Below are 45569 nucleotides of genomic sequence, written 5' to 3' on the forward strand. Positions count from 1 at the left end.
GTCGTGATGCGGCCCTGGTTGTTGCGGCCACCGGTCTTGCTGAGCGGACGCAGCAGCGACTTCTCCGGCGTCGATCGGGTGATCTCGGCGAAGTCGGCCACCGACGAGCCGCGGCGACCCGGGGTCGTGGGCTTGTACTTGCGAATAGCCATGTTCTGTCCTTATCCCCCGGTCAGTTCACTGCCGTGAAGATGTCGATGGTGCCCGACTTCAGGGCGACGATGGCACGCTTGGTGTCCTTGCGCTTGCCCGTGCCGAAGCGGGTGCGGCGGGCCTTGCCGACGCGGTTGATCGTGTTGACGCTCGCGACCTTGACGTCGAAGATCTTCTCGATGGCGAGCTTGATCTCGGTCTTGGAGGCGCGGGGGTCCACCAGGAAGGTGTACTTGCCCTCGTCGATCAGGCCGTAGCTCTTCTCGGAGACGACCGGCTTCAGGATGATGTCGCGCGGGTCCTTGTTGGCAGCCGCGGCGAGGATGTTGTCGCTCATGCGGAGACCTCCTCGGTTGCGCCGGACTTCAGCGCGACGAACGCGTCGAAGGCCGCCTTGGTGAAGACGATGTCGTCGGAGTTGACCACGTCGTAGGCGTTGAGCTGGTCGGCGTACAGCACGTGCACGGCGGCCAGGTTGCGGACGCTCAGGGCGGTGAGGTCGTCCTCGCGGTCGATGACCACGAGGAGGTTCTTGCCCGGGAGCGACTTCAGGTAGGCGGCGGCCGTCTTGGTGGACGGCTTGCCCTCGATGCCGAAGGACTCGACGACGTGCAGGCGCTCACCGCGGAAGCGGTCGCTCAGCGCACCCACGAGGGCGGCGGCGATCATCTTCTTGGGGGTGCGCTGCGAGTAGTCGCGCGGCTTCGGGCCGTGGACGATGCCACCGCCGGTCATGTGCGGCGCGCGGATGGAGCCCTGACGGGCGTTACCCGTGCCCTTCTGCTTGAAGGGCTTGCGACCGGCACCGGAGACCTCACCGCGACGCTTGGTCGAGTGGGTGCCCTGGCGCGCCGCGGCGAGCTGCGCGACGACGACCTGGTGGATCAGCGGAACGTTGGTCTTGGCGTCGAAGATCGCGGCGGGGGCGTCGACCGTACCGGTCTTCTTGCCGCCGGCGAACACGTCGAGCGTCAGAGTGGTGTCAGCCATGGGACTCAGGCACCCTTCACTGCGTTGCGGACGTAGACGATGCGGCCGCGGGCACCGGGGACGGCGCCCTTGACGAGCAGCAGACCCTTCTCGGCGTCGACGGCGTGCACCGTGAGGTTGAGGACGGTCACGCGCTCGCCACCCATACGACCGGCCATGCGCATGCCCTTGAAGACACGGCTCGGGGTCGAGGAAGCACCGATGGAACCGGGCTTGCGGTGGTTGCGGTGCGAACCGTGCGAAGCGGACACGCCCTTGAAGTTGTGGCGCTTCATGACACCGGCGAAGCCCTTGCCCTTGCTGGTGCCGACGACGTCGACCAGCTGGCCGGCCTCGAAGGTGCCCTCAACGGTGAGCTCCTGGCCCAGCGTGTAGTCGCCGGCGTCCGCGGTGCGGATCTCGGTGACGTGGCGGCGCGGGGTGACCCCGGCGGCCTCGAAGTGCTTGGCGAGGGGCTGCGTGACCTTGCGCGGGTCGATCTGACCGGCCGCGATCTGCACGGCGTTGTAGCCGTCCTTCTCGGGGGTGCGGATCTGGGTGACCACGTTCGGGGCCAGCTCGATCACGGTGACCGGGACCAGCTTGCCGTTCTCGTTCCAGACCTGGGTCATGCCGAGCTTGGTGCCGAGCAGGCCCTTGGAAATCTTTGCGTTGATGTCGACCATCGTGATCCCCTTACAGCTTGATCTCGATGTTGACGTCAGCAGGAAGGTCGAGACGCATGAGCGAGTCAACGGCCTTCGGCGTCGGGTCGACGATGTCGATCAGACGCTTGTGGGTGCGCATCTCGAAGTGCTCGCGGCTGTCCTTGTACTTGTGGGGCGACCGGATGACGCACACGACGTTCTTCTCGGTCGGAAGCGGCACCGGGCCGACGACGGTCGCGCCCGCACGGGTCACGGTGTCGACGATCTTGCGGGCCGACGTGTCGATGACCTCGTGGTCATACGACTTCAGGCGAATGCGGATCTTCTGTCCCGCCATTGTCTGCTCTCTCTCTTCAAGCGTCTTACCTGCCCGGACCCGGTGGTCCGGGGGCATTGGACGCGCGACGGCGCGGTCTGCGCCTTCGCACTCCTCCTCCCGGCCCGTGTCGCGGATCCGAGGATCCGTTCCCTGAGCCCGTCGAAGGGGCGCACCACTGTTCTGCTGTCAGCCCGGAGCCTCACGACTCGCGGAAGCCGACCCCCGCACATGGCGAGGCCTCGGTGAGGAGGTGTCGGTTGTGTGTTCTGCTGCCCGCGGCCCAGATCCCTGCGCTCGCTTCCCGGAGGAAGGGCGCCGTCTGTGCACTGCCCTGACAGTGATCCGGCGCGCATCGGGACGCACACCGGAATGTGGAACCTCAATAGTCTACGCGCAGCCCGGGCGTGTCGCAAACTCGGGCGTGTCGTGGACGGCGTGTCCGGCGTGTCGCACGCCCGCGGGCACGACGAAGGGTGGGGGCCGAAGCTCCCCGCCCTTCGCGAGATGTCAGTGCTGCGCGGAACGCGTCACTCGTTGCCGACCTGCTTGTCGAGGTTGTCGCGCACCCCGTCGATCTGCTCGGAGGCACCCGGAGCGACCTTCTTGGCGAGGTCGGCGGCGCCACCCAGAACAGTGTCGCTGATGCCTTCGGCCTGCTCGCTGTGCAGCAGCTCCTCGACCTTCTCCTTGTTCTCCTCGAAGAATTCCTTGCCCTTGTTCACCGCGTCGTTGATGGCGTCTCCGAGACCCATGGGGTTCCCTCCCTCGATCGAGCCGACTGTCGGCCCGCACGTGGCCATTCTGCACGGCGGACCAGGGCGTCGACAAGACCCGATCCTAAGCAGGATCCGAGTGGCGCCGAGGGAGGGAGCCGATGCACGGCGGGGACGACAAAGGGGCCGGACCCGAAGGCCCGACCCCTGTGCGCAGAAGCAGATGCTTACTTGATGACCTTGGTCACCGTGCCGGCGCCGACGGTGCGGCCACCCTCACGGATCGCGAAGCCGAGGCCCTCTTCCATGGCGATCGGCTGGATCAGGTCGACCTTCATGTCCGTGGTGTCGCCGGGCATGACCATCTCGGTGCCCTCGGGCAGCGAGATGACGCCGGTGACGTCCGTGGTGCGGAAGTAGAACTGCGGGCGGTAGTTCGTGTAGAAGGGGTTGTGGCGGCCACCCTCGTCCTTGGACAGGATGTACGCGGTGCCCTCGAACTCGGTGTGCGGGGTGATCGAACCCGGCTTCACCACGACCTGGCCGCGCTCGACGTCCTCGCGCTTGGTGCCACGGAGGAGAAGACCGCAGTTCTCGCCGGCCCACGCCTCGTCGAGCTGCTTGTGGAACATCTCGATACCCGTGACCGTGGTCTTCTGCGTCGGGCGGATGCCGACGATCTCGACCTCGGAGTTGATCGCGAGGGTGCCACGCTCGGCGCGGCCCGTGACGACGGTGCCACGACCGGTGATCGTGAAGACGTCCTCGATCGGCATCAGGAACGGCTTGTCCTTGTCGCGCACCGGGTCGGGGATCGAGTTGTCGACGGCCTCCATGAGGTCGAGGATGGACTGGGTCCACTTCTCGTCACCCTCGAGGGCCTTCAGGCCGGAGACGCGGACGACCGGAGCCGCCTCGTCGAAGCCCTGGCTGGCAAGCAGCTCGGAGACCTCGAGCTCGACGAGCTCCAGGATCTCCTCGTCTTCGACCATGTCGGCCTTGTTCAGCGCGACGAGCAGGTACGGCACGCCGACCTGCTTGGCGAGCAGCACGTGCTCACGGGTCTGCGCCATCGGGCCGTCGGTGGCCGCGACCACGAGGATCGCGCCGTCCATCTGCGCCGCACCGGTGATCATGTTCTTGATGTAGTCGGCGTGACCGGGCGCGTCGACGTGAGCGTAGTGACGCTTCGGGGTCTCGTACTCGACGTGCGAGATGTTGATCGTGATACCGCGCTGACGCTCCTCGGGAGCGGAGTCGATCGACGCGAAGTCGCGCTGAACGTTGGTGGCCGACGGGAACTTGTCGGCGAGCACCTTCGAGATCGCAGCGGTGAGCGTGGTCTTGCCGTGGTCGACGTGACCGATCGTTCCGATGTTCACGTGCGGCTTGGTCCGCTCGAACTTGGCCTTAGCCACTGGGTCCTCCTCAGGACGTCATGTAGGGGCACCGGGCACTGGATTGTGACCGCTTTCCTACGGGTGTGATTCTCAGTTTAGTAGAGAGACGATGTGAAGTTGTCTGAGTGCCTGGCGGACCCGTGACCGGGGCCCGGATCCGCCAGGCTCCTAGGGCTTACTCGCCCTTGGTCTTCTGGATGATCTCGTCGGCGACGGCGCGCGGGACCTCGGCGTAGCTGTCGAACTCCATGGAGTAGACGGCACGACCGGAGGTCTTCGAACGCAGGTCGCCGATGTAGCCGAACATCTCGGACAGCGGGACCGACGCGCGCACGACCTTGACGCCCTGGGCGTCCTCCATCGACTGGATCTGGCCACGACGCGAGTTCAGGTCGCCGATGACGTCGCCCATGTACTCCTCGGGAGTACGGACCTCGACGGCCATGAGCGGCTCGAGCAGCACGGGGTTCGCGCGGCGGACGGCCTCCTTGAAGCCCATCGAGCCGGCGATCTTGAACGCCATCTCCGAGGAGTCGACGTCGTGCGACGCGCCGTCGATCAGGGTCGCCTTGACACCGACCATCGGGTAGCCCGCGAGGGCTCCGGTGGCCATGGCGTCCTGGAAGCCCTGGTTGGTCGGCTCGATGTACTCGCGCGGGATGCGGCCACCGGTGACGCTGTTGACGAACTCGTAGGTCTGCTCCGCGGTCACCTCGAGCGGCTCGATGGTGAACTGGATCTTGGCGAACTGGCCCGATCCACCCGTCTGCTTCTTGTGGGTGTAGTCGTGCTTCTCGACGGCCTTCTTGATCGTCTCGCGGTAGGCCACCTGCGGCTTGCCGACGTTGGCCTCGACCTTGAACTCGCGCTTCATGCGGTCCACGAGGATGTCCAGGTGCAGCTCGCCCATGCCCTTGATGGTCGTCTGACCGGTCTCCGGGTTGAGCTCCGTGCGGAACGTCGGGTCCTCTTCGGCGAGCTTCTGGATCGCGGTGCCCAGCTTCTCCTGGTCGGCCTTGGTCTTCGGCTCGATGGCGACCTCGATGACCGGCTCCGGGAACGTCATCGACTCGAGGACGACGGGCTGCGCCGGGTCGGCGAGGGTGTCACCGGTGGTGGTGTCCTTCAGGCCGATGACGGCGTAGATGTTGCCCGCGGTGAGCGAGTCGACCGGGTTCTCCTTGTTGGCGTGCATCTGGAAGATCTTGCCGATGCGCTCCTTCTTGCCCTTGGTCGAGTTGATGACCTGGGCGCCGGAGTCGAGGTGACCCGAGTAGACGCGCACGTAGGTGAGGCGACCGAAGAACGGGTGCACGGCGACCTTGAAGGCCAGCGCGGCGAACGGGTCGTTGGCGTCGGGGTGACGCTCGATGACCTTCTCCTCGTCCTTGGGGTCGTGCGCCTCGATGGCGGGCACGTCCAGCGGGGACGGGAGGTAGTCGACGACCGCGTCGAGCATCGGCTGCACGCCGCGGTTCTTGAACGCGGAGCCGCAGAGCACGGGGTAGATCTCGCTCGCGACGACCATCTTGCGGATGGCGCCCTTGATCTCCGCGATCGTGAGCTCCTCGCCGCCGAAGAACTTCTCGAGCAGCACGTCGTCGGTCTCGGCGACGGTCTCGAGCAGCTGCTGACGGTACTCCTCAGCGCGGTCCTTGAGCTCGGCCGGGATCTCCTGCACCTCGTACGAGGCACCCATGGTCACGTCACCCTTGGCGTCGCCGGGCCAGACCAGCGCACGCATCTCGATGAGGTCGACGACGCCGACGAAGTCGTTCTCCGCGCCGATCGGCAGCTGCAGCACGAGCGGCTTGGCGCCCAGGCGCTTCACGATGGTGTCGACGGTGTAGTAGAAGTCCGCGCCGAGCTTGTCCATCTTGTTGACGAAGCAGATGCGGGGGACGTTGTACTTGTCGGCCTGACGCCACACGGTCTCGGACTGGGGCTCGACGCCCTCCTTGCCGTCGAAGACGGCGACGGCACCGTCGAGGACGCGGAGCGAGCGCTCCACCTCGACCGTGAAGTCCACGTGACCCGGGGTGTCGATGATGTTGATCTGGTTCTTGTTCCAGAAGCAGGTCACGGCGGCGGACGTGATCGTGATGCCGCGCTCCTTCTCCTGCTCCATCCAGTCGGTCGTCGAGGCGCCGTCGTGGGTCTCGCCGAGCTTGTGGTTCACACCCGTGTAGAACAGGATGCGCTCGGTCGTCGTGGTCTTACCGGCATCGATGTGCGCCATGATGCCGATGTTGCGGACCTTGCTCAGGTCGGTGAGCACTTCTTGTGCCACGGGGTGTCCTTATCTTCTTGCTGTCGTCACGCGACGAAGGAAAGTGTGGGGTGCCGGGACCGGATCCTCTGCGGATCCGATCCCGGCCCGACTGGTGATTACCAGCGGTAGTGCGCGAAGGCGCGGTTCGACTCGGCCATCTTGTGAGTGTCCTCGCGGCGCTTGACCGCGGCACCCAGGCCGTTCGAGGCGTCCAGGATCTCGTTCTGGAGACGCTCGGTCATGGTCTTCTCACGACGGCTCTTGGCGTAGCTGACGAGCCAGCGGAGGGCGAGGGTGTTCGCGCGGTGCGGCTTCACCTCGACCGGGACCTGGTAGGTCGAACCGCCGACGCGGCGGCTCTTGACCTCGAGGGTCGGACGGATGTTGTCGAGAGCCTTCTTCAGGGTCGCGACGGCATCCTGGCCGTTCTTCGCCTCGACACCGGTGAGGGCGCCGTAGACGATGGCCTCAGCGAGCGACTTCTTGCCGTCGATGAGGATCTTGTTGACCAGCTGGCTGACGATCGGTGCGCCGTAGACCGGGTCGTTGACGACGGGGCGCTTGGGGGCGGGGCCCTTACGAGGCATCTAACTCAACCCTTCTTCGCGCCGTAGCGGGAACGAGCCTGCTTACGGTTCTTGACGGCCTGGGTGTCCAGGGCGCCACGGACGATCTTGTAGCGGACACCGGGGAGGTCCTTGACACGACCACCGCGCACGAGCACCAGCGAGTGCTCCTGCAGGTTGTGGCCCTCACCGGGGATGTACGCGGTGACCTCGGTGCCGTTGCGGAGCTTCACACGGGCGACCTTGCGCATCGCCGAGTTCGGCTTCTTCGGGGTGGTGGTGTACACGCGGGTGCACACGCCGGCCTGCTGCGGGTTCGACTTCAGGGCGGGAGCCTTGGTCTTGGTGACCTTCGGCGAACGACCCTTGCGAACCAACTGCTGAATAGTTGGCACTGCTTCTCCTTGTTGTGCTGCACGGTGACAGCGTGATGGGTTTCACATCAGACCCACCCGCACGCCGGATGACGGTGCGCGTTTGGATGGTGGGTATGCCGTGGGGGCGGAACCGGCGAATGCCGGTGCCCGGTACGCGCGCGTCAAGACGCACGCATACCCGCTCTATGGTAATGCGCGGTAACACGGCGGTCAAATGGACGGGACACGGCGCGCCGGGTCGCGGCGAACCCGGGCCGGCCGGGCCGTCTCCCGACCCCGCCGGCGTCCCGGGGCGTCTGCTCCGCTCAGCGCAGATCGCGCAGCCGCGCGGTCATCGTGGCGTGCTCGGCGCGGCGTTCCGCCGTGGTCGCGATGATGAGCAGCACCGCGCCCATCACCGCGAGCGTGATCCACCACGGCATCGACTCGATCCCGCGCCCGATCTGCACCGCGAACACGAAGACGTTCTCGATCGGCAGCACGATCAGGCCGATGAGGAACGGGGCGGCGAGCCGCCGCGTCGCCCCCACGAGGATCGCGACCAGGGCGAGGCCCATCACCAGGATCGCCCGCCAGGTGAGCGGATCCGTGAAGGTCGAGACGACGGATGCGAGCAGGGTGACGACGATCCCGGGCCCGAGCAGCGCCCAGGATCCGCGGGCTCGGCCCGGCCAGTCGTGCAGGCCTGCGAAGGGCCCCGCCGGTGCGGAGGCCGCCGCCGTCGACGCAGCGCGCGCGGATCCGGCCTGCATCCCCGCCGCGAGCAGGAACAGCCCCAGCGGGAGGGAGAACCACTCGACCCGCAGATCACGGGGGCTCCACGCGACGACGGCGGTCACGAAGGCGAGCCCGAAGAGCACCCACACCGGCACCGCGGCGCGGTCCCCGCGTGCGGCCCGTCGGGCGGCGATCACCAGGGCGGCGAGGACGACGATCATCAGCGCCCACATCCCCCAGATCGAGAACCAGTCGCGCCGGATCGCCGGCCAGACGCCGGCCGTCACGGCCAGCGCCGCGGGGACGAACAGCCATCGCGAGCCGCGCACGGCGGCATCGGAGGCGATGCCGCGCAGCCCGGCGGCGGCCATCGCCATCCCGGTCCCGCCCGCCGCGGAGAGGGCGAGGCAGGCGAGGAAGAGCGGCGCCGGCGGCAGCGATTCCGGCAGCAGCGGCGCGACTCCCCTCCCCCGCGCCAGCAGGATCGCCTGCGACGTCCCCGCGAGACCGGCCGCCATCGCCGCCGCGCACAGCCACGACCCCGCCGACCGCAGCCGTCGTGCCACGATCGACGCCCCCTCGGCGGCTCCGGCCCCGTCGTCGGTCCGCAGGCGGCGCCGGAGCAGCAGCCCCGCCGCGGCGATCCCCCAGGACGCTGCGATCAGCAGAGCGGTGCGCCAGACCGAGCCGGCCGCATCGCCCATGCTGATGAGCACGAGCATCGGCAGCACCGCGCCGCCCGCCCCCGCCGCGACCAGCGCTCCCCCACGTCCGCCGCGCAGCGCCCGGACGATCCCCAGCGCGATCGCCACGAGCGACGGCGGCAGCAGATACGCCTCCGCGAGCGTCACCCCCGCCGCGGCGCAGGCCGACCAGAGCGCGCCCGTCGCGGCCGCCGCCGCGACCGCGCGCAGGTGCCGCCGTCGCGTGGTGATCGCGGCGATGCCGGCCCCCGCCGCCAGCACGGCGAGCACGAGGCAGGCCGTGCCGAATCCCGCCGCCGGACGCACCACCGCCAGCAGCACGGCGAGCGCGCCGGTGAGCAGCGCCCCCGCCTCGAGCGCGTGCTGCAGCTGGGCCGCGAGGATCCGTCCCACCCCGCGCTCCGCGAGCACGACGCGGATCCGGCGCGTGCATGGCAGCACGCCGGCGACCAGCGCGGCGATGAGCGGCAGCACCACGGGCGAGGCGCTCGTCGGCAGCAGCTGCGCCCCCAGGCACAGCACGGAGACGGCGAGCGACGGCACCAGCACCGCGGCAGCGAGCAGCCGCACCGCCGGCACGGCGCCGTCGCGCCCCGTGGCCATGAGCAGCACCGCGAGCACCGCCATGGCGGCCGTCGGCAGCGCCGTCCAGCCGCTGCGCTCCACGACCACCTGGGCGACCCCGATCGCGAACGGCGCCGCGGCGACCACGAGCGCCGCCAGCCACGAGCGCGCCGGGACGAAGGGCAGCACCGTGATGACCGCGACGGCGAGTAGTCCCGCGGTCGCGGCGAGGCTGAGCAGCGCGACGCCGCCGAGCCCCGCCTGGCCGAGCGCCGCCGCGAGCACGACCAGCGCGTAGCCGAACCCGACGCCGACCAGCCCGAACCGCCAGCCCTGCGGCAGTGCGGCGCCGAGGGCGAAGAGCGCCGCGATGGTGACCGTCCCGGCCAGCGGCATGAGGACGGGATCCGCGGCGCCGACGAGAGCGGCGAGCAGCACGTCGAGATGGGCGACCAGGATCAGCAGCACCCGGGCGAGCTCGCCGACCCGCGGCCGCGGCACACGCACGGCCAGCGCGATCGCGACCCCGGCGGCCAGGAGGATGCCGATGCGCAGCCAGGCGGGAAGCAGTCCCGACCCTCCGACGGCCAGCACGGCGAGCGCCGCGGGCAGGATCGCCAGGGTCGCGAAGGTCCTCCGGAACATCGCGCTCCTCCGGCGGCCGGACAGCACCGCGACGCCCCCCAGCGCCGCTGCCCCGATGGCGAGGCTCGCGACGAACGCCCACCCGCCCTCCGGCACCGGCACGGCGGCGGGGGACTCGGAGCGCACGGCGAGCCGCGAGAGCGTGGTCACGCCGGCGAACGCCGCGAACATCACCCCGGGAAGCAGCGCCACCGCCAGCACCCCTGTCGCCCCGGCGGCGACCGCGACCGGCCGCACCCCGCGCGGCAGCGGCAGCACCGCGCCGAGCAGCACGAGCCCGAGTCCGACGCCGGCGGCGCAGATCACGAGGAACCAGGGGACACTCATCCCGGGCGCGACGCTCAGGGCGACGAGCACCGGTGCGCCGGAACCGGCGACGCCGGCCACGATGCTCCATCCCGCCGCGGCCCCCTGCCGGGCGGAGAGCAGCGCATGCACGCAGACGAGCACCGCGGCGAGCGCGAGCACGGGCACACCGCCCGAGAACAGCACCAGGCGCCCCGCGCTGATCGCGAGCACGGTGGCGATCGCGAAGGCCTGGACGGCGATCAGCGAGCCGCGTTCGACAGCGAACGGGGCCGTGGGGCGGCGCGTGGGCGCCGTCTCGGCGGACGGCGACGAGGGGAGCTCCTCCCGCGCCGGATCCGCCGGCGCGGGCTCCTTCCGTGCGCCCGGCGGTGTCGCGGCATCCTCGACGATCGCCGTCGCAGAGCCTTCGGCGCGCGGATCCGGGAAGCGCGCCCCGATCCGCGGCAGCAGGGCGACCTCTCCCCTCGCCACGAACGCGGCGGCGATGAACGCGAGAGGCGCCCAGTCTCCCGCCCCGGCGACGCCGGCGAGCATCGCGGGAGCCAGCGAGAGACCGACCGCTCCCGCCCAGAGCCAGAGACGCAGGCCGGCGCGTCCGGCGAACGCGAGAAGCGTCCCCGACGCCGCCGCGGTGAGCAACGCGCCGAGGAGCCAGGGGTCCATGCCCGTCGCCGCGGTCACCAGCCCGTGCGCCGCGAGCGCGACGAACACCAGGGCCAGGCCGGCGACGGTCTCGGCCGAGAAGCGCAGCCGGCGACGGGCGAGCACGACGGCGCCGAGGGCGAACAGCGCCCCGGTCGCCGCGACGATCGCGGTGCGCGCCGCCTCGAGCAGATCCGGCGTGAAGAAGCTGAACACGATCGCCGCCGTGCCGACCAGTCCCGCACCCGCGAGCGAGAGCAGCGACTGCAGCGGGGCATCTCCCCCGGAGTCGCCGCCGGCAGCGGGCCGCGGCGAGAGCATCGTCGACGCCGACGCCGACGGCGACGGCGACGACCCACCGACCTCGCCACCGGCTCCGCCCGCGACGGAGTCGACACCCCGTACCTGCCCTGTGCCTCCCGGGGCGCCTGCCCGGGCGTCTCGGTCCGCGGGACGCACCCGGGGCAGGCCGGCGACGAGAAGCTCCCGGCGCCGCAGCGCCTCGGCCGCGTCGCGCGACGCCCGCCACACGCCCAGCGCCTCGGGCCCGCGGAAGTCAGCGCCGCAGACGGTGCATGAGGATCCGGTAACCCCGGTGCCGCAGACCGGGCAGCGGGTGTCGTCGTCCAGCCGCGAGATCGCGTCGGCCGCCCAGGGCGCGGTCATGCGTCCTCCTCGGGGATCCAGCGCAGGATCTCGCCCGGCTGGCACTCCAGCACCCGGCAGATCGCGTCGAGCGTCGTGAAGCGCACGGCCTTGGCGCGACCGTTCTTGAGCACGGCGACGTTCGCGGGAGTGATCCCGATCGCGTCGGCGAACTCCTGCACGCTCATCTTCTTCTTCGCGAGCTGCACGTCGAGATCGATCACGATGGGCATCAGACGACCTCGGAGAGATCCTGCTCGAGCTCGAGGGCCTTGCGCAGCAGGCCGCGCATCACGCCGACGAGGAGGGCCAGGGCGATGCCGATCACGACTCCGACAACGCCGAGCAGGAGGATCGACGGATTGACGGCCCGGCCGAAGGCGAGCACCACCACCGCACCGGCGATGAGCACCGCGGACGCGGCCATCGTCGCCATGATGACGTCCACGTACCGGAACGCATCCTGGCTGAAGATCCGGTCCTCGCGCACGAGTGAGAGCAGCCGCCAGACGCAGATCAGCACGATCTCGATGAGGGCGACGAGCACGATGCCTCCGACGATGCCCGGCACCGCCAGATAGGCGAGGTCGGGGTTGCGCTCGGCGGCGAGCAGCGCGACGCCGGGGATGAGGAAGACCTGGGTGGAGAGCAGCAGCGCGAGCAGGACGACGATGAGCGCCTTGAGCGAGGCGGTGATCCGGGGCTGCATGGGGCTCCTATCGAAAAGCGATCTGTATCTATCGAAAAACGATAGCCATGCGGAGGCGCCGACGCCAGCCACGCCCCGGACTCCCAGCGAACGCTCGGCTGCGCGATCGCGCCACCCGGGCGAGGGATCCGGCCTGCTCGCCACCCGGAGCGTCAGAGCGCGTCGGGATCGAAGGGCGTCAGAGCGTGTCGGGATCGAAGGGCGAGTCCAGAGCCTCGGTGAGCTCGGCGAGCATCGCCTCGATCTGCGGCTCCACGTATTCCGAGATCGCGGCCTGCACGCGCAGCCGGTGACGCAGCAGCAGGCCGCAGATCTCGCGGCCCACGACGTTCGCGTAGTCGTCGGCCAGCGCGACCTCGTGGCGCAGGGCCGCCTTCGCCTCATCGCTGAGCGGCGGCAGCGGCGGCAGCTCCCCCGCGTCCTCGTCCGCCATCCCGGCGAGCGTGAACAGGAACGGGGCGCCGGGCACCGGATCCGGATCCAGCGGCATGCCCTCGTACTCCGGCTCGAGGTCCTCCGTGGGCCGGTAGGTGCGAGCGCGGTTGCGGGCCGCCTGCTGGTCGAGCTCGCCCTGCAGCATCGGCAGGTTCCGCGCGGTGTACTCGGCGACGGCGTGGTCGACGATGCCCTTGATCCGGGTGGACAGCCCGTGCTGCACGCCGTGCGGCACGTTGGCCCCGATGCCCGCGGCGGACAGCACCGGCGATCCCAGGCAGCGACGGCACGGAGCGACCCGCCCGCGATGCGTCGCGGGCTCCCAGCGCGGCACCCAGCGCAGCCAGGCCTCGACGGCCTGGTCCACCTGCGTCTCCAGCGAGCGCTCCACGCCTCCAGCGTACGGGGCGGACACGCCCGGGAGGCGGCGGCACGCGAGATCCGCAACACGGCCCCCTGCCCGGTCCCCGGCGCCCGGCGGCCGGTGGACGTCTCGACCGGGAGGAGGTCGATCGACCCAGAACAGGGGGATCCGGCCGGATCCGCCTTCTCCAGGTCAACGGACCTGATCCCGGGCGCGTGACGACATGCCGCGGATCCCGGGGCGCGGGATGCTCACGCCCCGTCGTCGTCCTTCTCCCAGGGCCAGCGCGGTGCGCGCGCCGCCGTGCGCCGCAGCGCGATCGCGAGCCAGGCCGCGATGAGCGCCGCCACGACGATCACCGCGCTCGCGCCTCCCAGCACGAGCTGTCCCGCGGCGGCGGTCGCGCCGACCGCACCGGCGCCCTCGGCCACCGCCGCCGCCCACACTCCGCCGAGGTGCGCGAGCGCCGCCCCGAGGGCGAGGAACACGGTCGCGACGAACGACGGGCGCCGGTCGGCGAGCACGGCCCACAGGGCGAGGGCGAACACGAGCACGCCGAGCACCATGCCCAGCACTCCCGGCAGCTGACCGAGCCGGGGCACCGAGATGATGTCCTGCTCGGCGAAGAGGCTCAGCGCCCCGAGGCCCATGATCACGAGCGCGAAGAAGGACACGACGCCGATCACCCAGGCGAGGACAGGGCGAACCCCCGCGGGCTCCGGCTCGCGGGGGTTCGGCGTGATGTCGTCCGTGATGCACTCCTGGCCGTGCGGGCCGGATCCGGCCGCTAGGGCAGCTGGGGACCGGCTTCGAGGACGCGCTCGTACTCGCGCTGCGCCTCCTCGTTCTGAGCGGTGCGGCGGGCGCCGGTGCGCGCAGCCCAGGCGCCGAACCAGATCGTGAGCTCGCGCCCGAAGACGAACGCGGCGATCGCGAGCGGCGACAGCAGCTGAGCGGCGGCGAGACCCGAGATCTCGGATCCGCCGAGCTTCCAGAACTCGACCGATCCGATCGCGCCGAGCACATGCCCGCCGTAGGCGAAGACGCCGACGATGATGCCGAAGACGACCCAGAAGCCCCAGCGTCCGCGGTTGATGATGCCGCCGAGCAGCCAGAAGCCGATCGCGAAGGCGGCGACGGGAACCCAGAGCCCCGCGGTCCTCAGCTGGTCGAGCACGACCGTGCCGATGTTGTCCGTCGTGACGGTGCCGTTGATCGCGGCGATGCCGAGCGCGGTGCCCAGGTACAGGATCGCGAACGCGATCGCGGCCAGCAGGCCGATGCCGAAGATCGCGCCGCGGTTGCCGCGCTCCCGGGGCGCCTCGGGCGCCTGGACGAAGATCGGGGGCGCGTCGATCGCCGCGGCGGGGGCCACGACGGCGGGGGCCACGACGGCGGCCGGCGGCGGGACGAGCACCTGGGTGCGGGCGTCGTCATCGACGCCGACGGCGGTGGTCGGGCTCTCGATGACGGTCGTCTCCGCCACGGCGGGTGTCGGCGGGGTGAACGTGCCGCCGAAGGTTCCGGGGTACGCGGCCTCGGCCTCCTCGAAGGCGGCGAGGTCGGGATCCACCGGCTTCGGATCCACCGGCTTCGACTCCGACGGCGTCCGCTCGGTCGCCGAGCCGCCCGCCTCGGAGGCGGCGTCGGCGGCGCGCGCCGCTTCGGCGAGGCTCTCGTTGGCGCTCTGCGCGACAGCGGCGTGGTCGGGCTGCGCGGGCTCGGGCTCGGTCACCGGCTCAGGCTCGGTCACCGGCTCGGCCACGGGCGCGGCCTCTGCCGTGGGCTCCGGCGCCGCCTCGGCGGTCGGGTCTGCCGGGGTCGGCGCGGCGTCCTGCGCGTCGGCGGCGGCCTGGGCGTCCGCCTCGGACGCGGCGGCCACGGCGTCGTCGACGTCGTGCGCCTGCGCCGGCTTCGAAACCTCGTGGTCACTCATGGGTGCTCCTCCATCGCGGATGCGGTGCTCCGAGGCTAACTCCGGCTCGTCGTCGCAGGGCGCAGGCATGCCGGGAAGCGCTGATGCCGGACGTCGCCCCGCACTCCTTCCGCGACCGGTGGACCGGCGTCAGCGCCCCAGCAGATCTCCGAAATACTTCAGCATCACGGGGCCCATGGGCGCCGCGAGGTACATGAGGCCGGCCACGACGCCCGCGCAGACCACGCCGGCGAGCCACGCGAGCGGAGTGCTGCGACCGCCGATCCGAGCCATGTCTCGAGCCTACGAGCGCTCCCGCGTCCGAGCGGGAGGGCGCGCGGGGCGCGTCGGGCGCGCTCAGCGGGGGCCGGGAGTCGCCACGCCGGGCAGCGCCCACGCCGCGAACGCCGGCCCCTCCGCGACCAGGGCGACAGCGCCGTCCCCGGCCACCGCGAGCGTCGCATCGCCGAACAGCGGCGCGGCGGCCGAGGCACCCGCGAGCGCACCCGGCGGGAGCTCGACATCGGCATCCCCGCGAGCCGCGAGCACCAGCACGGTCTCCGCCGCCGATTCGCGCACGAACACGACGCACTCGTCGTCGACGTGCAGCCAGCGCAGCCCGCCCGTGCCGAGCACCGGGTGCGCACGGCGCAGCCCCACCAGATCGCGGTACAGCGCGATGCGCTCCGCCGTGTGCGCCTCGCCCTCGGTGCCCCACGGGATCGGCGTGCGGCTGGACTCGCCGTCCGCGCCGGTGAGGCCGAACTCGTCGCCCGCGAAGACCACCGGCAGCCCGGGCAGCGTCACCGACAGGCCGACCGCGACCGGCACGGTGCCTGCGGCCGCGTTCGTCGCGAACCGCGCGGTGTCGTGCGTGTCCAGCGGCTGCATGTTGCCGAGCCGCACCCGCCAGGGGATCCCCCCGGTGAATCGCGTGATCGAGTCGACGAAGTCGCGCGCGGTGTATCGCGGGATCCCGCCGACCTGCATCCCGAAGAACCAGCTCTCCGTGCGCTCCTCGCCCTCGGCGGTGAGATACGGCGCGCCGGTCGGCTCGCTGAGCCAGGCCCACACCGGACGGGTGAACGACGGGTAGGTCATGGCACCGTCCCAGCCGTCGCCCTGCAGGTCGCTCGTCGCGTCGTTCGTCGATTCGCCGAGCAGGATGGCGTCGGGGTTGATCCCCCGGACGGTGTCGCGCAGCAGCCGGCGCACCTCGGCGTTCAGGTCGATCGCGCCGAGCCGCCCGGTCATGTTCGCCACGTCTACGCGCCAGCCGTCGGCGCCGAACGGCGGCTTCAGCCAGCGGGCGACCGCGGACTCCTCGCCGGTGATGAAGCGCGCGCGCAGCTCCTCGCTCGCCCAGTCGAACTTGGGCAGGCTCTTCGCGCCCAGCCAGCACTCGTACTCGGTGTTGTCCGCGTCGGTGAAGTAGTAGAACTCCTCCTCCGGCGCGCCGGGGTGGCCGAACGCCGCGCGGAACCACTCGTGGCGGTCGCCGGAGTGGTTGCTGGTGAGGTCGCCGATCACCCGGATGCCGCGGGCGTGCGCCTCGGCGATGAGGCGGGCATAGGCCTCGTCGCCGCCGAGCAGCGGATCCACGCGTGAGAAGCTCGAGGCGTCGTAGCGATGGTTGGACGCGGCGGGGAACACCGGGGTCAGGTAGAGCAGGTTCACCCCGAGCCGCACGAGGTGGTCGAGGTGGTCGACGATCCCGGGCAGGTCGCCGCCGTAGAACTGGCTGACGCGGCCGGGCATGACCGGATCCACCGGGGTGTCCCACGCGGCCGGGGCGGCCCAGTCCGGCGTCGGGTGCGCGTCGGCCTGCGCCGACCGCGCGAAACGATCGGGGAACACCTGGTACATCACCGACCCGTGCAGCCAGGCCGGAGGCGCGGGCTCGGCGACGAGCGCGAAGTCCTCGGCGTCGAGGGTCTCCAGCCGGTGGATCCCGGTCTGGTTCAGCCACTCGATCCGGCCGTCATCGTGCTGCAGCAGGAAGCGGTAGCCGTGCCGCGGGTTGCGCACGGTGACGGGCGCCTCCCACCAGTCCCACCCGTCGGCGGATCCGAGCAGCTCGGCGTCGGTCCACTCCGGCTCGTGGTCGGGGTTCGAGCGGGTGCGCACGGCGGCGAGCGGGCCGTAGCCCGCCGGCACGCGCAGACGCACGCGGACCACGTCGCCGAGGGCCGGGGCGTCGTCCGAGACGTGCAGCGCGGATCCGTCGTGGTGCGGGAGGAGGTCGGTCACGCTCCCTCACGCTACTCGCCGCGCCGCCGCTCGTTACACTGCCTGTATGGCTGACAGCTCATTCGACATCGTGTCCAAGGTGGATCGCCAGGAGGCCGACAACGCCCTCAACCAAGCCCGCAAGGAGATCGAGCAGCGCTACGACTTCAAGGGCGTCGGCGCATCGATCGCGTGGAGCGGCGAGAAGATCGTGATCCTGGCGAACTCGGACGAGCGCGCCCGCGCGGTGCTGGACGTGTTCCAGTCCAAGCTCATCAAGCGCGGCATCTCGCTGAAGAGCCTCGAGTCCGGCGAGCCCAGCGCGAGCGGCAAGGAGTTCCGCCTGGAGTCGACCCTCAAGGAGGGCATCAGCTCGGAGAACGCGAAGAAGATCGGCAAGATCATCCGCGACGAGGGCCCCAAGTCCGTGAAGTCGCAGATCCAGGGCGACGAGCTGCGGGTGCAGTCCAAGAGCCGCGACGACCTGCAGGCCGTGATCGCACTGCTCAAGGGATCCGACCTGGATCTGGATCTGCAGTTCATCAACTTCCGCTGATCTCGGGAGGTCCTGCCGGGGGCACGCGGCCCGCGCGGATCCTCCCCTTGTCGCCTGATGACGCCTCCGATGTCGCAGGACACGCCTTCGCCGGCCGTCGCACACCAATATTTGGGTTTGCCCGGTCTGAATGAGATAGTGCTGTTCTGGGGAAACTACTTGGGGGTAGTGATGGACGTTCGTGGTCCGCAATTCGGCGAAAGCAAGGCGCTACTGGGAGCGCCCAAGCAGCTTCTCGCCGACGAGGTCTATCAGAGGGTCGGGGCGTCGATCATCGACGGCACCCTGCCGCCCGGGCACCGCATCCGGGACGCGGAGCTCGCCGAGAAGTTCGGCGTCTCGCGGATGCCGATCCGGGAAGCACTGCAGCGCCTGGAGCGGGTCGGGCTCGTCGAGATGCACCCGAGCCGCTACACGCAGGTCACCGAGGTGCCGCCGCAGCTCACCGAGAAGACCCTGGAGTACGCCGGATACCTCGGGGGCGCAGTCGCGGCGATCGCGGTGCCCCGCCTGAACGAAGCCGAGCGGGAGGAGGCGGCCGCGCTGGCGCGCGCCCTGGACGACGGGCTCGGTGACGCCGCCACTCTCACCGCGCGGCGCTGGGAGCTTCTGCACTACCTGTCCCGGCACTCGGACAACGAGATCCTCGACACGGTGCTCGACCAGACAAGCATGCCCCTGTCGCGCAATCTCCGCCCCTGGGCCGTCGACGTCACGGAGCGGGATCACATGCGGGAGGTCCACGCGGCCCTCGCCGACGCGATCCTCGCGGGCGACGGCCACGCCGCGGAGCATCTCGTCCGCGCGATGCACCACGTCGACTGAGCGGGCCGCCCGGGCGCGAAGACAGCGCGGGGTGCGAGACCGCGTCAGCGCGGGGCGCGGAGCCGGGCGGCCCGGTCGGCGGCGGACCATCCGTCGACCCAGTGGCCGAGGCGCTCGTACGCCTCCTCCCGGGCATCGTGCCGGGAGAGGAACACGTCGTGCAGCGCGCCCTCGATCCACTCGATCGTGATCGAGGGGCCGAGCTTGAGCGCCGCGCGCGCGATGTCGTCCACGACGAGCACGCTGTCCGCACGGGTCAGGTCCTCCGACCACGACGTGGGATAGGCGCTGTGCGCGGAGAGCAGCACGCACACCGGAACCGGGATCGCGACGCCCGCCGCGACCGCCGCGTGCCCGGCGAGGACCGCGTTCAGCCACCCGGCGTGCACGGCCATGGTCTGCTCCGGCCGCCAGGCCAGGTTCACATCCACCGGGTCGTCCGGGTCCGCGACCGCGTTCTGCGCGCGGGTGTAGAACCCGAGGTCCACCTGCGGGGCGCGATCGAGGGGGCGCCGCTTGGCCTGCAAGCTCACGAGCGGGGCGAGCGTCTCCCGGGTGAAGCGGGAGAGCTGGAACTCCAGCCACGGGCTGTTCAGGATGACCGCCGACGCCATGCCGGGGTTGCGCGCCGCCCAGAGGCTCAGCGTCAGTCCGCCCGTGGAGTGTCCGAGCAGCACCAGACGACGCGGAGCCCCCCGGGGCTGCTCCGCCTGCATCGCGGCGAGCGCCGCGGCGATGTCCGCGTCGTACTCCGCGAGATCCGAGATGAACCCGGGCGTCTGCCCCGGCCGCAGGCTCCGGCCGTACTTGCGCAGGTCGAGGGCGAAGAAGCGCGCGCCCCGCGCCGTCCAGAACCGCGCCAGCCGCTTCTGGAAGAAGTAGTCCGACCAGCCGTGCACGTACAGCACATCGGTGTCGGCGAGCGCGCGCCCGTCCCCGAACAGTCTCCGCCAGACGGTGCGCTCGGGCAGCGCCCGCACCAGCGTCGCGACGACCTCGCCCTCGTCGTCGGAGCCCAGCGGCAGGGTGAGCTGCTCGAACTCGTCGCCGAGCACGTCGGGCATCCACGTCTGCGGATCCGATGCGACGGTCATGCCCTCAGCGTAGCGACGCGGCCGGGCGCCGTCCTGTGAAGGGAGGCCGTCGGACCACTCCCCCGGGCAGGGCGTGTCCTCTACGCTGGGGCCAGAACCGCACCGAGGAGGATCCATGAGCCGTCCGCACCTTCCGTCCGCCCTGCTGGCCGGCGTCCTCATCGCCTCCGCCGGTCTCGGCCTCGCCGCCTGCTCGAGCGCCGGCAGCCCCGCCGCCACGACGCCGGCGGCTTCGTCGTCCGCGAGCCCCAGCCCGAGCGCTCAGCAGCTGCCGCCGATCATGGCCGATCTGAAGACGGTCGACGGAACCACCGTGTCCGTGCCGCTCGACAACGTGATCGTGCTGACCGGCGCCACGGAGGACTTCAAGAGCTGGACCGCGAAGATCGAGGATCCGACCATCGTGTCCTTCACGCCCGGCAAGGACGACGGATCCGCGCAGTTCAACCCCGGGCTCTCCCCGATCACCACGGGCACGACGACGGTGACGCTCGACAACAGCGCATCGGGCGCGCACGTCGTGTTCACGGTCGTGGTGACCGCGAAGAACTAGCGTCGCGTCGATCCCGCCCCGGGCCGGAAGGCGTGCGGTGCGAGCGGGTCACTCCCCGCGGGAGATGCGGACCATGTCCTCGCGGGGCACGACCTTGATCCTGGCGCGCTCCTCGGGAGCGCCGAGGGCGATCTCGTGCTCGTCCAGGCGGTGCCAGCCGTCGAGGTCGGTCCAGCGCACGCCGCGCTCGGCGAGCAGCGCGGGGATCGCCGCCTCCGACGGGTCCTCCGGCTGCCACCACGAGCCCTGGTCGTTGATGAGGTGACGCACGGTCTCCATCGCGTCGGACTTGGTGTGCCCGATCAGTCCCACGGGGCCGCGCTTGATCCAGCCCGTCGCGTAGATGCCGGGGACGCGCTGGTTCGAGTCCTTCGCGAGCACCTGTCCCTCGCGGTTCGGGATCACGCCGTGCTTCTTGTCGAAGGGCACTCCCGACAGCGGGGATCCGAAGTACCCGACCGCTCGGTACAGCGCCTGGATCGGCACCTCGCGCAGCTCGCCCGTGCCCACCGCACCGCCGTTGCCGTCGGGCTGGGTGCGCTCGTAGACGAGGGCGGCGACACGGCCCGCGTCGTCCGTGCGGACCTCGACCGGGCGCGCCCAGAAGTGCAGGTGCAGCCGACGCGAGGCGGTGCCTCCGGCGTTGTTCACCGAATCGCGCTTGCGCCACGACTGCAGGACGCGGTCGATGACCATGACCTGCTTGTTGCTCGCGATCGCGTCGCGCGAGGCGTCGTCGTAGTCGAAGTCCTCGTCGTAGACGACCATGTCGACGTCGCGCAGCTCGCCGAGCTCGCGCAGTTCGAGCGGCGTGAACTTCACCTGGGCCGGGCCGCGGCGTCCGAACACGTGCACGTCGGTGACGGCGCTGTCCTTCATGCCCTCGTACACGTTCGCCGGCACCTCGGTGACGAGCAGGTCCTCCGCGTGCTTGGCCAGCATCCGCGACACGTCGAGGGCCACGTTGCCGTTGCCGATCACCGCGACGCTCGCGGCGTCCAGGGGCCATTCGCGCGGCACGTCGGGATGCCCGTCGAACCAGCTGACGTAGTCGGCGGCGCCGTAGGATCCGATCGCGTCGACGCCCGGGATGTCCATGTCGGTGTCGCGGCGGGCCCCGGTCGCGAAGATCACGGCGTTGTAGTGCCGCTTGAGATCGTCGAGCGTGATGTCGGTGCCGAAGTCCACGTTGCCGAAGAGGCGGATGTCGCCGCGGTCGAGCACGTCCCGGAGCGCCGTGATGATGCCCTTGATCCGGGGGTGGTCGGGGGCGACGCCGTACCGCACCAGGCCGTAGGGCGCGGGCAGCTTCTCGAACAGGTCGATCGACACGTCGAAGCGGCGTTCGGCCTTCAGCAGGAGGTCGGCGGCATAGATGCCGGCGGGGCCGGCACCGACGATGGCAAGCCTGAGCTTGGTCATGGGGATCCTTTCGGCTGCCCGGGATGCGGGCGGAGCGTGCGTCAGCTGCTGCGGTCGGCGAGCGACTGCGCGAATCGGGTGAGCGCCTCGCGCACCGGACCCTTGGGCAGCACGTCGAGCTCGTCGATCGCGCCCTGGGTCCAGCTGCGGGCCAGGTCGAGCGTCTTGCGGGTGACGTCGTGATCGCGCAGGCGCGCGAGGGCGTCGTCGAGGATCGACGGATCCTCGCCCGCGGCGATGCGCTGCACGCCCTCGTCGATCTCGGCGGCGAGGGCGACCGAGTCGGGATCCGTCTCGACGCCGAGCAGCAGCGACGGCATCGTCGGCACGCCGGCGCGCAGATCCGTCCCCGGCACCTTCCCCGTGTCCTCGGGCTTGGACGACAGATCGATCACATCGTCGAGCAGCTGGAATGCGACGCCGACCTTCTCGCCGTAGACCCGCAGCGGCTCCTCGAAGGCGGAGGGGGCGCCGGAGAAGATCACGCCGGCCTGCGTCGCCGCGGCGATGAGGGATCCGGTCTTGTCCGCGAGCACCTGGATGTAGAACTCGATCGGGTCGTCGTCCTCCTGCGGGCCCACGGTCTCGTGCATCTGACCGAGCACGAGACGCTCGAAGGTGTCGGCCTGCAGCCGGATCGCACGGTCGCCGTGGCCGGACATGAGCTTGAGCGCCCGGGAGAACAGGATGTCGCCGGTGAGGATCGCGACGTTGTTGCCCCACACCGCGTGCGCCGCGGGAACGCCCCGACGGCGGTCGGCGCCGTCCATGACGTCGTCGTGGTAGAGCGATCCGAGGTGCGTCAGCTCGAGCGCCTTGGCGATGTCGACGACGGCGGGCAGATTGCCCCCGCCGAGCTGCGCGGTGAGCAGGGCGAGCACCGGGCGCACCCGCTTGCCGCCCGCCTCGTACAGGTAGCGGCTGGTCGCATCGGCCAGCGCGTCGGCGACGTGCAGATCCTCGGCGAGACCGGATTCGACGAGGTCGAGGCCCGCCTCGACCTCGCGGGCGAGCTTGCGCGCGGCGGGACCGACGAAGACGCGGTCGCTGAAACCGAGACGGCTCGCGAGGCGCGAACCCGTGGCGGCGGAGCTCGAAGTCACGGATCCAGCCTACCTGCGAACGCCGGAGGGTGAGCGCGGCCCGTCAGGCGCGCGGCTTGCGGGCGCGGTGCAGCGCCACCATCCCGAAGGACAGATTGCGCCAGGCCACGTCGATCCACCCGGCCTCGCGCAGCCACGCGGCGAGGGTGCGCTGGTCGGGCCACTCCCGGATCGACTCGTTGAGGTAGTCGTACGCCTCGCCGTTGGTGCCGGCGACGCGGGCCACGCGCGGCAGCACCTGGGAGTTGTAGAGCTTGTAGAACCCGCGCACGAGCTTCGCCGGCGGCGTGGAGAACTCGTTGATCACGACGCGTCCGCCCGGCTTCGTCACCCGGAACAGCTCCGCGATCGCCTTCTTCGGCTCCTGGACGTTGCGCAGGCTGTACGACATGGTCACCGCGTCGAAGCTCGCGTCCTCGAACGGGAGGTTCATGGCGTCGGCCTCGACGAAGCTGAGGTTCGGCAGGTCGCCGTGCCGGCGCTTCCCCTCCGCGAGCATCCCGGGCGAGAAGTCGGCCGCGACCACGTCGGCGCCGCTGCGCGCGAGCGAGGCGGACGAGGACGCCGTGCCCGCCCCGAGATCCAGGATCCGCTCGCCCTTCTTCGGGGCGACCGCGCGGGTCGTGGCCGCCCGCCAGAGCGCGTCGTTGCCGACCGTCATCACGGTGTTGGTGCGGTCGTAGCCGGCCGCGACCTGATCGAACATGCCGCTGACGCGCGACGGATCCTTGCCGAGGTCGGCGCGGTTGGGCTGCTCGTTCGCACTCACCCGTCCAGCCTACGCGGCCGTCCATTCCGAGTCGTCTCCCTGAGCACGACCTATAGCTCGTGCTCAGGGAGACGACTCGGAATGGAGGGCAGAGCGAGCGCGGCGAGCCGGTCCAGCCAGACATCGGCCGTCGCGTCGTCGAACGGCGGCACCTGCGCGCGCACGCGCTGCTCGAGCTCTGCGGCGAGCGCCTCCAGCCGCTGCTGCACCTCGGCGGGATAGCCGTAGTGCACGCGGTGCTCGTCCCACTCGTCCTCGTCATCGATCCAGGTGCCGCGCTCCCCCTCGACGCGCACGACGTCGAGATCCATGTCGATGCCGGTGAAGAGCACCGGGACACCGGCGGTGGACGCCTCCGGATCCTTCTCCGCGACGGCGCGCAGGTCCCACGCGAGATCGATGTAGATGCGCATGCCGTGGGGGTGGTCGCGGTTGACCGTCAGGGCGAAGTCGCCGCTCGGCGGCACCAGGGTGACGTTGGGTCCCGGGGCCGTGAACGAGCGGGCGGGGCGCTCGCTGCCCCATCCCGCGGGCTGCCCCACCCAGTCCCCCCAGTCGTCGGCGCCGAGGTACACGCACTCGTGACGCCAGTGCGGGGATCCGTCCCACTTGCGCCACTGGAAGACGATCTCGGTTCCGGATGCAGGGCGTTCGGCAGTCACGGTCACACTCTAGGCGGCGCGGGTCACCGTCCCGGCGGCGCGGGTCACCCTCCCGGGGGCGCGGGTCACCGTCCCGCCGGCGCGGTCACCCTCCCGGGGCGCGGGTCACCGCGAGACCGATCCTGCGTCACGAGACCCTGCGGCCTATCGTCGGTCTCGTGACGAGGCATCGGTCTCGCGGTCGGAGGCCGGGCGCGACGGCGGGGGCGCGGCACGCAATAGGCTGGATCCGTGAGTGCCGGCCTGGTCGTTCAGACGCGAGAGTTCGACCTCGCCGACGACCTGCTCGGCTATGCGGACCCGGCGGATCCCCGCGCCTGGCTGCGCCGGGGCGACGGGATCGTCGCGGCGGGCGCCGACGTCGCCCGGGTCGTGCGCGTGTCGCGGGGCGCCGAGCCCCGCACCGCCGCCCTGAGCCGCGCCTGGGATGAGATCCGCGGATCCGCCCGTGTCGACGACGGGGTGCGGCTGCCCGGTACCGGGCTGGTCGCCTTCGCGGCACTGGTGTTCGACGAGGCGTCGGCCGCCGACAGCGTGCTGATCGTGCCGCGCACCGTGATCGGGCGGCACGGCGGACGCACCTGGATCACGCGGATCCGCGACGCCGACGACCCCGGCCTCGACGCCGACGACCCCGAGGCGAGCGACGCGACCGCCCCGGCCCCCACCGCGCTCGGCCCGCACTGGGCGGGCACCCTCGGCCCGGGCGCTCAGACCGCGCAGGGCTATCAGGCGTCCGTACGGGCGGCCCTCTCCGCGATCGCCGACGCCCGGTACGGCAAGGTGGTGCTCGCGCGCGACCTCGTCGGCACGGTGCCCGCCGGATCCGATCTGCGCCGGCTCGTGCGGGCGCTGAGCACCGAGTACCCCGACACGTGGGCGTTCGCCGTGGACGGCCTCATCGGCGCGAGCCCGGAGACCCTGGTGACGGCGCAGGACGGCGTGGTGACCGCCCGGGTGCTGGCCGGGACGACCGCCCGGGGCGCCGATGCGGTCACCGATGCCCGCGCGGCCGCCGCGCTGGCCGACAGCCCCAAGGACAACGACGAGCACGCGTTCGCGGTGCGCAGCGTCGTCGCGTCGCTGGCCCCGCACACGACCGCGCTCGACGCCGACGGCGGACCGTTCATCCTCGAGCTGCCGAACCTGTTCCATCTCGCCACCGACGTGCGCGCCCGCCTCAGCGACGGCGCGTCCGCCCTCGACCTCGCCGCGGCGCTGCATCCGACGGCCGCCGTCGCGGGGACGCCGACCGACGCGGCCATCGCGGCGATCCGCGAGCTCGAGCCGTTCGACCGGGGACGCTACGCGGGCCCCGTGGGCTGGATCGACGCGCAGGGCAACGGCGAATGGGCGATCGCCCTGCGCTGCGCCCAGTTCGACGTCGCCGGCACCGGGCGCGGAGCGCCGATCGCGCTCACCGCCTACGCCGGAGCGGGAATCGTCGCCGGCAGCGATCCGGAGGCGGAGATGCTCGAGACGCGGGTGAAGTTCCGCCCGATCGTCGACGCCCTGGCCTGAACCGCGGGCGGAGGATCCGCCTCAGCTCGCGGCGAGCCGCTTGCGCTCCGCGTCGACGTCGTAGTCGGCGAGGGGCCACTGCGGATCGATGTCCCGGAGGGCGGCGAGCAGCAGCTCCTGCACGGCGAGGCGGGCGTACCACTTGCGGTTCGCGGGGATCACGTACCAGGGCGCGGCGTCGGTCGACGTGCGCTCGAAGACGGTGTCGTAGGCGGCCATGTAGTCGTCCCAGAGCAGGCGCTCGTCGGTGTCGCCGGGGTTGAACTTCCAGTGCTTCTCAGGCCGGTCCAGACGCTCCATGAGGCGCTTCTTCTGCTCGTCGCGGGAGATGTCCAGCATCACCTTGACGATGCGCGTCCCGCTCTCGACGACGCGCTTCTCGAAGTCGACGATCGCGTCGTAGCGGCGTTCGATCTCCTCGGCCGGGGCGAGCGAGCGCACCCGGCCGATGAGCACGTCCTCGTAGTGCGAGCGGTCGAACACGCCGATCTTGCCCTCGGCGGGCAGGCGCTTCTCGATGCGCCAGAGGAAGTCGTGCTGCAGCTCCTCGGCGGTCGGCGCCTTGAACGCCGCAAGCTCGACGCCCTGCGGATCCACGCCGCCGACCACATGCCGGACGATCCCGCCCTTGCCCGCGGAGTCCATCGCCTGCAGCACCAGCAGGACGCTCGCCTGCGCCTCGCCCACCGCGGACCGCGCGAACAGCCGCTCCTGCAGGTCGCCGAGGGCGGCCAGTCCCGTGGCCAGCGACGCCGCACCGTCGGCCTTCTCGCCCTGGAACCCCGGAGTGGCGTCGGGGTCGACCCCGGCGAGTCCGGCGGAGGTGACGCGGAGGACTTCTGCGGCGGGGGCGGTCCACCCGGCGGAGTGCTGGCTCATGCCCCCATGATGCCGGACGCGACGGCACGGGGTGCGGAACTCCGTCAGAACCGAACGCGCGCCTCGGAGACCGCGCGGCCCGCGGAATCGACGGAGTTCCGCACCGCCTCGAGCCCCGGAGAGCCCCCGATGAAGCCGCGCGCCTTCGACGGAGCGGCGCCGCTCAGCGGGCCAGGGGCACCTCGATCAGCTGCGGCCCTCCGACCTCCGCGGCGAGCGCGTGCTCCAGCTCGGCGACGGTGCCGACGTGCACGTGGGTCCATCCGTAGGCGGCGGCGAGGGGACCGAGCGCGACGGACTGCGGCGTGTAGAACGCGCGGTCGAGATCGACCGACGGGGCCGAGGCGGCGACCTCGAGGCCGTCGAAGATCGTGCCGCCGCCGTCGTTGCCGACGATCACCTGCACCCGCGGCGCCGGCTCATCGGCCGGGAGGAGGAGGGATCCGACGTCGTGCAGGAGCGACAGGTCGCCGAGCAGCACGCGCACCGTGCCGGGGGCGCCCCCGGCCTGCGCGGCGAGGGCGATGCCGATGCCCGTGCCGGTCGTGCCGTCGATGCCGGCGAGCCCGCGGTTGGCGTGCACGCGCGCCTCGGCGCCGTCGAGCAGCTGGTCCGCCACGCGCACGATCCGCGACGAGCCGAACAGCAGCCGGTCGGCGGGGCCGGTCGCCGCCCACACCGCCCGCACGAGGGCGGGCCGGTCCAGGGGCACGTCGGCCGAGGAGCCCGCATCGGGATCCGCAGCCCCGCCGCCGACCGCCGTCGGTGCCGTCCACGCCGCGAGCCATCCCGTGTCCGCCGGTCCCTGCTCGACCTCGATCGCCCGCGCGTCGACCGCGGTGCCCGACGGATTCAGTCGCTCGCCGCCTCGGCGCACCGCGATGATCTCGAGGTCGGTGCGGCGCAGCAGGGCCGCGACCTCGCGACTGAGCGTCGGATGCCCGAGCACGACGACCCGCTGGATCCGGTCGGCGAGCGCGGCGTCGCGCAGGCGCTCCCGGTATGCGGGCACGAGCTGCGGCCCGAAACGGGCTCCGCTGACCACCTCGGCGATCAGCGGCCACCCGCCCTCGCGGGCGAGGCGCTCGGCGTCGGGGCCGGCATCGGCGCCCGCCACGACCAGGGTCCGCCCGCCGGCGGCGATCCGCATCGGCTCCGCCCCGGCGGGGCGCGGCAGCGGGCCGGCGCTCGCCGACAGCGGATCCGGGAGCGTGCCGGAGAGCGGCTCCCGCACCGGCAGGTTCAGGTGCACGGGACCGGCGACGCCGTCGAGTCCCTCCCCCGCGGCTCCGAGGGCGACGGTCACGGCCTCCTCCGCGAGTGCGGCGTACACGGCGGGTTCCGCATCGCCGGGCACGGGCGCGTCCACGCTCAGCCGCGCCCACGGGCGGAACATCCCCGGCTGGACCGTGGCCTGGTTCGCGCCGACGCCGCGCAGCTCCGGCGGTCGGTCGGCGGTGAGCAGGATCAGCGGGACCCCGGAGTGGAACGCCTCCATCGCCGCGGGAAGGTACCCCGCCGCGGCGGTCCCGGAAGTGCAGATCACGGCCGCGGGAGCGCCGGACTCACGGCCGATCCCGAGGGCGGTGAACCCCGCCACCCGCTCGTCGATCCGCACGTGCACGCGGAGCGATCCGGAGCGCGCCAGGGCGGCGGCGGCGAGCGCGAGCGCCTGAGACCGGGAGCCCGGCGAGAGCACGATGTCGCGGACGCCGTGCTCCACGAGCGTCGTCAGCAGCCGCACGGCCGCGTCGGCGGCAGGAGCGTGCGAGGGCGCCGTCACGGGCGCGGGCCGGCCGAATCGGTGTCGCCGCGATCGTCGAGGCGGGAGAGCTCGTCCTGGAGCTCCTTGATGAGCCGCTCCTGCTCGGCCGCGCTGATGCGACGGGCCGGATTCGCCCGGGCCGGATCCGCGTCGTCGAGCGGCAGGTACCGCTCCTCGTCGGCGGTGCGCCCACGACGGGTGCGCCCGATCGTGAACCAGAGCAGTCCGCCGATCACCGGGATGAGAACGACGATCGCGATCCACACGCCCTTGGGCACGCCGCGGTGACGGCTCGCCGGCTGCACGACGCAGTCGACGATGCTGTAAACCCAGAAGACCGCGGCCAGAAAACCGCCGATCACGAGGAAACGTGCCACGGTTCCAGTCTAGGTCGTGTCCCGGCCTGGCGGCCTGCGTGCGGCGAACGCCCGGCTGCCGCACATCCGATGGAGAAGCCCGGCATAGCGCCCTCACAGCGCGCGCCGAACGCGCCCTCCTAGACTGGGGTCGTGAAACTTCCTCCCCTTCTCGTGTACTCGGTGCTGCGCCTGCTGGCGTTCCTCGTGCCGCTGGGGATCCTGTGGTTCTTCTTCCCGATCTTCCGGGAGTTCTGGTGGCTCGCGGCCCTGTTCGCCGCGCTCATCGGGATCAGCGTCTCGCTGCTGTTCCTGCGCAGCCCGCTGTCGGACGCATCGAGGGCGATCTACGCCCGGCGCGAGTCGCGCCCCCCGAAGGCCGGATCCGCTCCGTCCGATGAGGACGTCGAGGACGCCGAGGAGCCCGCGGCCGACAGGCCGGAAGCGAACGGCACCGGCGACGCCGGATCCCGGCACGCGGCCTGACGCGACGCCGGATCCCGTCACGCGGCCTGACGCGACGCCGGATCCCGTCACGCGGCCCGACCCGGCCCCGGCGCTCCCCGCACACACCGCGAGCGCAGCCTCGACCCGTCGTGTCCCGGCCGCCCGCAGACTCAGCCGCGGGCGAACGTCACGTGCACCACACCGCTCTCGGCGACCTCGCTGGTGACCGTGTAGCCGTCTTCGAGGCCGCGCAGGTCGGCCCAGAGGTTCTGCCCGCGACCGAGCAGGATCGGGGTGATGCCGACGTGCAGACGGTCGACGAGGCCGGCGGCCAGGAACGCGCGCACCGTGCTGGCCCCTCCCCCGATGCGCACGTCCGCGTCGCCGGCGACCTCGGTCGCGAGCGCCAGCGCCTCGGCCGGCGGCGCGTCGAGGAAGTGGAACTCCGTGCCGTTGTCGAAGGAGATCGGCTCCCGGCCCGCGCTGTGCGTCAGGACGAAGACCGGGCAGCGGAAAGGCGGCTCGTCGCCCCACCAGCCGCGCCAGTCCGCATCGTCGGGGAAGTCGTGGAGGCCGAACATCCCCGCACCCATGATCTCGGCGCCGATGTCCTCGAAGTACTCGGCGCCGTAGCGGTCGTCCACGCCCGTGGTCCCCGCGCCGGAGAGGTCGCCCAGCACGCGCTCCCGGAACGTGCGGGTGGCCGTGTAGGCCGCGACGAGGCGGCCCCAGTCGTCCCCGAAGGGGTTCTCCGGGGTCTGATCGGTGGTCGACGCGTACCCGTCGAGGGAGATGTTGAGGTCGGCGCGAACGGCCATGTGCCGGTCTCCTTGCTGAACGGGGACGAACGGGGTCTCAGGCGCGGTCCGGATTCGAATCCTTGCCGTCGAGCCAGAGCGTATCGCTGGCATCCCGGTGCGTGCCATCGGTTCCCACGTGCTTCGTGCTGATCGTCGGGCCCTTGGTGATCACGTGCACGATCGCCATGCCGTGTCCGCGTCCGAGGTCGTATTCGCTCTTGAGCCATTCGAGGATCGGGGCGGCCTTGGTGCCGGGGCCGAAGCCCTGTGCCTCGGCGAGGTCCACGATCTGGCGCGGCGTGAGCCCGGTCTTGGTCTCGACGGCGTCGAGATATGCCTGGAACGACATGTTCTGCTCCTCTGCGGTTGTGGTCAGTCGACCACGGTCTGGATGATCACGGCCGAGGCGTGGATCCCGATCAGGCGCATGGTGCTCGATCCCACGTTCTCGAAGCGGTGGGGCACGAAGGCGGGCCCCGTCACGGTGTCGCCCGCGGTCGCGGTGATGATGCGGTCGCCGACGGTGAAGGCGGCTTCGCCCTCGATCACGACCCAGGTCTCAGGGTAGGGGTGCCAGTGCAGCAGAGACCCCTGACCGGGCTGGTTGTCGACGTAGAAGTACGAGACGGCGGCGCCGTGCTCGACGCCTTCGAAGCGCCGTCCGTCGCCCGTGCCGAGGCGGATCTCCTCGGGCGTGATCACGGCGATCTCGGGTGCGATGATGCTCATGTCGTGCTCCTCTCGGTGGTGTGCTCCCACTCTCCCCGGGCTCGGATCCACGTCGTAGAGTTTCGATGTGGATCGAAACATGGAGGGCGTCGAGTGGGAGCACCACCGCGTCGACTTCCGCCTGAGCCCCGGCGACATCCAGGCAGTGCGGTTCGGCGTCTCGCCCGGCCATGAGCTCGCCCACGCCGTGCGCGTGCTGCTGCGCCCGGAGCACTATCCGCTCGCCTGGGGCTGGCTCAAGAGCGTGCGCGGGCGACTGCCCCGCCACGCGTTCGACGTGCTCGCGCCGGTGATCGGCGCCGACGGCTACATGCCCGACTTCGTCACGACCACCGCCCGATGGGACCTGGGGCCCGACGACGAGCTCGCGGCGCTGCGGGAGGCTCCGCTCGCCGGCATGCGCGTGGACCTCGGCAAGATGATCGCGCGCTCCTCCGGCCGTCGACAGGAGTCCCTGCGCCGCATGCAGGAGCACCCGGCGCGGGCGCGCGCGATCATCGCCGACGCCTGGGAGGAGGTCTGGGACGGCACGATGGCGCCGGTCTGGCCGCAGCTGGAGCGGATCCTGAGATCCGACATCGCCGTGCGGTCCCGCACGATCGCGACCGAGGGGCTCGCCGCCATGGCATCCGCCCTGCACCCCCAGGTCGGATGGGGCGACGGCTCCGTGCGCGTGCGGCTGCGACGGCACAGCGAGGACGTGGACTGCCGGGGTGGCGGCCTGGTGCTCGTCCCCTCCGTCATGTCGTCCTGGGGCTGCATGGTGCTCACCGAGCCGCCGGCCCAGCCGACGCTTTTCTACCCCGCGCACGGAGTGACGGCCGGCTGGGCGGCCGACACCGAGGACCGGGTGCGCGCCCTGGGGGCCCTCGTCGGGCCGGTGCGCGCGGGGATCCTGCTCGCCGCGCACGTGCCGCGGACCACGACCCAGGTGGCGGTGGGGGCGGGGATCGCGGTCTCCACCGCCTCCCACCACCTCACGGTGCTGCGCGATGCGGGCCTGATCGACAGCACCCGCGACGGCGCCCGGATGATGCACCTGCGCACGCCGCTGGGCGAGGCGCTCGTCGGCGCCGACCTGTGAGCCCGCGGCGGTCGTCCTCGCTTCCGCCGGTCAGCGCTCCCCGGTGAGCACGACGAGCTCCTGGGTCGCGCGGGTCATCGCCACGTAGCGGTCGACGGCGCCCTCGATCCCCTCGCCGAGGAGCTCCGGATCCACGAGCACGACGAGGTCGAACTCCAGGCCCTTCGCCGTCAGCGGCGTGCACAGGCGCACCCGCGGCTCGACGGCGCCCCGGGCGTCCCGGTATGGCCGGTCGTCGCCGATCACGCAGGCGATCCCCTCGGCGTGCGCCGCCAGCCACTCCGCGATGATCCGGTCGCGCTCCGCGGCGGACGCGTATCGCACCGGGATGCCGCTCGCGCGCACCGAGACGGGCACGTTGGCATCGGGCAGCGCGGCCCGGATGACGGGCTCGGCGGCCGCCATGACCTCCTCCGGCGTGCGGTAGTTGATGCGCAGCGACGCCTGGGCGACCCGGCGCAGGCCGATCCGGGCGAGGCGGTCGGCCCACGTCTCCCCGAACCCGTGCCGGGCCTGCGCGCGGTCGCCGACGATGGTCAGACTGTGCGACGGCGCACGGCGCAGCAGCATGGCCCACTCCGCATCGCTGAGCTCCTGCGCCTCGTCGACGATCACGTGCGCGAAGGGGCCTGCGAGCGCATCCGGATCCCGGCGGGGCAGGGCCTCCTCGTCGAGGAGCATCTCGCGCACCCCGGCGCTGTCCTCGCCGAAGAAGAACCCGGTGATCGCGCTCTCCTTGTCGTCGTCGGCGGCCAGCAGCTCGTCCAGCACGCGCTCGCGATACTCCCGCTCCTCGGCGGTGACCGCCTCCTGGCGTCGACGCCGGCGAGCCCCCGCCGGATCGCCGATGAGCGCGCGCGCCTCGTCGAGGAGCGGGAGGTCCTGACGGGTCCAGGCGCGGGCGTCCTCGCGCCGCAGCGCCTCCCGCTCCGCGTCGCCGAGCCACGGCGCGCAGACGCGCAGGAAGGCGGGCACCGCCCACAGATCGGCGATGACGCCCGCCGGATCCAGCACGGGCCAGGCCGCGACGAACGCCCGCTGCAGCGCCGTGTTCTGCCGCAGCGACCGGTCCAGGGCCCGCGCGGGCAGGTCCTCGTCGGCGTGGTCCTCGACGAGCGCTCCGATCAGCGCGTCCCACACCTCGTCGCGGGCGTCGTTGTGCGCGGTGCCCGGTGCCGGCGCGTCGAACGCCTCGGCCCACGCATCCGGTTCGATGACCACGTCCCGCCAGGGCGTCTCCACGAGCAGCGGATCGCGGGGCGCCTGCTCGTGGTACCGCACCGCGGCGGCCACCGCATCGAGCAGACGCGAGCCGGACTTGAGCGAGCGGCAGAGCGGGTCGGGCTCCTCCGCCATGCGGTCGCCATCGCGTCCCTCGGGCACCATGTCGGGCACGGTGCACACCCGCACGCTGTCCTCGCCGAGGCTCGGCAGCACATCCTCGACGTAGGCGAGATAGGGACGGTGCGGGCCGACGAAGAGGATCCCCCCGTGGCTGAGCCGCTGCTCGGCGTGCATGAGATAGGCGGCGCGGTGCAGCGCGACCACGGTCTTGCCGGTGCCCGGTCCGCCGTCGACGACGAGGGCGTCCCGCGACGACGCGCGGATGATCGCGTCCTGGTCGGCCTGGATGGTGGCGAGCACGTCGCGCATCCGCGGCGAGCGCGAGGCGCCGAGGCTCGCGATGAAGGCGGACTGGTCGTCGAGCGCCGCCGCGGCGTCCCCCGCCCCGTCCGCGGACGGGTCGAAGACCTCGTCCCAGTAGTCGGTGATGCGTCGCTCGTTCCCGGGGCCGGAGCTCCAGCGGTAGCGACGACGGCTGACCAGCCCCGCCGGGTCGGCGTGGGTGGCGGCGAAGAAGGGCTCGGCGGCGGGCGCCCGCCAGTCGACGAGCAGCCGGCGCCCGGCGGCATCCGACAGCCCGATGCGTCCGATGTAGACCCGCTCGGCGGGCCGCTCGCCGGATCCGGCGACGACCATCCGCCCGAGGCAGAGGTCGACGCCGAATCGGCGCAGCAGCTGCAGCCGCGACGTGGTGCGGTGGATCTCGAGGTCGCGGTCGAGAGCCTCCTGGCCGAGCCGCGCGTGGGTGGCCCGCAGGCGGGTGAGGCGATCCTCGAGCGCGGCGATCTCCTCCGCGAGCCGTCCGCGGACGGCGGCGAGGTGGGCGTCGTCCGCGGCGATGAGCGCGGGGGCGGACTTGCGGGCGAGCACGGGCGGGAGGGCGAAGACCGACCGGGTGTCCGGCGGCTGCGGGGCGCGGGACGACGGGGCGGCGGCGAAGGGCTGGTCGGGGTGGGTTTCAGGGCGCACGGATCCTCCGATTCCAGGGCGAAGCCACCTAGTCTGCCCCGGCGGGGGGCCCTTGCCGCAAGCCCCACCCCGGGCGGTATCCTGGAAGTGCAGGGAGCGGTCCGCCAGGATCCGCTCCCGTCGCATTTTCTGCCGCCTTCCCGTCACCTGAGCGACATCTTCCGCGACGGGAGCTTTCGGAGGGCGCGGCTACGATCGAAGGACGCCCTCGGAAGGATCCTCATGTCCCACGCCGCCCACGCCCGTACGCACGTCGAGGATCTGGCCGACTTCGTCAGCGCCTCTCCCTCCAGCTACCACGCGGCGGAGGAGGTCGCCCGGCGCCTCGAGGGCCAGGGCTTCACCCGGCTCGACGAGACCGAGGCCTGGCCCGCGCAGGCCGGCGGCCGGTTCGTGATCGTGCGCGACGGCGCGGCGATCGCCTGGGTCGTGCCGCCGGCGGCCACGGCGACCACCCCGGTGCACGTGCTCGGCGCGCACACCGACTCCCCCGGCTTCAAGCTCAAGCCCCGTCCGACGACCGGATCCCGCGGCTGGCTGCAGGCCGCCGTCGAGGTCTACGGCGGACCGCTGCTGAACTCGTGGCTCGACCGCGAGCTGCGCCTCGCCGGCCGCCTCGCCCTCGCCGACGGCCGGGTCGCGCTCGCCGCGACCGGACCGCTGCTGCGCCTGCCGCAGCTCGCGATCCACCTCGACCGCGGCGTCAACAACGGCCTCGCGCTGGACAAGCAGGTCGAGACCCAGCCCGTCTGGGGCCTGGGCGACCCGGAGTCGGCGGACATCCTCGGAGAGCTCGCCGACACAGCGGGGGTGGATCCGCTCGAGATCCGCGGCTTCGACGTCGTCACCGCCGACAGCGCCCGCGGCGCGGTGTTCGGCAAGGACGACGCGTTCTTCGCGAGCGGCCGACTCGACGACCTCGCCTCGGTGCACGCGGGGGTCGTGGCGCTGGGCGAGATCGCCGCGCACGACGAGCCGCGGGCGATCGCGGTGCTGGCCGCCTTCGACCACGAGGAGCTCGGATCCGGATCCCGCTCCGGGGCCGCCGGCCCCATCCTGGAGGACGTCCTGGAGCGCATCTACGCCGGGCTCGGTGCCGACGCCGTCGATGTGCACCGCGCGTACGCCGCCTCCTGGTGCCTGTCCAGCGATGTCGGGCACTCGGTGCACCCGAACTACGCCGGCAGGCACGACCCGGTCGTGCAACCGGTGCTGGGATCCGGTCCGATCCTGAAGATCAACGCGAACCAGCGCTACGCGACCGATGCGGTGGGCGCGGCCGCGTGGCACCGCTGGTGCGACGCCGCCGGTGTGGTGACCCAGGAGTTCGTCTCGAACAACGACGTGCCCTGCGGATCCACGATCGGACCGATCACCGCCACCCGGCTGGGGATCCGCACGGTCGACGTGGGCATCCCGATCCTGTCGATGCACTCCGCCCGCGAGCTCGCCGGCGTGAGCGACCTGCACGACCTCACTGCCGTCGCGAAGGCGTTCTTCGCCGGCTGAGCCCGCACCCCTTGCCGGATCCGCCTTCAACCCGCAGGAAGGATCCACTTCTGAAGGATGAATCCTCGCGATTCGTCCTCTGGAAGTGGATCCGTCCTGCGGAATTGCTCGGGGAGGCCGATCGCGGAACCACCCCCGCCGCGGCTCAGCGCATCGTGTCCAGGATCCCGACGAGGTCCTCGAAGGTCGTCAGCGGGTTCAGGATCGCGAAGCGCGTGTTGACCCGGCCGGCGTGCGAACTCGGCACGACCAGGGCGCGCTGCGACTGCAGCAGCTCGTCCGACCAGCGGTCGTAGTCGGCGCGCTCCCAGCCCTCGCGCTCGAACACGACCACCGAGAGCTCGGGGTCGCGCACCAGGCGCAGCTCGGGGCGGGAGGCGATCTCATCGGCGATCCGCCGGGTCAGCGCGAGCGTCGAGCTCACGGCCTCCCGGTACGCCGCCACGCCGTAGGTCGCGAGCGAGAACCACAGCGGCAGTCCGCGCGGACGCCGGGTGAGCTGGATCGAGTAGTCCGAGGGGCTGAACTCATCCGTGTCGGTGAGGGTGTCCAGGTACTCCGCGTGCTGCGTGTGCGCCAGACGGCCGTCGGCCGGATCCCGGTACAGCAGGGCGCAGCAGTCGAAGGGCGCGTACAGCCACTTGTGCGGATCCACGACGAGCGAGTCGCACCGCTCGACGCCGGCGAACCACGCCCTGGCCTCCGGCGCCAGCATGGCGGTCAGCCCGTATGCACCGTCGATGTGCAGCCAGAACTCGAACTCGTCCTTGAGCGCCGCGATGCCGGCGATGTCGTCGAGGATGCCGAAGTTGGTGGATCCGGCGGTCGCCACGACCGCGAACACCGCGTCCCCGTGCTCCTCCAGGGCGGCGCGCACCTCGTCGGCGTGCAGCTTGCCGTCGGCGCCCGCGGGCACCGCGATCACGTCGACGTCCATGATCTTCGCGGCCGACTTGTTCGAGGAGTGCGCCTCCAGGCTGCAGACCAGCTTCCACCGTGCGGGCCGGGGCGTGCCGGCCGCGTCGAGACGCCGTCCGGCCTTGTCGCGCGCCGCGGCGAGCGCCGAGAGGTTGCCGATCGTGCCGCCCTGCACGAAGACGCCGCCCGCGGTCTCGGGCAGCCCGAACTCGGCGGCGAGCCACGAGAGCACCTCGTTCTCGGCGTGCACCGCTCCGGCGCCTTCGAGCCAGCTGCCGCCGTAGAGCCCCGAGGCCGAGACGACGAGGTCGAACGCCATGGCCGCCACGGTCGGCGCGTTGGGGATGAAGGAGAGGTAGTTGGGGTGGCTCGTGGTGAGGCAGGCCGGGGCGAGGATGTGCTCGAAGACGCTGAGCGCGCGCTGCCCGCCGAGCCCGGCGTCGGTGATCGTCGCGCCCACGAGGCGTCGCAGTTCGGCTTCGGGCTGCGGTTTGTCCAGCGGCACATCGGTGGCGAGCATCCGGCGGCGGGAGTAGTCGAGCACGGCGTCGACGATCGCGGCGGATTCGGGCGAGGCGGCATGCATGCGCGCGGCGTCCATGGCGGATCCTTCCGACCCGGAAGCCTACGGGCGCCCGGTCACGAGCAGAGATGCCGCGCCGGATCAACGGGTCGGCGTTATCGTACCGCCTCGCCGCGTCGGACGGCGATCGGGTTCTCGAGGAACTCCGTCTGCGCCGAACGGGGCGTCAGCACGACGAAGACCGCCCCCGAAAACCGCCGGGATCCGCCTCCGTCGCCCTCCTGCCTGCCAGGATGTTGCCATGTCCGCAGAGCGCAGCACCGGAGCCGGCACCCTCATCGAGAGCCGGGGCATCGAGATCGTCCCCGAATCGGAGCGCACCGCGCGGCCCCGCGACCTGTTCTGGCCGTGGTTCGCCGCGAACGTGTCGGTGTTCGGCATGTCCTACGGCTCGTTCCTGCTCGGCTTCGGCATCTCGCTCTGGCAGGCGACGGTCGTCGCGATCATCGGCATCGTGGTGTCCTTCGCACTGTGCGGGCTCATCGCGATCGCGGGAAAGCGCGGATCCGCGCCGACCATGGTGCTGTCGCGGGCCGCGTTCGGCGTGCAGGGGCAGAAGATCCCCGGCATCGTGTCGTGGCTCACCTCGATCGGCTGGGAGACGTCGCTCACCATCACCGCCGTGCTCGCGACCACCACGGTGCTGCACCGGCTCGGCTGGGTGGGCGAGAGCGGCGACGTCGCCGTGAACATCATCGCGACGATCCTCGTGGCCGCTCTCATCGTCGGCGCATCGGTGCTCGGCTACCACACGATCATGCGGCTCCAGTCGGTGCTCACCTGGCTGACCGGCGCGTTCACGGTGCTGTTCCTGATCCTGACGTTCTCGAGCATCCACTGGTACAAGGCCTTCTCGCACCCGGACGGCACCCTCGCCCAGACCATCGGAGCGCTCGTCATGGTGATGACCGGCTTCGGGCTCGGCTGGATCAACATCGCCGCCGACTGGTCCCGCTATCAGAAGCGCACCGCGTCGGACACGCAGATCGTCGCCTGGAACACGATCGGCGGATCCGTCGCCCCGATCGTGCTGGTGTTCTTCGGTCTCCTCCTCGCCGGTTCGGACGACAAGCTCGGCGCCGCCGTCGCGGCCGATCCGATCGGGGCGCTCGCCTCGCTGCTCCCGGACTGGGCGCTGTTCCCGTTCCTCATCGTCGCGATCCTCACGCTGGTCTCGGGCGCGGTGCTCGGCATCTACTCGTCGGGTCTCACCCTGCTCAGCCTCGGGATCCGGATCCCGAGGCCGGCCGCAGCGGCGGTCGACGGCGTGATCCTCACCATCGGCACGATCGTCGTGGTGTTCTTCGCGCAGAACTTCCTGGGCCCCTTCCAGTCGTTCCTCATCACGCTCGGCGTGCCGATGGCCGCATGGGCAGGGATCCTCATCGCCGACATCCTCCGCCGTCGCAAGGACTACGACGAGGCGGCGCTGTTCGACCCGAACGGGCGCTACGGCGCCTGGGACGTCCTCTCGATCGCCACGCTCGTCGTGGCATCGATCATCGGCTGGGGCTTCGTGATCAACGGGTTCGCCGACGCGGCGCCGTGGAACAACTGGCAGGGGTACTTCCTCGGCCTCATCGGCGGCAAGGACGGCGACTGGGCCTACGCCAACCTCGGCGTCTTCTTCGCTCTCGTGCTCGGATTCGTCGTCACCTGGTTCGGCCGGGCGGGCAGGATCCGCCGTCAGGAGCAGGCGTGACGGATGCGGCTGACCCCCCGGGGTCGTTGAGCGAGGACGCCGGAGGCGACCGAGACGAAACGGCGCGCCGCGCGGAACCCGCCGAGCTGCCCTGGCTGGTGGTGATCGACCCGCAGAACATCTTCGCGGCGCCGGACTCGGCATGGGGCTCGCCGATGTTCCCCGCGGCGCTCGAGAACATCCGGCGACTCGCGGCGGCCGCCGGCGGACGCGTGCTCGTCACCCGCTGGCTGCCCACCGCCGACCGGAGCACCGCCTGGGGCGACTACTTCGCGGAATGGCCGTTCGCCGACCGTCCGGCCGACGACCCGCTCTTCGATCTCGTGCCCGGGGCGCGGGAGCTCTCGCCGCATCCGACGCTCGACCTGCCGACGTTCGGCAAGTGGGGTGCGGCGATCGGGCAGATCCTCGGATCCGCTCCGATCGTGCTGACCGGGGTCTCGACCGACTGCTGCGTCGTCTCCACGGCCCTGGCCGCCGCGGACGCGGGTGCTCGCGTGACGATCGCCGCGGATGCCTGCGCGGGTTCCACTGCCGAGAACCACGCCGCAGCGCTCACGGTCATGGGGCTCTATCCGCCGCAGCTGACGGTGTCCGACACCGCGACGGCCCTGCGGATCCTGCACCCGTGACGCCTCCCGCCCGCTGAGCGACGTCCACACCGAGGGCGGAGGCTACCCGAGGACGGCCGCGACCGTGCGCCGCGCCAGCGCCGGCCGGTCCTCGGGCGCCCACTTCACCAGCGAGTGCGCGTTCATGCCGTCGACCGTGGCGAGCAGCAGCCACGCCGCCCCCTCCGCGTGCGCGGCGGAGATCTCGCCCGCCGCGACCCCCTCGGCGACGATCGCCTCGAGGTCGCGCTGCCAGCCGTCCATCTCCCGGCGCACCCGGGCGGCGAGCTCGTCGTTGCGCGCGCCGTCGGCCCAGGCCTGCACCCAGACCAGGGTCACGTCATCGCGTTCGCCGTCGAGGAGGGTCTCCACGATGCGCGTGATGCGCCCCCGCAGGCCGGGGATCGCGCGCCCGGCCGCGACGACTTCCACCCGCTCGGCCTCGACGATCGCGCCGAACACGTCGGCCACGAACGCGTCCATGCTCGGGCGGTAGTGGGCGACCAGCGCCGGCGTCACCCCGGCCGCGGCGGCCACGGTGCGCACGGTGAGCCCGGCGATCCCGTTCTGCCGGGCGAGGGCGATCGCCGCGTCGAGGATCGCGCGCTCCCGCTGCTCCGGCGGCATCCGCTTCGGCCGAGGGGTTGACGAGGTGCTCATGAGGCTATACCGTATCGCTAGTTGGTCACTTGTTCAATAAGTGCCGCGAACCGATCCGAGGAGCACCGATGCCCTGGCAGATGCCCAGCGAGACCGCCCGCCACGACCGCGTCTGGATGGCCTTCCCCGCCGAAGGCGAGACTCTGGGCGACACCGACGCCCTGCGCGAGGAGGGCTACGCGACCTGGACCGCGGTCGCCCACGCCGTCAGCGCGTTCACCCCGGTGACGATCCTCGTGGATCCGAGCGAGCTCAGCCGCGCGCGCCGCATGCTGTCGAGCGACATCACGATCCTCGAGGCGGGCGTCGACGAGTTCTGGATGCGCGACTCCGGCCCGACCTTCGTCGTCGACGCCGACCGCCCCGGCGTCCTCGGCGCCGTCGACTGGGTGTTCAACGGCTGGGGCGCGAACTCCTGGGCGTCGTGGACGAAGTCCGGCGAGCACGCGCGGATCATCGCGGAGCAGGTCGGCGCCGAACTGGTCTCGTCCACGCTCGTCAACGAGGGCGGCGGCATCCACGTCGACGGCGAGGGAACCGTGCTGCTCACCGAGACGGTGCAGCTCGACCCCCGCCGCAACCCCTACCTCGACCGCCGGCGCGTGGAGGCGGAGATGCTCCGCACGATCGGCGCCACCAAGGCCGTCTGGCTGCCCCGCGGACTCACCCGCGACTACGACGAGTTCGGCACGAACGGACACGTCGACATCGTCGCCGCGATCACCTCGCCCGGTCGCATCCTCCTGCACGCGCAGCAGGATCCGGATCACCCCGACTTCGAGGTGTCCGCCGCGCTGCGCGCGCACCTGTCCGCCGAGACCGATGCCGCCGGCCGCCCGTTCGAGATCATCGACCTGCCTGCGCCGGCGACCCTCCGAGATGCGGAGGGCTTCGTCGACTGGAGCTACGTCAACCACCTCGTCACGAACGACGGCGTCATCGCCTGCGGGTTCGGCGACGACACCGCGGACGCGCGCGCCCGGGAGATCCTCGCCGACGCCTACCCCGGTCGCCGCGTCGTCACCGTCGACGCCCGCCCCCTGTTCGACCGCGGCGGCGGCATCCACTGCATCACCCAGCAGCAGCCGACGCTCACCGCCTGACCCGCTCACCCCTCGTCCTCTCCGCCCGTCCGCATCGACCGGCCGCCCGCACGACCGGCACCTCGATGCGGACAGGCGGTAACGCACCCGAAGGATCCGCCCATGTTCGATGTCGTCGAGACCCCCATCGCCCGCCTGCGCGCCGCCCTCGAGGCCGGCGAGACCACGTCGGTCGAACTGGTCGACGCCTATCTCGCGCGCATCGACGCCTACGACGGCCCGGACACGGCGACCGCGCTGAACTCGGTCGTCGTGCGCAACCCGGAGGCGCGCGCCGAGGCCGAGGCCTCCGACGCCCGCCGCGCCCGCGGCGAGGTCCTGGGGCCGCTCGACGGGATCCCGTACACGGCCAAGGACAGCTACCTCGTGCGCGGCCTGACCGCGGCCGCCGGATCCCCCGCGTTCGCCGAGCTCGTCGCCCAGCGCGACGCGTTCACGATCGAGCGGCTGCGCGCGGGCGGTGCGATCTGCCTCGGTCTCACGAACATGCCCCCGATGGCGAACGGCGGCATGCAGCGCGGCGTCTACGGCCGCGCGGAGAGCCCGTACAACGCCGACTGGCTGACCAGCGCGTTCGGGTCGGGCTCGTCGAACGGCTCCGGCACCGCGACCGCGGCGTCCTTCGGGGCCTTCGGCCTGGGCGAGGAGACCTGGTCCAGCGGGCGTGCCCCCGCGTCCCACAATGCGCTCGTCGCCTACTGCCCGAGCCGCGGGGTCATCTCGGTCCGCGGCAACTGGCCGCTCGTGCCGACCCAGGACGTCGTCGTGCCGCACGCGCGCTCGGTCGCCGATCTGCTCGAGATCCTCGACGTCGTCGTCGCCGACGACCACACCACGCGCGGCGACTTCTGGCGGGCGCAGCCGTGGGTGCCGCTGCCGGCGGCATCCGAGGTGCGACCCGACTCGTATGTCGCACTCGAGCCCGCGGATCTCCGCGGCGTCCGGTTCGGCGTCCCGAAGATGTACATCAACGCGGATCCCGACGCGGGCACCGGCACCGGCATCGGCGGCCCGACCGGTCGGCGCGTGGAGACCCGCGAGACGGTCATGGAGCTCTGGCGCGCGGCCCGGGCCGCGCTGGAGGCGGCCGGAGCGGAGATCGTCGAGGTCGACTTCCCCGCCGTCACCAATTACGAGGGGGACCGCGCCGGCGCGCCGACGATCGCGACCCGCGGGATCGTGCCGCCTGCGTTCCTGCGCAGCGAGGTCATCGAGCTCTGCGCCTGGGGCTGGGACGACTTCCTCGGCGCCAACGGCGATCCGGCGCTGAACACGCTGGCCCAGGTCGACGGGGCGGAGATCTTCCCGGCTCCCCCGGGCGCCCTGCCCGACCGCTACACCGGTTTCGATGACGACATCAACGAGCTGCCCGACCTGTTCCGGGCGAACCCGGTGACCGATCTGACCGCGATCCCGCACATGGAGGCGGGCCTGCGCGGCCTGGAGGAGACCCGTCGCGTCGACCTCGAGCAGTGGATGGATGAGCTCGGCCTGGACGCTGTGCTCTACCCGGCGATGGCCGACATCGGCCCGGCGGACATGGACGTCAACCCGGCCTCCGCCGACCAGGGCTGGCGCAACGGCGTCTGGGTCGCGAACGGCAACATCGTGCCGCGGCACCTCGGCATCCCCTCGGTGACCGTGCCGATGGGCACGCTGTCGGACATCGCGATGCCCGTGGGCCTGACCATCTCCGGTCGCGCCTACGACGACACCCGGTTGCTGCAGCTCGCCGCCGCTTTCGAGGCGACCGGCGACCGCCGCACGACTCCTCCGCGCACGCCCCGCCTCTGAGGCGCCGCGGCGGCTCCCGAGGGCGCCGGGAGGCGACCGCGCTATCGTGAGCGCATGGACTCCGCTCCCCTGCGCACCCTCGTCGAGACCGTGCGCCGGGAAGGACGGGGAGTGCTGGCGACCACCGCGCCGGACGGCGCTCCCGAGGCCGCGCTCGTGGGTGTCGCCGTCCTCGACGACGGCATCCTGATCGTGAACGCCCCCTCGTCGGCGCGCAAGGTCGCGCACCTGCGCCGTGAGCCGCGCGCGGCACTCGTCATCGGCGCAGGACCCGTGCGCAGTCTTCAGGTCGAGGGACGCGTCCAGCTGCTCGAGGGAGACGACCGGAGCGCGCTCGCCGCCGCCTACGACGCGCAGTTCCCCGGCTCGCGCTCGCTCGCCGAGGGCTTCGTCGTCATCGCGATCCGGCCCGAGTGGATGCGCGACTACGACATCGACCGGGATCCCCGCGCGATCGAGACGACCCTCATCGCGCGCTGATCCGGCCCGGCGTTCGACGGGTGTCACGCCCCATGTTTCGGCACGTTTCACGCCCGCTTCCACCTCGACACGCCCGGACGTAGCCTGATCGGACCGATCCTGTGAGGAGAACACCGTGACCACGCCCCGCGCTCAGCTCTCGCCCGTTCCGGCGCGACAGGCTGTGGCGTGCATGTGCGACCACGGCGACGTCTGCTCCTCCTTCGCCCCCGGGCACGCGCTGCACCTCATCCAGGCGCGTCTCGCGGCGGCCACGGCTGCCGGCTGGACCGACGCCCTGGTGACCGACGTCGACCGCGCAGCGGGCACACTTCGGGTCACGACGCTCGACGGCGAGGCGCTGTCGCTGTGGAACGCCGGCGGCGCGGCTCTCGAGGTCGAGCCGGGGCAGCCCGTGGCGGTGCACACCCGCTGGGATGTGCTCGCGATCGGCGCGCTGCGCTACAACATCGCCCGCGTCTGACCGCCTCCGCCCACACGGCGCCGACCCGCGGAGCGGGCGACGACACGGCGCCACCCGCTCCCGGGGCTCAGGCCTCGAGCTCGCGCAGGAAGCCCTGCACGTGCTCCTGGAGCCGGAGGATCCGCTGCGTCCTTGCCGCTTCGCGGTCATAACCCTCATACGCCAGTGCCGGGAGTCGGCGCACGTTCGCAGAGCATCCGAAGTTGGCGCAGATCAGCACGCCGAGCGTGTTCCCCTGCCGCCCCGACGGCCCTGCCTTGCGCGCCGCGAAGAACTGCACGTCGTTGCGGAGCGTGACGTCCTCGCACCAGGAGCACTGGGCTCGGGCGAGCGTGCGCTGCTCGGCCTGCTGCAGCAGCACGGACATCGAACTGCCATCATCCCGCTGCGCGACGATGTACGCGCGCCGGGGCATCTTGGGATCCGACCAGCCCAGGTAATCGAGAACCGAGAAGTCGGTCTCGCCGAAGCCGGGCGGCAGGGTCAGGGAGGAAGCCTCCTTGCGGGAGGCGTTGCGGAAGGAAGCGCGGATGGCGCGCTCGTCGATGGGAAGCATGTCGTGCTCTCTGTGAGATGTCGTTGCGCCTGCCGGGCAGGCGCGGAGGTCGGCTGCGAATCGCAACCGGAGAAAGGACCCGCGGATCTCCTCACGCGGGCGCGACGAACGTGCCGGTGAGGGACCTCACCGGCGGGGCGTCAGCCTCTGCCACCGGCGCGGAAAGCGCCGGTGACCTCCTTCGACACCGCACGGGCGTCATGAACGACGAGCATGCTCCGATCCTACGGCACCCCTGATCACAGGGAGCCGAAAGGACCCGGCCTCACGCCGCGATCATCGAGTCGCGCATGGCCATGCAGGCGTCCATGCACGCCTTGCACGCGGCCGCGCACATCCGGCAGACCTCGCTGTGCGCCTCGTGCTGCATGCACATGTCCATGCAGAGCTGGCACATCGCCATGCAGGCGTCCAGCATCGACATCATGACCGCCGGGGTCATCCCCTGCATGCGCATCATCGATCGCATCATCGTGTTGCACATGTCGGCGCAGTTCATGCACGCCGGCGAACAGTCCATCATCTGCGTCGAGCACACCGTGCAGGCCTGCTCGCACGCCGAACACGCATCCATGCAGGCCTGCATGAGCGACATGTCCATCGCCTCCATGCCGGGCATCATGTCCATGCTCTTCATCGAGTCCATCATCATCGCGTCCATCACGAGCTCCTTCGTCCACCGGAAGGCGGGCGAACCACCCGTCTGACGACAGGGTAGCCCCGTCATGCCGCGACGTCGATGCCTGGCGGGCGGAGAGCGCCGGCGCCCCGCCAGGCGGGCGCGGGCACGCGAATCCCGCCGCGCAGCGGCGGAGGTCGCGGGCCTGCGCACGCACGAAAAAAGGCCGCCCGTGAGGGCGGCCTTGAATCGATCAGACCCAGAAATGCAGAAAGGCCACCCTGCGTTGGGTGGCCTTTCTGTTAAAGGAAGTCCGGCGGTGTCCTACTCTCCCACAGGGTCCCCCCTGCAGTACCATCGGCGCTGTGAGGCTTAGCT

General features: G+C 71.7%; 47 protein-coding genes and 1 rRNA gene (1 of these 48 running past the window's edge). 14 read left to right on the forward strand and 34 right to left on the reverse strand.

Features of this window, described 5'->3' with window-relative positions; genetic code table 11:
• From rplB to WFJ01_RS09610, 18 genes are all read right to left on the reverse strand, one after another.
• Window positions 1-152: the start of a 50S ribosomal protein L2 gene (gene rplB / locus WFJ01_RS09525; RefSeq protein WP_251445550.1), read on the reverse strand. The gene continues 688 nt to the left of window position 1, outside the view; only the first 152 of its 840 coding nucleotides appear in the window; it begins with the start codon at window positions 150-152; its stop codon lies off the left edge, out of view.
• Window positions 153-172: 20 nt separating this feature from the next.
• The gene (gene rplW / locus WFJ01_RS09530; protein WP_045249924.1) at window positions 173-490 is read right to left on the reverse strand and encodes a 50S ribosomal protein L23; all 318 of its coding nucleotides are present in this window, start codon (window positions 488-490) and stop codon (window positions 173-175) included.
• A complete protein-coding gene (rplD, locus tag WFJ01_RS09535; protein ID WP_292883721.1) occupies window positions 487-1143 on the reverse strand; it encodes a 50S ribosomal protein L4 in 657 nt (218 codons plus the stop codon). The genes rplW and rplD overlap by 4 nt, the downstream gene beginning before the upstream one ends.
• Before the next feature lie 5 nt (window positions 1144-1148).
• The gene (gene rplC, locus WFJ01_RS09540) at window positions 1149-1808 is read right to left on the reverse strand and encodes a 50S ribosomal protein L3 (RefSeq protein WP_251445543.1); all 660 of its coding nucleotides are present in this window, start codon (window positions 1806-1808) and stop codon (window positions 1149-1151) included.
• 10 nt (window positions 1809-1818) lie between these two features.
• A complete protein-coding gene (gene rpsJ, locus WFJ01_RS09545) occupies window positions 1819-2127 on the reverse strand; it encodes a 30S ribosomal protein S10 (RefSeq protein WP_017201594.1) in 309 nt (102 codons plus the stop codon).
• Between the two features lie 509 nt (window positions 2128-2636).
• A complete protein-coding gene (locus WFJ01_RS09550; protein ID WP_251445541.1) occupies window positions 2637-2861 on the reverse strand; it encodes a hypothetical protein in 225 nt (74 codons plus the stop codon).
• Between the two features lie 188 nt (window positions 2862-3049).
• A complete protein-coding gene (gene tuf, locus WFJ01_RS09555) occupies window positions 3050-4240 on the reverse strand; it encodes an elongation factor Tu (protein WP_336628870.1) in 1191 nt (396 codons plus the stop codon).
• Between the two features lie 157 nt (window positions 4241-4397).
• Window positions 4398-6512 carry an elongation factor G gene (fusA, locus tag WFJ01_RS09560; RefSeq protein ID WP_292883716.1) on the reverse strand — a complete coding sequence of 705 codons (2115 nt, stop codon included), beginning with the start codon at window positions 6510-6512 and terminating at the stop codon, window positions 4398-4400.
• A gap of 98 nt (window positions 6513-6610) precedes the next feature.
• On the reverse strand, window positions 6611-7081 hold the full coding sequence (gene rpsG, locus WFJ01_RS09565) for a 30S ribosomal protein S7 (RefSeq protein WP_251445535.1): 471 nt from the start codon (window positions 7079-7081) through the stop codon (window positions 6611-6613).
• A 5-nt stretch (window positions 7082-7086) separates the two neighbouring features.
• The gene (rpsL, locus tag WFJ01_RS09570) at window positions 7087-7455 is read right to left on the reverse strand and encodes a 30S ribosomal protein S12 (RefSeq protein ID WP_017201609.1); all 369 of its coding nucleotides are present in this window, start codon (window positions 7453-7455) and stop codon (window positions 7087-7089) included.
• 287 nt (window positions 7456-7742) lie between these two features.
• On the reverse strand, window positions 7743-11684 hold the full coding sequence (locus WFJ01_RS09575) for an SCO7613 C-terminal domain-containing membrane protein (RefSeq protein ID WP_336628871.1): 3942 nt from the start codon (window positions 11682-11684) through the stop codon (window positions 7743-7745).
• Window positions 11681-11896, reverse strand: a complete 216-nt coding sequence (locus tag WFJ01_RS09580; RefSeq protein WP_251445528.1) for a helix-turn-helix domain-containing protein — start codon at window positions 11894-11896, stop codon at window positions 11681-11683. Before WFJ01_RS09580 ends, WFJ01_RS09575 begins: the two co-directional genes overlap by 4 nt.
• Window positions 11896-12372, reverse strand: coding sequence for a DUF2975 domain-containing protein (locus tag WFJ01_RS09585; protein WP_251445524.1), 477 nt, complete (start codon window positions 12370-12372; stop codon window positions 11896-11898). Before WFJ01_RS09585 ends, WFJ01_RS09580 begins: the two co-directional genes overlap by 1 nt.
• A 178-nt stretch (window positions 12373-12550) precedes the next feature.
• A complete protein-coding gene (locus WFJ01_RS09590) occupies window positions 12551-13198 on the reverse strand; it encodes a spermidine/putrescine ABC transporter substrate-binding protein (RefSeq protein ID WP_292883705.1) in 648 nt (215 codons plus the stop codon).
• A 224-nt stretch (window positions 13199-13422) separates the two neighbouring features.
• Window positions 13423-13857 carry a hypothetical protein gene (locus WFJ01_RS09595; RefSeq protein ID WP_292883702.1) on the reverse strand — a complete coding sequence of 145 codons (435 nt, stop codon included), beginning with the start codon at window positions 13855-13857 and terminating at the stop codon, window positions 13423-13425.
• A 101-nt stretch (window positions 13858-13958) separates the two neighbouring features.
• Entirely contained in the window at window positions 13959-15107 is a 1149-nt protein-coding gene (locus WFJ01_RS09600; protein ID WP_336628872.1) for an ABC transporter, read from the reverse strand.
• 129 nt (window positions 15108-15236) lie between these two features.
• A complete protein-coding gene (locus tag WFJ01_RS09605) occupies window positions 15237-15380 on the reverse strand; it encodes a hypothetical protein (RefSeq protein ID WP_251445512.1) in 144 nt (47 codons plus the stop codon).
• Window positions 15381-15443: 63 nt separating this feature from the next.
• Window positions 15444-17336 carry a glycoside hydrolase family 13 protein gene (locus WFJ01_RS09610; RefSeq protein ID WP_336628873.1) on the reverse strand — a complete coding sequence of 631 codons (1893 nt, stop codon included), beginning with the start codon at window positions 17334-17336 and terminating at the stop codon, window positions 15444-15446.
• A 46-nt stretch (window positions 17337-17382) separates the two neighbouring features.
• Between WFJ01_RS09610 and WFJ01_RS09615 the strand changes: the two genes are divergently transcribed.
• Together WFJ01_RS09615 and WFJ01_RS09620 are read left to right on the forward strand one after the other, a co-directional pair.
• Window positions 17383-17871 carry a YajQ family cyclic di-GMP-binding protein gene (locus tag WFJ01_RS09615; protein WP_336628874.1) on the forward strand — a complete coding sequence of 163 codons (489 nt, stop codon included), beginning with the start codon at window positions 17383-17385 and terminating at the stop codon, window positions 17869-17871.
• Window positions 17872-18042: 171 nt separating this feature from the next.
• Window positions 18043-18696: a GntR family transcriptional regulator gene (locus WFJ01_RS09620; protein ID WP_251445506.1), complete on the forward strand. Its 654-nt coding sequence runs from the start codon at window positions 18043-18045 to the stop codon at window positions 18694-18696.
• 44 nt (window positions 18697-18740) lie between these two features.
• Here WFJ01_RS09620 and WFJ01_RS09625 read toward each other — a convergent pair whose 3' ends face one another.
• Window positions 18741-19790 carry an alpha/beta hydrolase gene (locus WFJ01_RS09625; RefSeq protein WP_251445503.1) on the reverse strand — a complete coding sequence of 350 codons (1050 nt, stop codon included), beginning with the start codon at window positions 19788-19790 and terminating at the stop codon, window positions 18741-18743.
• A 115-nt stretch (window positions 19791-19905) separates the two neighbouring features.
• On the opposite strand from WFJ01_RS09625, the gene WFJ01_RS09630 reads away from it, so the two are divergent.
• Window positions 19906-20343, forward strand: coding sequence for a hypothetical protein (locus tag WFJ01_RS09630; protein ID WP_336628875.1), 438 nt, complete (start codon window positions 19906-19908; stop codon window positions 20341-20343).
• A 48-nt stretch (window positions 20344-20391) separates the two neighbouring features.
• Here the strand turns inward: WFJ01_RS09630 and WFJ01_RS09635 are convergent, their stop codons facing one another.
• Genes WFJ01_RS09635 through WFJ01_RS09650 form a run of 4 tightly spaced genes read right to left on the reverse strand, consistent with a single transcriptional unit; the run spans window position 20392 to window position 24299 of the window.
• Window positions 20392-21765, reverse strand: a complete 1374-nt coding sequence (locus WFJ01_RS09635) for an FAD-dependent oxidoreductase (RefSeq protein WP_251445497.1) — start codon at window positions 21763-21765, stop codon at window positions 20392-20394.
• Window positions 21766-21806: 41 nt separating this feature from the next.
• Window positions 21807-22868 (reverse strand): polyprenyl synthetase family protein, encoded by a 1062-nt coding sequence (locus WFJ01_RS09640; RefSeq protein ID WP_336628876.1) that lies wholly within the window; start codon window positions 22866-22868, stop codon window positions 21807-21809.
• Between the two features lie 43 nt (window positions 22869-22911).
• Complete coding sequence (locus tag WFJ01_RS09645) at window positions 22912-23637, reverse strand: class I SAM-dependent methyltransferase (RefSeq protein ID WP_292883677.1); 726 nt, start codon at window positions 23635-23637, stop codon at window positions 22912-22914.
• 50 nt (window positions 23638-23687) lie between these two features.
• Window positions 23688-24299 carry a hypothetical protein gene (locus WFJ01_RS09650; RefSeq protein WP_336628877.1) on the reverse strand — a complete coding sequence of 204 codons (612 nt, stop codon included), beginning with the start codon at window positions 24297-24299 and terminating at the stop codon, window positions 23688-23690.
• Window positions 24300-24530: 231 nt separating this feature from the next.
• Here WFJ01_RS09650 and WFJ01_RS09655 point away from each other — a divergent pair, with 231 nt between their 5' ends.
• Complete coding sequence (locus WFJ01_RS09655) at window positions 24531-25820, forward strand: isochorismate synthase (RefSeq protein ID WP_336628878.1); 1290 nt, start codon at window positions 24531-24533, stop codon at window positions 25818-25820.
• Between the two features lie 21 nt (window positions 25821-25841).
• Here WFJ01_RS09655 and WFJ01_RS09660 read toward each other — a convergent pair whose 3' ends face one another.
• The 3 genes from WFJ01_RS09660 to WFJ01_RS09670 form a co-directional block, all read right to left on the reverse strand.
• The gene (locus WFJ01_RS09660; RefSeq protein WP_292883669.1) at window positions 25842-26699 is read right to left on the reverse strand and encodes a polyphosphate kinase 2 family protein; all 858 of its coding nucleotides are present in this window, start codon (window positions 26697-26699) and stop codon (window positions 25842-25844) included.
• 163 nt (window positions 26700-26862) lie between these two features.
• Entirely contained in the window at window positions 26863-28482 is a 1620-nt protein-coding gene (gene menD / locus WFJ01_RS09665) for a 2-succinyl-5-enolpyruvyl-6-hydroxy-3-cyclohexene-1-carboxylic-acid synthase (protein WP_336628879.1), read from the reverse strand.
• Window positions 28479-28841 (reverse strand): PLD nuclease N-terminal domain-containing protein, encoded by a 363-nt coding sequence (locus WFJ01_RS09670; protein ID WP_336628880.1) that lies wholly within the window; start codon window positions 28839-28841, stop codon window positions 28479-28481. The genes menD and WFJ01_RS09670 overlap by 4 nt, the downstream gene beginning before the upstream one ends.
• A 132-nt stretch (window positions 28842-28973) precedes the next feature.
• On the opposite strand from WFJ01_RS09670, the gene WFJ01_RS09675 reads away from it, so the two are divergent.
• Complete coding sequence (locus WFJ01_RS09675) at window positions 28974-29306, forward strand: DUF4229 domain-containing protein (RefSeq protein WP_251445475.1); 333 nt, start codon at window positions 28974-28976, stop codon at window positions 29304-29306.
• A gap of 131 nt (window positions 29307-29437) precedes the next feature.
• Here WFJ01_RS09675 and WFJ01_RS09680 read toward each other — a convergent pair whose 3' ends face one another.
• From WFJ01_RS09680 to WFJ01_RS09690, 3 genes are read right to left on the reverse strand one after another with little or no spacing between them, the layout of a single operon-like run.
• Window positions 29438-30085, reverse strand: a complete 648-nt coding sequence (locus WFJ01_RS09680) for a dihydrofolate reductase family protein (RefSeq protein WP_336628881.1) — start codon at window positions 30083-30085, stop codon at window positions 29438-29440.
• A gap of 37 nt (window positions 30086-30122) precedes the next feature.
• Window positions 30123-30416 carry a DUF4287 domain-containing protein gene (locus WFJ01_RS09685; RefSeq protein WP_292883656.1) on the reverse strand — a complete coding sequence of 98 codons (294 nt, stop codon included), beginning with the start codon at window positions 30414-30416 and terminating at the stop codon, window positions 30123-30125.
• Window positions 30417-30439: 23 nt separating this feature from the next.
• Window positions 30440-30796: a cupin domain-containing protein gene (locus WFJ01_RS09690; RefSeq protein ID WP_336628882.1), complete on the reverse strand. Its 357-nt coding sequence runs from the start codon at window positions 30794-30796 to the stop codon at window positions 30440-30442.
• A 67-nt stretch (window positions 30797-30863) separates the two neighbouring features.
• On the opposite strand from WFJ01_RS09690, the gene WFJ01_RS09695 reads away from it, so the two are divergent.
• Window positions 30864-31880 (forward strand): ArsR/SmtB family transcription factor, encoded by a 1017-nt coding sequence (locus WFJ01_RS09695; RefSeq protein WP_336628883.1) that lies wholly within the window; start codon window positions 30864-30866, stop codon window positions 31878-31880.
• 30 nt (window positions 31881-31910) lie between these two features.
• On the opposite strand, the gene helR is transcribed toward WFJ01_RS09695, so the two are convergent.
• Entirely contained in the window at window positions 31911-34193 is a 2283-nt protein-coding gene (helR, locus tag WFJ01_RS09700; RefSeq protein ID WP_336628884.1) for an RNA polymerase recycling motor ATPase HelR, read from the reverse strand.
• 222 nt (window positions 34194-34415) lie between these two features.
• On the opposite strand from helR, the gene WFJ01_RS09705 reads away from it, so the two are divergent.
• Window positions 34416-35702, forward strand: a complete 1287-nt coding sequence (locus WFJ01_RS09705; protein WP_336628885.1) for a M18 family aminopeptidase — start codon at window positions 34416-34418, stop codon at window positions 35700-35702.
• 145 nt (window positions 35703-35847) lie between these two features.
• Here the strand turns inward: WFJ01_RS09705 and WFJ01_RS09710 are convergent, their stop codons facing one another.
• Window positions 35848-37221: a pyridoxal phosphate-dependent decarboxylase family protein gene (locus tag WFJ01_RS09710; RefSeq protein ID WP_292883643.1), complete on the reverse strand. Its 1374-nt coding sequence runs from the start codon at window positions 37219-37221 to the stop codon at window positions 35848-35850.
• A gap of 223 nt (window positions 37222-37444) precedes the next feature.
• Here WFJ01_RS09710 and WFJ01_RS09715 point away from each other — a divergent pair, with 223 nt between their 5' ends.
• Window positions 37445-38905, forward strand: a complete 1461-nt coding sequence (locus WFJ01_RS09715; RefSeq protein WP_336628886.1) for a purine-cytosine permease family protein — start codon at window positions 37445-37447, stop codon at window positions 38903-38905.
• A 98-nt stretch (window positions 38906-39003) separates the two neighbouring features.
• Complete coding sequence (locus WFJ01_RS09720) at window positions 39004-39537, forward strand: cysteine hydrolase family protein (RefSeq protein ID WP_292884723.1); 534 nt, start codon at window positions 39004-39006, stop codon at window positions 39535-39537.
• Window positions 39538-39579: 42 nt separating this feature from the next.
• Here WFJ01_RS09720 and WFJ01_RS09725 read toward each other — a convergent pair whose 3' ends face one another.
• Window positions 39580-40176, reverse strand: coding sequence for a TetR/AcrR family transcriptional regulator (locus tag WFJ01_RS09725; protein ID WP_336628887.1), 597 nt, complete (start codon window positions 40174-40176; stop codon window positions 39580-39582).
• A gap of 68 nt (window positions 40177-40244) precedes the next feature.
• On the opposite strand from WFJ01_RS09725, the gene WFJ01_RS09730 reads away from it, so the two are divergent.
• The 4 genes from WFJ01_RS09730 (at window position 40245) to WFJ01_RS09745 (ending at window position 44016) form a co-directional block, all read left to right on the forward strand.
• Window positions 40245-41279 (forward strand): agmatine deiminase family protein, encoded by a 1035-nt coding sequence (locus WFJ01_RS09730; protein ID WP_336628888.1) that lies wholly within the window; start codon window positions 40245-40247, stop codon window positions 41277-41279.
• Window positions 41280-41381: 102 nt separating this feature from the next.
• Window positions 41382-43073, forward strand: a complete 1692-nt coding sequence (locus WFJ01_RS09735; protein ID WP_336628889.1) for an amidase — start codon at window positions 41382-41384, stop codon at window positions 43071-43073.
• A gap of 54 nt (window positions 43074-43127) precedes the next feature.
• Window positions 43128-43553, forward strand: a complete 426-nt coding sequence (locus WFJ01_RS09740) for a pyridoxamine 5'-phosphate oxidase family protein (RefSeq protein ID WP_336628890.1) — start codon at window positions 43128-43130, stop codon at window positions 43551-43553.
• A gap of 115 nt (window positions 43554-43668) precedes the next feature.
• A complete protein-coding gene (locus WFJ01_RS09745; protein WP_336628891.1) occupies window positions 43669-44016 on the forward strand; it encodes a hypothetical protein in 348 nt (115 codons plus the stop codon).
• A 67-nt stretch (window positions 44017-44083) separates the two neighbouring features.
• Here WFJ01_RS09745 and WFJ01_RS09750 read toward each other — a convergent pair whose 3' ends face one another.
• Complete coding sequence (locus WFJ01_RS09750) at window positions 44084-44572, reverse strand: FBP domain-containing protein (RefSeq protein WP_251445436.1); 489 nt, start codon at window positions 44570-44572, stop codon at window positions 44084-44086.
• 290 nt (window positions 44573-44862) lie between these two features.
• Between WFJ01_RS09750 and WFJ01_RS09755 the strand changes: the two genes are divergently transcribed.
• The gene (locus WFJ01_RS09755; RefSeq protein ID WP_336628892.1) at window positions 44863-45279 is read left to right on the forward strand and encodes a hypothetical protein; all 417 of its coding nucleotides are present in this window, start codon (window positions 44863-44865) and stop codon (window positions 45277-45279) included.
• Between the two features lie 223 nt (window positions 45280-45502).
• Here WFJ01_RS09755 and rrf read toward each other — a convergent pair.
• Window positions 45503-45569: ribosomal RNA gene (gene rrf / locus WFJ01_RS19080) — 5S ribosomal RNA — on the reverse strand; the annotation flags it as partial.

Origin of the sequence: Microbacterium sp. MMO-35, from assembly GCF_037147555.1 — a bacterium.
In the GTDB taxonomy this organism is placed as follows: domain Bacteria; phylum Actinomycetota; class Actinomycetes; order Actinomycetales; family Microbacteriaceae; genus Microbacterium.

Coding starts and splice junctions, on each gene's coding strand:
- rplW (WP_045249924.1), bottom strand. CDS start 490: ATGAGCGACAACATCCTCGCCGCGGCTGCCAACAAGGACCCGCGCGAC.
- rplD (WP_292883721.1), bottom strand. CDS start 1,143: ATGGCTGACACCACTCTGACGCTCGACGTGTTCGCCGGCGGCAAGAAG.
- rplC (WP_251445543.1), bottom strand. CDS start 1,808: ATGGTCGACATCAACGCAAAGATTTCCAAGGGCCTGCTCGGCACCAAG.
- rpsJ (WP_017201594.1), bottom strand. CDS start 2,127: ATGGCGGGACAGAAGATCCGCATTCGCCTGAAGTCGTATGACCACGAG.
- WFJ01_RS09550 (WP_251445541.1), bottom strand. CDS start 2,861: ATGGGTCTCGGAGACGCCATCAACGACGCGGTGAACAAGGGCAAGGAA.
- rpsG (WP_251445535.1), bottom strand. CDS start 7,081: ATGCCTCGTAAGGGCCCCGCCCCCAAGCGCCCCGTCGTCAACGACCCG.
- WFJ01_RS09575 (WP_336628871.1), bottom strand. CDS start 11,684: ATGACCGCGCCCTGGGCGGCCGACGCGATCTCGCGGCTGGACGACGAC.
- WFJ01_RS09580 (WP_251445528.1), bottom strand. CDS start 11,896: ATGCCCATCGTGATCGATCTCGACGTGCAGCTCGCGAAGAAGAAGATG.
- WFJ01_RS09585 (WP_251445524.1), bottom strand. CDS start 12,372: ATGCAGCCCCGGATCACCGCCTCGCTCAAGGCGCTCATCGTCGTCCTG.
- WFJ01_RS09600 (WP_336628872.1), bottom strand. CDS start 15,107: ATGAGTGACCACGAGGTTTCGAAGCCGGCGCAGGCGCACGACGTCGAC.
- WFJ01_RS09605 (WP_251445512.1), bottom strand. CDS start 15,380: ATGGCTCGGATCGGCGGTCGCAGCACTCCGCTCGCGTGGCTCGCCGGC.
- WFJ01_RS09615 (WP_336628874.1), top strand. CDS start 17,383: ATGGCTGACAGCTCATTCGACATCGTGTCCAAGGTGGATCGCCAGGAG.
- WFJ01_RS09620 (WP_251445506.1), top strand. CDS start 18,043: ATGGACGTTCGTGGTCCGCAATTCGGCGAAAGCAAGGCGCTACTGGGA.
- WFJ01_RS09625 (WP_251445503.1), bottom strand. CDS start 19,790: ATGACCGTCGCATCGGATCCGCAGACGTGGATGCCCGACGTGCTCGGC.
- WFJ01_RS09630 (WP_336628875.1), top strand. CDS start 19,906: ATGAGCCGTCCGCACCTTCCGTCCGCCCTGCTGGCCGGCGTCCTCATC.
- WFJ01_RS09635 (WP_251445497.1), bottom strand. CDS start 21,765: ATGACCAAGCTCAGGCTTGCCATCGTCGGTGCCGGCCCCGCCGGCATC.
- WFJ01_RS09660 (WP_292883669.1), bottom strand. CDS start 26,699: ATGAGCCAGCACTCCGCCGGGTGGACCGCCCCCGCCGCAGAAGTCCTC.
- WFJ01_RS09680 (WP_336628881.1), bottom strand. CDS start 30,085: ATGGCCGTTCGCGCCGACCTCAACATCTCCCTCGACGGGTACGCGTCG.
- WFJ01_RS09685 (WP_292883656.1), bottom strand. CDS start 30,416: ATGTCGTTCCAGGCATATCTCGACGCCGTCGAGACCAAGACCGGGCTC.
- WFJ01_RS09690 (WP_336628882.1), bottom strand. CDS start 30,796: ATGAGCATCATCGCACCCGAGATCGCCGTGATCACGCCCGAGGAGATC.
- WFJ01_RS09705 (WP_336628885.1), top strand. CDS start 34,416: ATGTCCCACGCCGCCCACGCCCGTACGCACGTCGAGGATCTGGCCGAC.
- WFJ01_RS09710 (WP_292883643.1), bottom strand. CDS start 37,221: ATGGACGCCGCGCGCATGCATGCCGCCTCGCCCGAATCCGCCGCGATC.
- WFJ01_RS09715 (WP_336628886.1), top strand. CDS start 37,445: ATGTCCGCAGAGCGCAGCACCGGAGCCGGCACCCTCATCGAGAGCCGG.
- WFJ01_RS09725 (WP_336628887.1), bottom strand. CDS start 40,176: ATGAGCACCTCGTCAACCCCTCGGCCGAAGCGGATGCCGCCGGAGCAG.
- WFJ01_RS09730 (WP_336628888.1), top strand. CDS start 40,245: ATGCCCTGGCAGATGCCCAGCGAGACCGCCCGCCACGACCGCGTCTGG.
- WFJ01_RS09735 (WP_336628889.1), top strand. CDS start 41,382: ATGTTCGATGTCGTCGAGACCCCCATCGCCCGCCTGCGCGCCGCCCTC.
- WFJ01_RS09740 (WP_336628890.1), top strand. CDS start 43,128: ATGGACTCCGCTCCCCTGCGCACCCTCGTCGAGACCGTGCGCCGGGAA.
- WFJ01_RS09750 (WP_251445436.1), bottom strand. CDS start 44,572: ATGCTTCCCATCGACGAGCGCGCCATCCGCGCTTCCTTCCGCAACGCC.
- WFJ01_RS09755 (WP_336628892.1), top strand. CDS start 44,863: ATGGCCATGCAGGCGTCCATGCACGCCTTGCACGCGGCCGCGCACATC.